The following is a 57,671-nucleotide window of genomic DNA, read 5'->3' on the forward strand; positions in this document are numbered from 1 at the left end:
AGTGGTGGGGCAAAGCCTTTTGCTTCCTTTTTGGCGTTTGAAAAAGGGAGTCGCTGTAAGAGCGAAACCATAAGTGGGCGTTACCGCAGCAACGGATATGTACTCAGAAAACAATCTCCCACAAGCTTCGACCCGGCATGGACCAAAGTTGGTAGAGGCTCCGATGGGGGGCAAGAAAATCAAAAGCCAGATCAAGATCAAACGCGAAAGCGAGGCGGCCGACCTGATTTCAGGTGAACGCATTCCCCTGTGGAGCTACCGCAGGCTGCGATCTTTTTCTTCAACCCCGCAGCAAGTTGCCCCAACTCAAACCCCCTCCCTTACCTCCACCAATTGCCCCAACCGACTACGCGTGCGCGCCAGGTCTATAGCGTCACCGCCCAGGCTGTCGCGCAGGGAGCGCTGGCCGAGCAATGTCAGGTGCTTGTCCTGGTCATACAAGACGTCGACCAGGTTGATGAATCGCTGCTGCGCGGCAATCGAGCAGTCGGCGAGGTCGGGCAGTTCGTCGATGATCCAGTGATCGAAGCGGCGACACAGCTCCAGGTAATCCATGACCGCTGTGGGGTGGTCGCACAGGTCGCTGAAAGTAAAACCGACGGCGCGTCCTTTGCAGAAGCGGGCCGATAGATGGCGAGTGCCGACGGCCAGGGCAATGGCCGGTCCGTTCGGCGCCGGCAGGTTCGATGCCTGGCGTTGCGCCAGTGTGGCGGGCCAGACGTATCGGCCCTGGGTGAACAGCTGGTGCGCATGGGTTCTGGCCTGGCTGCGATAGTCGTGGGGCCCGCCGACTTCCATGACGTGCATGCGCGCATTGATCAGGTCGATCACGGGCTTGAAGCGTGCATGGTAAAGCGGATTGGGCAGCAGGCCTTCAGGCGGGTAATTGGAGGTGAGCAGCAGCAGGATCCCCCTGTGGAACAGCGCCTTGAACAGTCGCGAGATGAGCATCGCATCGCCGATGTCGTGGACGTGAAACTCGTCGAAACACAGCACCCGACAATCGCTCAGTAACTCATCCAGCGTGGTCGCCAGCGCATCCGGTTGGTCGCGATGGCTGAACATGCCCTCGTGCAGGCGGGCAAAAAAAACGTGGAAGTGCAGGCGCTGCTTCTGGGCAAGGGGGATCGCCTGGAAGAACCCGTCTAGCAGCCAGCTCTTGCCACGGCCAACTGCACCGTGCAGGTAAAGCCCGGGCAGTGTCTTGCCTGGCGTACCCAACAGTTTTGATGCGTGCTGCGCCATGCAGTCGATGACCCGTTGCTGGCTATGGCTAAGGGTATAGCCCTGGGAACAGGCCTGGCGATGAAAGTGGTCATGAATGACCCTCGCATGCATGCAGTGGCGGTCAGGCCCGGTCGCTACCTTGCCAAAGAGGCTGCGCAGCGCCGGCCAGCGCGGTGTGAGTCGCGAATGCTTGGGTGGTCGAGCGGCCACTGTGGTGTCCCCGTGATCTTCAGTCAGGCTCCTTGAGCCGCGGCGGCATAGCTTAACCAGTTGGGTAGTTTTGCTTCCAGTTGTGTCGTCGGTTTGCGGACGATGACGTCGATAAACGGTCGCTCAATAACCAACGCCATTGGTCAACTAATTACTAAGCAACCTAACTATTACGTTGACATTGGCTGCCTAGGCAGTAATATCTCGACATACATTCACTGCCTAGGCAGCTAATCGGTATTCAGATGAAGCATTTCACGCCAGACGATTTCCATAATTGCCACCTCGGCCTCCTGCTCGGGCGCGCTGCGTTGCTGAAGGACCGGATCATCGATACGCACATGGAACCCCACGGCATCACCGCGGCGCAGTTCAAGGTGCTGATCATCATGGCCCAGTTCGGCGTCGATTCGCCGGGTGAGCTGTGCCGGTACCTGTCCCTGGACAGCGGTTCGATGACGCGCATGCTCGATCGCCTGGAACAGAAAGGTTTCCTCGCCCGCCAGCGCTCCGAGGCAGACCGTCGGCAGATTCAGCTAGTGCTGACCGACGAGGGCCAGAAACTCGCCGATCTTCTGCCGGGCATCGGCACCGAAGCCATGAATGAACTGGCCGGAGCCATCACGCCGGAAGAACTGAAAACCCTGGAATCCATTCTCAAGAAAATCCTGGTAGCGGCCGGTGACTCGATCACCCTGCAGCGGTTAGGTGACCAATGAACGTGAAAACCTTGCGCACCGGCGTCAGCCTGCTTCTGTTGGCCATGGGCCTGGCCGGTTGCGCCAGTTACAGTGGCCTGACCACCGAAGGTGTCAGCCTTGATGCAAAAAACCTCAAGGCGGGGCAATCCCTCAGCGGCGTGACGCTGTCGCCGGCGGCCTGGCCGAAAAGCGACTGGTGGAAAAGTCTCGGCGATCCGCAGCTCGACGGTCTGATCCGCGAAGCCCTGCGCGACAGCCCCGACATGCAGATCGCCGACGCCCGCGCCCATCAGGCCAGCGCCGCGGCCTATGCCGCCGACGCCGCGCGGATGCCGACACTGGATGCCAGCGCCGGCGTCAGCCGTTCGCGTCTGGCCCGGGACCAGGACCCGCTGGGGCAGGGTGGCAATTACTCCACGGTGCGCAACATCAGCGCCATCTTCAATTACAACTTTGACCTCTGGGGCGGTCAGCGTGATGCCTGGGAAGCGGCGCTGGGGCAGGCCCGTGCCGCCGAGGTCGACCAGCAAGCCGCGCAGTTGACTTTGTCCGCTGACGTGGCCCGCGCCTACAGCGACCTGGGGCAGGCGCACATCGTCCATGACCTGTCCGCCGAAGACCTCAAGCGTACCCGGCAAATGCTTGATCTGAGCCAGCGCCGCCTGAGTTCGGGGATCGACAGCCAGTATCAGTTCCAGCAGACCGAAAGCCTGGAAGCCACCTCCGAAGCCAATTTGATCGATGCCGAGAAGCGCCTGCAAAGCGCCAGAATCGCGCTGGCCGTGCTGCTTGGCAAAGGCCCGGATCGCGGCAACGAAGTCGCTCGACCGAACATTCTCAAGCCGGGTGCCGTGGCCCTGCCGTCGGTGCTGCCAGCCGAACTGCTCGGACGTCGTCCGGACCTGGTGGCTGCGCGCTGGCGGGTCGAGGCGGCGAGCAAGAATATCGATGCTGGCAAAACCCAGTTCTATCCAAACTTGAACCTCAGCGCCGCGGCCGGTGCCGAATCATTGCTGGGCGATGCGATGTTTGGTTCGGCCAGCCGCTTCTTCAATGTCGCACCGACGATTTCCGTACCGATTTTCGACGGTGGTCGACTGCGCGCCGACCTCGATTCCCGCGACGCCGACTACGACCTGGCGGTGGCGCAGTACAACAAAATCCTGGTCAGGGCGCTGGGCGACGTCAGCGACAGCATCAATCAGTTGCGTGACATCGGTCGCCAGATCGCGGCCCAGCAACACGCCACCGACATCGCCCAGGAATCTTACAACACCGTGGTCCAGCGCTACGGTTCCGGCATCGGTAACTATCTGGACGTGCTCAGTATTGAGCAGCAGTTGCTCCAGGCCCAGCGCCAATTGGCCAACCTGAATGCCGAGCAGATCGACCTGTCGATCCAGCTGATACAGACGCTGGGCGGCGGTTTCCAGCCAGAGGCCATGGCCTCGGCCAATACCGCGCCAGCCACGCTGACCCAATAATTCAAGGAATTTGTCATGGCCACTGCCAATACAACGCCAACCACTGAAAACACCCCGGCCAATCCCGATTCGGGCAAGCGCAAGTTCATGCTGCTGGCCCTGGCGGTGGTGGTCGCGCTGGGCAGCGCAGGCGTCTGGGCCTATCACGAATTTTACGGACGCTGGAGCGAAAGCACCGACGATGCCTATGTGAATGGCAACGTGGTGGAAATCACCCCGCTGGTTACCGGTACCGTCGTCAGTATCGGCGCCGACGATGGCGACCTGGTCCACGAAGGCCAGGTGCTGGTGAACTTCGACCCGAACGACGCCGAAGTCGGTCTGCAAAGCGCCCAGGCCAATCTGGCCCGGACTGTTCGTCAGGTTCGCGGTCTGTACAGCGACGTCGACGGCATGAAAGCCCAGGTCAACGCCCAGCAAGCTGAGGTGCAAAAAGCCCAGGACAACTTTAACCGACGGAAAAATCTTGCCGTCGGCGGGGCGATTTCCCAAGAGGAACTGTCCCACGCCCGTGATGACCTGACCTCGGCGCAAAACGCCTTGGCCACCGCCCAACAAAAGCTCAAGACCACCGCCGCACTGGTCGATGACACGGTGGTTTCATCGCACCCGGACGTGATGGCCGCCGCTGCGCAATTGCGTCAGGCCTACCTCAACAACGCCCGAAGCACCCTGATCGCGCCGGTCACCGGCTATGTGGCCAAGCGCAGCGTGCAACTGGGGCAGCGCGTGCAGCCGGGGGAGGCGCTGATGGCGGTGATCCCGCTGGATCAATTGTGGATCGACGCCAACTTCAAGGAAACCCAGCTGCGCGACATGCGTATCGGCCAGCCGGTGGAGATCGAAACCGATCTCTACGGCAGCAGCGTGAAATACAGCGGCAACATCGACAGCCTTGGCGCTGGCACGGGCAGCGCGTTTGCCTTGCTGCCGGCGCAGAACGCCACTGGCAACTGGATCAAGATCGTGCAGCGGGTGCCGGTGCGGATTCATATCAACGCCCAGGAGCTGGCCGAGCATCCCCTGCGCGTTGGCCTGTCGACCGTGGTCGATGTGAACCTGCGTGACCAGAGCGGCCCGGTGCTGGCGCAGCAGCCGCCGCAAAAGGCTTCGTTCAGCACCGCCATCTATGACCGCCAGTTGACCGAGGCCGATGCGATGATCACGCAATTGATCCACGACAACAGCGCCGCGGTGAGCAAGACCGCGCGTCGCTGACTCGCCAATCTGCCATCACACCAACCCCTGTGGGAGCGAGTCTGCTCCGGGCGGCGTTCCGAGGATAGCGTCCGGTCAGTCAACATTAGTGTTGGATGGGATACCGCTTCGCGAGCAGGCTCGCTCCCACAGGGTTAGCGGCGTCAGCCGAGTATCAAAGGATTCGCGATGAGCAATAACGCGTCATTCACGCCCCCCAGCCTGGTGCTGAGCACCATCGGCCTGTCGCTGGCGACCTTCATGCAGGTGCTCGACACCACGATCGCCAACGTGGCGCTGCCGACCATTTCCGGCAACCTGGGGGTGAGTTCGGAGCAGGGCACCTGGGTCATCACGTCTTTCGCGGTGAGCAACGCCATCGCGTTGCCGCTGACCGGCTGGCTGAGCCGGCGGTTCGGCGAGGTGAAGCTGTTCCTGTGGGCGACCGTCCTGTTTGTGCTGGCCTCATTTCTCTGCGGTATTTCCACATCGATGCCGGAGCTGATCGGCTTTCGGGTGCTGCAAGGCCTGGTGGCGGGACCGTTGTACCCGATGACCCAGACGCTGCTGATCGCCGTTTATCCGCCCGCCAGGCGCGGCATGGCCCTGGCGCTGCTGGCGATGGTCACGGTGGTCGCGCCGATTGCAGGGCCTATCCTCGGCGGCTGGATCACCGACAGTTACAGTTGGCCGTGGATCTTCTTCATCAACGTGCCGATCGGGATCTTCGCGGTCATGGTCGTGCGTTCGCAGCTCAAGGCGCGGCCGGTGGTGACCAGCCATCAGCCGATGGATTACGTCGGTTTGATCACCCTGGTCATCGGCGTCGGGGCGTTGCAGGTGATCCTCGACAAGGGCAATGACCTGGACTGGTTCGAATCGAGCTTCATTCTCATCGGTGCGGCCATTTCGGTGATTGCGCTGGCGGTGTTCGTGATCTGGGAAATGACCGACCAACACCCGGTGGTCAACCTGCGCCTGTTCGCCCACCGCAACTTCCGCATCGGCACCCTGGTGCTGGTGTTGGGGTACGCCGGTTTCTTCGGGATCAACCTGATCCTGCCGCAATGGTTGCAAACCCAGATGGGTTATACGGCAACCTGGGCCGGCCTGGCGGTGGCGCCAATTGGCATCCTGCCGGTCCTGATGTCGCCGTTTGTCGGCAAATACGCGCACAAGTTCGACCTGCGCTTGTTGGCAGGCCTGGCATTCCTGGCGATTGGCTTGAGCTGTTTCATGCGTGCCGGCTTTACCAGCGAAGTGGACTTCCAGCACATCGCCCTGGTGCAGTTGTTCATGGGCATTGGCGTGGCGTTGTTCTTCATGCCGACCCTGAGCATCCTGATGTCGGACCTGCCGCCGAGCCAGATCGCGGACGGCGCGGGGCTGGCGACGTTCCTGCGGACCTTGGGCGGCAGCTTTGCCGCGTCGTTGACCACCTGGATCTGGATTCGCCGTGCGGACCAGCACCATGCGTACATGAGCGAAAGCATCAGCACCTACGAGCCCGCAACCCGCGAGGCCCTGCATGCACTGGGTGGTGCGAGCAACCCGGCGTATGCGCAGCTCGACCACGTGTTGACCAGCCAGGCGTACATGCTCTCCACCGTGGACTACTTCACGTTACTGGGGTGGGCGTTCATGGGGTTGATCCTGATCGTATGGCTGGCGAAACCGCCGTTTGCGGCGAAGGCTGGGCCTGAAGCATCCGGCCATTGATGTAGCGGACAGATCGTTCCCACGCTCTGCGTGGGAATGCCTCAACGGACGCTCCGCGTTCGGCTCTGGAAGGGACGCGGAGCGTCCCGGGCTGCATTCCCACGCAGAGCGTGGGAACGATCAACTCAAGAAGAGGGGAAATCAAACGGTGCCAGGGCAAACCCGCTGTCGTCGACCTGCAACGCCCAACCCTGTTTATCCCAATCCCCCAGCACGATACGCCTGGCTGCCAGATCGCCGATCTGCAACTTGTGAATGGCCGGACGATGGGTATGCCCGTGGATCAAGGTTTTCACGCCATATTGCTGCATGATCCGTGGAATCTCTTCGGGCGTGACATCGACAATGTCATTGGCCTTCATGCGCGTCTGCGCCCGGCTTTCACTGCGCAGCTTGCGTGCCAGCTTATGCCGGGTGCTTAACGGCAGATGCCGCAAGATGAACAGGGTGATCGGGTTGCGCAGGTAGCGCCGCAGCTTCATGTAGCCTTCGTCGCGGGTGCAGAGGCTGTCGCCGTGCATCAGCAGCACGGGTTCGCCGTTGAACTGCACGACACTCGGATCTTTGAGCAGGGTGCAGCCGGCCTGTTTGCAGAACGCCTTGCCCAGCATGAAATCGCGATTGCCGTGCATCAGGAAAATGGCCGTGCCGCTGTCGCTCAATTCGCGCAGGGCCTGGCAGATGGAACGCTGGAAAGGGGTCATGGCGTCATCGCCAATCCACGCCTCGAAAAAGTCGCCCAGAATGTACAGTGCGCTCGCCGAGCGGGCGCGCCCGGCGAGTAAATCCAGAAACGCCCGGGTAATGTCCGGGCGCTCCTCTTCCAGATGCAAGTCTGAAATCAGCAGTATCACTCAATGATCTCGGCTTTCTCGATGATCACATCGTCTGCCGGTACGTCCTGGTGGCCGGCCTTGGAAGTGGTGGCCACGCCTTTGATCTTGTCGACGACGTCGGTGCCGGCGGTCACTTTACCGAATACCGCGTAGCCCCAGCCCTGCACGTTCTTGCCGCTGTGGTTGAGGAAGCTGTTGTCAGCCACGTTGATGAAGAACTGCGCGGAAGCCGAATGCGGCTCCATGGTGCGGGCCATGGCGACGGTGTACTTGTCGTTGGAAAGACCGTTGTCGGCTTCGTTCTGGATGCTTGGGCGCTTGTCTTTCTTTTCTTTCATGCCAGGCTCGAAACCGCCGCCCTGGATCATGAAGTTACCGATGACACGGTGGAAAACCGTGTTTTCGTAGTGACCGGCTTTAACGTACTCGATGAAGTTGGCCACGGTGATCGGGGATTTCTCGGCGTTCAGGTCCAGGACGATGTCGCCGTGGTTGGTGGTCAGTTTGACTTGAGTCATGATCGCTACTCTTTAAGGAATTCGTGGGTTTCGGGGCAGTACGGCCCCCAACCGGTTTGGCCAGCGCTGGCCAAGGTGCGCAGTTTAGCGTGACAGGCACGAATTTCGAGGCTGTTTTTTCATTTACAGCCTATTAAATGCGACGGTTTACAGAGCGCGCTCTGTCAGGTACTTGACGGCATCGGCTATGATAGCGGCTTTGTTTTGTCCGGCCTTCATTACGGCCACGCACTTGTACGTTCAAGGATCCTATGAGCAAGCCCACTGTCGACCCTACCTCGAATGCCAAGACCGGCCCTGCCGTGCCGGTCAACTTCCTGCGGCCGATCATCCAGGCAGACCTGGACTCGGGCAAGCACACGCAAATCGTTACCCGTTTCCCGCCTGAACCCAACGGCTACCTGCACATCGGCCACGCCAAGTCGATCTGTGTGAACTTCGGCCTGGCCCAGGAGTTCGGCGGCGTCACGCACCTGCGTTTCGACGACACCAACCCGGCCAAGGAAGACCAGGAATACATCGACGCGATCGAAAGCGACGTCAAATGGCTGGGCTTCGAATGGTCCGGCGAAGTGCGCTACGCCTCGCAATATTTCGACCAGTTGCACGACTGGGCGGTGGAGCTGATCAAGTCCGGCAATGCCTATGTCGACGACCTGACCCCTGAACAGGCCAAGGAATACCGTGGCACCCTGACCGAGCCAGGCAAGAACAGCCCGTTCCGCGACCGCAGCGTCGAAGAGAACCTGGACCTGTTCGCCCGCATGAAGGCCGGTGAATTCCCGGACGGCGCACGCGTGCTGCGTGCCAAGATCGACATGGCTTCGCCGAACATGAACCTGCGCGACCCGATCATGTACCGCATCCGCCACGCTCATCACCACCAGACCGGCGACAAGTGGTGCATCTACCCCAACTACGACTTCACCCACGGTCAGTCGGACGCCATCGAAGGCATTACCCACTCGATCTGCACCCTGGAATTCGAAAGCCATCGTCCGCTGTACGAGTGGTTCCTGGAGAACCTGCCGGTGCCGGCCAAGCCGCGCCAGTACGAATTCAGCCGCCTGAACCTGAACTACACCATCACCAGCAAGCGCAAGCTCAAGCAGCTGGTCGATGAAAAGCACGTCAACGGTTGGGACGATCCACGCATGTCCACGCTGTCGGGCTTCCGTCGCCGAGGCTACACACCAAAATCGATTCGCAACTTCTGCGAAATGATCGGCACCAACCGTTCCGACGGCGTGGTCGATTTCGGCATGCTCGAATTCAGCATCCGTGACGACCTCGACCACAGTGCCCCGCGTGCCATGTGCGTGCTGCGTCCGCTGAAAGTCGTGATCACCAACTACCCGGAAGGCCAGGTCGAGAAACTTGAACTGGCATGCCACCCTAAAGAAGACATGGGTGTGCGCGTCCTGCCATTCGCCCGTGAGCTCTACATCGACCGTGAAGACTTCATGGAAGAGCCGCCAAAAGGCTACAAGCGCCTGGAGCCGAACGGCGAAGTGCGCCTGCGCGGCAGCTACGTGATCCGTGCCGACGAAGCGATCAAGGACGCCGATGGCAACATCGTCGAACTGCGTTGCTCGTACGATCCGGACACCCTGGGCAAGAACCCTGAGGGCCGCAAGGTCAAGGGCGTTGTGCACTGGGTGCCGGCCGCTGCCAGCGTCGAGTGCGAAGTGCGCCTGTACGATCGCCTGTTCCGTTCTCCCAACCCGGAGAAGGCCGAAGACAGCGCCAGTTTCCTGGACAACATCAACCCTGACTCGCTGCAGGTACTCACCGGTTGTCGTGCCGAGCCTTCGCTTGGCAACGCACAGCCGGAAGACCGTTTCCAGTTCGAGCGCGAAGGTTACTTCGTCGCGGATATCAAGGACTCGAAACCCGGTCATCCGGTGTTCAACCGTACCGTGACCCTGCGTGATTCGTGGGGCCAGTGATTCAAGGAAATAACGTGCTTACGATCTACAACACGCTCACCAAGAGCAAAGAAGTCTTCAAGCCGCTTGATGGCAACAAGGTGCGCATGTACGTGTGCGGCATGACCGTGTACGACTACTGCCACCTCGGCCACGGCCGTAGCATGGTCGCCTTTGACCTGGTGACCCGCTGGTTGCGTTTTAGCGGCTACGACCTGACTTATGTGCGCAACATCACCGACATTGACGACAAGATCATCAATCGGGCCAACGAGAACGGCGAGTCGTTCGAAGCGTTGACCGAGCGCATGATCGCGGCGATGCACGAAGACGAAGCGCGCCTGAACATCAAGAAGCCGGACATGGAGCCGCGTGCCACGGATCACATCCCGGGCATGCACGCGATGATCCAGACCCTGATCGACAAGGGGTACGCCTACGCCCCGGGCAATGGCGACGTGTACTACCGCGTCGGCAAGTTCATGGGCTACGGCAAGCTGTCGCGCAAGAAAATCGAAGACTTGCGCATCGGCGCACGCATCGAAGTCGACGAGTCCAAGCAGGACCCGCTGGACTTCGTGCTGTGGAAAGCCGCCAAGCCGGGCGAGCCGAGCTGGGAATCGCCGTGGGGCGCCGGGCGTCCGGGCTGGCACATCGAGTGCTCGGTGATGTCCACCTGCTGCCTGGGCGAAACCTTCGACATTCATGGCGGCGGCAGCGACCTGGAATTTCCGCACCACGAAAACGAAATCGCCCAGAGCGAAGCGGCCACCGGCAAGACCTACGCCAACGCGTGGATGCATTGCGGCATGATCCGCATCAATGGCGAGAAGATGTCCAAGTCCTTGAACAACTTCTTCACCATTCGCGACGTGCTCGATAAGTACCACCCGGAAGTCGTACGTTACCTGTTGGTGTCGAGCCACTACCGCAGTGCCATCAACTATTCGGAAGACAACCTCAAGGACGCCAAGGGCGCCCTGGAGCGTTTCTACCACGCGTTGAAAGGCCTGCCGAGCGTGGCGCCGGCCGGTGGCGAAGCCTTCGTCGAGCGTTTCACCCAGGTGATGAACGACGACTTCGGCACGCCGGAAGCCTGTGCGGTGCTGTTCGAGATGGTGCGCGAGATCAACCGCCTGCGCGAGAGCGATCTGAACGCAGCGGCCGGCCTGGCTGCGCGTTTGAAAGAACTGGCCAGCGTGTTGGGCGTGTTGCAGCTTGAAGCCGATGACTTCCTGCAAGCCGGCGCCGAAGGGCGTGTGGATGCAGCTGAAGTCGAAGCGCTGATTGCTGCGCGCCTGGCGGCGCGTGCCGGCAAGGACTGGGCCGAATCCGACCGTATCCGCGACCAGCTCACTGCCATGGGCGTGGTGCTGGAAGACGGCAAGGGCGGCACGACCTGGCGTCTGGCTGACTGATTGCTGCACCGGATGATCGTTCCCACGCTCTGCGTGGGAATGCAGCCCGGGACGCTCCGCGTCCCAAATCAAAAGCCGAACGCAGAGCGTCCGTTGAGGCATTCCTTTGCGGCGCGTGGGAACGATCAATTTTTGTGATGTTTGAGTTTTGTGTGCGAGGCAGATCCTCTGTGGGAGCGAGCCTGCTCGCGAAGGTCTCAAGCCGAGCACTGCCAGGGTGGATTGCGAATTACTCCGCCTGGCGCAATCGCTTGTAAAGGGTATTGCGACTTACCCCCAACCGCCGTGCCAGATGCGAAATATTCCCCCCAACTGCCTGCAACTGCCGGTTCAAATCCTCGGCATCATCAAGATCCACCGCCAACGGCTCTGGCGTCTCCACTGGCTCCATCTCCAGATCGACAAAAAAATCATCCGGCAAATGCTCCGGCCGTACCGGTTGTTCCTCGGCCATGGCCAGGGCCACCTGCATCACGCTGCTGACTTGCCTTAAATTCCCCGGCCACGGATGACGGCTGAACAACTCCAGCACTTCGCGGCTCAACCCGGCCCACTGGCTCGGTTCACGATGCTGTTCCCACAAGCGTTTGAACAGCGCCTCTTTATCACTGCGCTCCCTTAATGGCGGTAGTTCCAGGGTCAGGCCACCGATGCGGTAGTACAAGTCCTCGCGAAAGCGCCCCAGTTGTACCTGCTCGCGCAACGAACGGTTGGTCGCCGAAATGATGCGAATGTCCACCGGGAACAACTCGCTGCTGCCCACCGGTTGCACACAACGCTCCTGCAGCACACGCAGCAAGCGCGCCTGGGTCGGCAGCGGCATGTCGCCGATCTCATCGAGGAACAGCGTGCCTTTGTCGGCCTTGCGGATCAGGCCGATGCTGCCTTTCTGGTTGGCGCCGGTGAATGCGCCTTTTTCATAGCCGAACAGCTCAGACTCCACCAGTTCGGCGGGAATGGCCGCACAGTTCACGGCGATGAACGCCTGTTTGTTGCGCGAGCTGGCCTGATGCAGGGCTTTGACGAACACTTCCTTGCCGACCCCGGTTTCGCCATGAATCAACAACGGAATGTCCTTTTCCAGCAGGCGCTCGGCCTGGCGCACGGCTTTTTCCACGCGGCTGTCGCCAAAATGCAGGGTGTTGAGGCTGATGGCGGCGGGCGCCGTGACGCTGGGTTCGGTGAACACCCGCGCTTGAACAGGTGCCATCTTTGGCCGCTTCAACAGGCACTGGAATCGATTGCGCCCGCAGGTCTGGAGCGAGAAGGGCAGGCCCTCGGGTTGATTCAGCAGCTCCAGCAAGGAAACCTTGAACAGACTCTCGACACTGACCCGCGACAAGCTCACGCCCAGCAGGTTGTCGGCGCGACGATTGGCGGACAGCACCTGGCCACTCTCATCGAAGATCAGCAACCCGGCCCACTGGCTGTCGAGATTGTTCAGGCCGGTGTTAAACGTCAGTTGAAAATGCTGGCCGTGGAACAGGTTGAGAATCAGCCGGTTTTCCACGGTCTGGCTCATCATCTTGACCATGCCCAGGGTATGGGAGGGCGGCAGGTAGCTGTCGCTGGACACATCCAGCACGGCGATGACCTTGCGCTCGGCATCGAAAATCGGCGCGGCGGAGCCGGTCATGAAGCGGTTGGCCTTGAGAAAGTGCTCATCGTGCTCGATGTGCACCGCCTGTTCGCAAGCCAGCGCGGTACCGATCGCATTGGTCCCGCTGCAGCGCTCCATCCAGCTGGCACCAGCGCTGAAGCCACGGGTCAGGCTCGGTTCGATAAACCGTTGGGTGCCCCAGGATGTCAGCACCTGGCCCTGATTGTCGGCGAGCATGATCAGGCAGTTGGAGTTACTGAGGATGTTTTCGTAGTACGGCAGGACTTCCTGATGGGTGGTCTGCACCAGGGAATGCTGGCTCTCCAGCAATTGCTTGATGCCTTCGGCGGGCAGTTGATCGAAGGCCGGGGTGCTCTGATGGTTGAGGCCGAAGGCGCGACAACGTTTCCAGGAGTCCTGGATGATGGCGTCGTGGGTCAGCGGCGAGGCGGATGTGACCATGGCAGTCAGTCTCTGAATCAGCATTTTTATTGTTGTTATAGGCACATGCTATCCCCTGTAGGAGCTGCCGCAGGCTGCGATCTGTTGATCTTGATTTTGAACAGCAAAATCAAAAGATCGCAGCCTGCGGCAGCTCCTACAGGGGGCGTGAACAGTGTGTAGATTGTTGTTCACTAATGTTCATTGTCAATCGTTGAACTGTTCAGTTGTTCAGTCCCGATTGTTCATTTGTGTTCAGCAATGAACGTGACCAGGTAGTCACTTTTAAGGATTCAGAGCCAAATCAACCACTTGTATTTTTTGGCACAGATGTCGCTACACCGCTCAGGTCGCTTGACTCCAAAAATAAAAAGGCCGAGCCATGTCATTAACCCTGGAGCATGTCAGCCGCACCGTCGAGGGCCAGACCTGGATCGACGATGCGTGCCTGCGTTTCGAACCCGGATCTTTCAATGTCTTGCTCGGGCGCACGCTGTCCGGCAAGACCAGTCTCATGCGCCTGATGGCCGGGCTGGACAAGCCTGACACCGGTCGCATCCTGATGAACGGCGTCGATGTCACCCAACGCCCGGTGCGCCTGCGCAACGTGTCGATGGTGTATCAGCAGTTCATCAATTACCCGACCATGACCGTCTTCGAGAACATCGCCTCGCCGTTGCGCCAGGCCGGTGTGTCCAATGAGCTGATCCAGAGCAAGGTGCTGGAAACCGCGAAGATGCTGCGCATCGAGAAGTTCCTGCAGCGTTTTCCGCTGGAACTGTCCGGTGGCCAGCAGCAGCGCACCGCGATGGCACGGGCGCTGGTCAAGGATGCCGAACTGATCCTGTTCGACGAGCCACTGGTCAACCTCGACTACAAATTGCGCGAAGAGCTACGCCAGGAAATGCGCGAGCTGTTCAAGGCGCGCCATACCATCGCCATCTATGCCACCACCGAGCCCAACGAAGCCCTGGCCCTGGGCGGCACCACCACCATTCTCCATGAGGGCCGGGTGATTCAGAGCGGCCGGTCGTCCGAGGTTTACCACCAACCGCAGACCGTGCTGGCGGCCGAGTTGTTCTCCGAGCCGCCGATCAACCTGATGCCGGGTCGCATTGCCGGCAACGAAGTGAGCTTCGCCAATTTCGTGCACTTCCCGTTGAACGTCGACTTGCGCCCGGTGGGCGAGGGCGAGTTCCGCTTCGGCGTGCGCCCCAGTCATATCTCGCTGGTGCCGAGTAACGACGATGACCTGGAACTCGCGGTGACCGTTGAAGTGGCGGAAATCAGCGGCTCGGAAACCTTCCTGCACGTGCGCAACGAGCATTTCCTGCTGGTGCTGCACTTGCCTGGCGTTCACGAATACGACGTCGATGCGCCGATCCGCATCTACATACCGACCCATAAACTGTTTGTGTTCGATGCGCAGGGGCGGCTGGTCCAGGCGCCCGGCCGGCGCGTCGCGAGGGTTGCCTGATGGCCGAAATCCGTTTGCAGAACCTCGCTCACAGCTATACCAGTACCCCGAGCGGCCCAGAGGACTACGCGATTCGCCAGATGGACCACGTCTGGGAACAGGGCGGCGCCTATGCCTTGCTCGGCCCGTCGGGCTGCGGCAAGTCGACTTTGCTCAACATCATTTCCGGCTTGCTCAGCCCGTCCCAGGGGCATGTGTTGTTCGATGGCAAAGCCGTCAACAACCTGACCCCGGAGAAGCGCAACATTGCCCAGGTGTTCCAGTTTCCGGTGGTGTACGACACCATGACGGTGTTCGACAACCTGGCGTTTCCGCTGCGCAACCAGGGCATGGCCGAGGCGAAAATTCACACCAAGGTGCGGGAAATCGCCGAGGTTCTCGACCTGCAAAGCCTGCTGAGCAAGAAAGCCAGCAACCTCACCGCTGACGAAAAACAGAAAGTCTCCATGGGCCGTGGGCTGGTACGCGATGACGTCTCGGCCATCCTCTTCGACGAGCCGCTGACGGTGATCGACCCGCACCTGAAGTGGAAGCTGCGGCGCAAGCTCAAGCAGATCCACGAGCAGTTCAACATCACCATGGTCTACGTCACCCACGATCAGTTGGAGGCCTCGACCTTCGCCGACAAGATCGCGGTGATGTACGGCGGGCAGATCGTGCAGTTCGGCACGCCGCGAGAATTGTTCGAGCGGCCGAGCCACACCTTTGTCGGCTATTTCATCGGTAGCCCGGGGATGAACTTGATCGAGGTCGAGGCGCAACCGGGGGGCGTCGGTTTCGCTTCAACGCATCTTCCGTTGTCCGAGGCCATGCAGAAATGCATCGCCGAATCCGAATGGCACACCCTGAAGGTTGGAATTCGCCCGGAGTTCATTCATGTCTGGGACGAACCTTTTGATGACGCGCTGCGTGCACAAGTCGTACACGTCGAAGACCTCGGCACCTACAAGATCATGACCTTGAACCTCGATGGCGTGCCGCTGAAAGTGCGCCTGGCCGAAGACAAACCGGTGCCCGAAGGCACGGCGTATATCAGTTTTCCGGCGCAGTGGCTGATGGTCTATGCCGATGATTTCCTGCTGGAGCCGAAATCAGTAGGTGAGGTGCAACCATGAACAAAGTGCAGAACAACAAGGCCTGGTGGCTGGTGCTGCCGGTGTTCCTGCTGGTGGCGTTCAGTGCGGTGATCCCGATGATGACCGTGGTCAACTACTCGGTGCAGGACATCTTCGACCAATCCAGCCGCTACTTCGTCGGTGCCGACTGGTACAAGCAGGTACTGCTCGACCCGCGTCTGCACGACTCGCTGCTGCGCCAGTTCATCTACTCGGCGTGCGTGCTGCTGATCGAAATCCCGCTGGGTATCGCGATTGCCCTGACCATGCCGACCAAGGGGCGCTGGTCGTCGGTAGTGCTGATCATCCTGGCGATTCCCTTGCTGATCCCGTGGAACGTGGTCGGCACCATCTGGCAGATCTTCGGTCGGGCCGACATCGGCCTGCTGGGGGCGAGCCTCAAGGCCATGGGTATCAACTACAACTATGCGGCGAACACCATGGACGCCTGGGTCACCGTGCTGGTGATGGACGTCTGGCACTGGACCTCACTGGTGGCGCTGCTGTGTTTCTCCGGGCTGCGGGCAATTCCGGACGTGTACTACCAGGCGGCGCGGATCGACCGTGCCTCGGCCTGGGCCGTGTTCCGCCATATTCAGTTGCCCAAGCTCAAGAGTGTGCTGTTGATCGCCGTGATGCTGCGCTTCATGGACAGTTTCATGATCTACACCGAGCCGTTCGTACTGACCGGTGGCGGGCCAGGCAATGCCACGACCTTCCTCAGCCAGACCCTGACGCAGATGGCGATCGGACAGTTCGACCTGGGGCCGGCCGCAGCGTTCTCGCTGGTGTACTTCCTGATCATCCTGTTGGTGTCCTGGCTGTTCTATACCGCCATGACTCACTCTGACGCCAACCGCTGAGGCCATCATGAGCATGAGAAAGCTTGTTCCACTGCTGATTTACATCCTGTTCCTGCTGGTGCCGATCTACTGGCTGCTGAACATGTCCTTCAAGAGCAACAGCGAAATTCTCGGCGGCCTGACGCTTTTCCCACAGGATTTCACCCTGGCCAACTACAAGGTGATCTTCACCGACCCGAGTTGGTACACCGGTTACATCAACTCGGCGTACTACGTGAGCCTGAACACGATCATCTCCCTGACCGTGGCATTGCCGGCGGCCTATGCGTTCTCGCGCTACCGTTTCCTGGGCGACAAGCACCTGTTCTTCTGGCTTCTGACCAATCGCATGGCACCGCCGGCGGTGTTCCTGTTGCCGTTCTTCCAGCTGTATTCATCGATCGGCCTGTTCGACACCCACATCGCCGTGGCCCTGGCGCACTGTCTGTTCAACGTGCCACTCGCGGTGTGGATTCTCGAAGGCTTCATGTCGGGCGTTCCCAAGGAAATCGACGAAACCGCCTACATCGATGGCTACAGTTTTCCCAAGTTCTTCGTGAAGATTTTCATCCCGCTGATCGGCTCCGGAATCGGCGTCACGGCGTTTTTCTGCTTCATGTTTTCCTGGGTCGAACTGCTGCTGGCGCGAACCCTGACCTCGGTAAATGCCAAGCCCATCGCGGCGGTGATGACTCGCACGGTCTCGGCGTCCGGCATCGACTGGGGCGTGCTGGCAGCGGCGGGGGTGTTGACCATTCTGCCGGGCATGCTGGTGATCTGGTTTGTTCGCAACCACGTGGCCAAGGGCTTTGCCCTGGGCCGGGTATGAGGAACTGATGATGGAATGGATGAGTTGGACCGTCCCCACGGCGGCGTTCTTCAGCGTCATTGCCTTGATCCTCGTAGGCATGACGACCTGGGAATTGCGTTCGCCGAGCATATTGCGACGAGGTTTTTTGCCGATTGCCACCACCCGTGGCGATCGGTTGTTCATCGGTCTTCTCGGCAGCGCCTACCTGCATTTGCTGGTAATCGGCGTGACCGACTGGAGCATCTGGGTCGCCTTCGCGTTGTCCCTGGTGTGGCTGTTGGTGGTGATGCGTTGGGGCTAGTCGAATCGCTCGGCAATGTTGCTCCGAAACTCAATAAGGAGGTCTCTATGTTCGACAAAAACAATAAGCTGCGACATAGCATTTCATTGGCAGCCATGCTGGCACTCAGCGGTTTGAGCGCGTCTGCCTGGGCCGATGCCTATGAAGACGCCGCGAAGAAATGGATCGGCAGTGAATTCAAGCCGTCGACCCTGACGGCCGATCAGCAACTCGAAGAGCTGAAGTGGTTCATCAAGGCGGCGGAGCCGTTTCGTGGGATGAGTATCAAGGTGGTTTCGGAAACCATCGCCACCCACGAATACGAGTCCAAGGTGCTGGCCAAGGCCTTCACCGAGATCACCGGGATCAAGCTGACCCACGACCTGTTGCAGGAAGGCGATGTGGTGGAAAAGCTGCAGACGCAGATGCAGTCGGACAAGAACATCTATGACGGCTGGGTCAACGACTCGGACCTGATCGGTACGCACTTTCGATACGGCAAGACCGAATCGATCACCGACCTGATGGCCAACGAGGGCAAGAACTTCACTTCGCCGACCCTGGACATCAAGGACTTCATCGGCATCTCCTTCACCACCGCGCCGGACGGCAAGATCTATCAATTGCCTGACCAGCAGTTCGCCAACCTGTACTGGTTCCGCGCCGATTGGTTCGAACGTGCGGACCTCAAGGCCAAGTTCAAGGAAAAGTACGGCTACGAGCTGGGTGTACCGGTGAACTGGTCGGCCTATGAAGACATCGCCAAGTTCTTCAGCGAAGACGTCAAGGAAATCGACGGCAAGCGTGTCTACGGGCACATGGACTACGGCAAGAAAGACCCGTCCCTGGGCTGGCGTTTCACTGACGCCTGGTTCTCCATGGCCGGTGGTGGCGACAAGGGCATTCCCAACGGCTTACCGGTGGATGAATGGGGTATCCGGGTCGAGGATTGCCATCCGGTCGGCTCCAGCGTGACCCGTGGCGGCGACACCAACGGCCCGGCGGCAGTGTTCGCCACCACCAAATACGTGGACTGGATGAAGAAATACGCACCACCGGAAGCGGCGGGCATGACCTTCTCCGAGTCCGGGCCGGTGCCGTCCCAGGGCAACATCGCCCAGCAGATCTTCTGGTACACCGCCTTCACCGCCGATATGACCAAGCCGGGCCTGGCAGTGATGAACGCCGATGGCACGCCGAAATGGCGCATGGCACCGTCGCCACGCGGACCGTATTGGGAGGAGGGCATGAAGCTGGGGTATCAGGACGTGGGTTCCTGGACGTTCATGAAGTCCACGCCTGAGAAGCAGAAACTGGCAGCCTGGCTGTATGCGCAGTTCGTGACCTCTAAAACCGTGTCGCTGAAGAAAACCATCGTCGGCCTGACCCCGATCCGCGAATCGGACATCAACTCGCAGGCCATGACCGACCTGGCACCGAAACTCGGCGGCCTGGTGGAGTTCTACCGCAGCCCGGCCCGCGTGCAATGGACCCCGACCGGGACCAACGTGCCGGACTATCCACGCCTGGCGCAACTGTGGTGGAGCCACATCGCCGAAGCCGCCAGCGGCGAAAAAACCCCGCAACAGGCACTCGACGGCCTGGCCAAGGATCAGGACGCGATCATGTCCCGGCTGGAACGCTCGAAGGCCCAAGCCACCTGCGCCCCGAAAATGAACCCGGAGCGCGACGCGCAGTACTGGTTCGACCAACCGGGTGCCCCGAAACCGAAACTGGCGAATGAGAAGCCGCAGGGTGAAACTGTGAGCTATGCAGAGTTGCTGAAGTCGTGGGAGGCGGCGCGTAAGTAAAAGTTTGGAAGGTGAAATGCGAACGGCACCGGAAGGTGCCGTTTTCATTTGTGTCTGATAAGGCCTCTTCGCGAGCAAGCCCGCTCCCACATTAGATCGGCGTCGGACTCAAGTTTTGTGGTCACTGCAGATCAACTGTGGGAGCGGGCTTGCTCGCGAAGAGGCCGTCTCTGGCAATCGATATCTAATGGACGGTCAAATGTATGAAGGTTAAAAGATCGCAGCCTTCGGCAGCTCCTACAGGGTGTACCTCGTTCCAATGTAGGAGCTGCCGAAGGCTGCGATCTTTTGATATTGACTCAATAACAAAAACGGCACCCGAAGGTGCCGTTTCTGTTTACTGCCGAGTGTCGCTTAAACGATCAACCCGCCAGGCCCGATTGCTGTACCAGGTTCAACAGCGGCTGTGGATACAGGCCGAGGAAGAACGCCAGTACCGCGATGGCCAGCAACATCACGCCGCCTGCACGTTGTTCCCAGTGCAGTTGGGCATCGTGGCGACGCAGGTTTGGTTCGATCAGGTACAGGGTGACCATGACACGCAGGTAGTAGAACACGCCGATGGCGCTGCCCAGTACCAGGGAGCCGACCAGCCACCATTGTTGCGACTGGACACCGGTGGCGATGATGTAGAACTTGCCGATGAAGCCCGCGGTCAGCGGGATACCAGCCAGGGACAGCATCATCACGGTCAGTACGGCAGTCAGGTACGGACGGCGCCAGAACAGGCCGCGGTATTCGTACAGGGCATCGGCGTCACGGCCGTTGTACGGCGAGGACATCAGGGTGATCACGCCGAAGGCGCCAAGGCTGGTGATCACGTAGGTGACCAGGTACACGCCGATGGCTTCCACGGCCAGACCCTTGCTCGCCACCAGGGCGATCAGCAGGTAACCGAAGTGAGCAATGGACGAGTAACCCAGCAGACGCTTGAGGTTGCTCTGGGTCAGCGCCAGCAGGTTACCGAACAGGATCGACGCGATGGCGATGATGGTCAGCACGTCGCTCAGTACACCGCTGCTCGCCGCTGGCGAGATCTGGAACAGACGCACCATCACCGCGAACACCGCGACTTTGGAGGCCGTGGCCAGGAACGCTGCAACCGGCGCCGGAGCACCTTCGTAGACGTCCGGGGTCCAGAGGTGGAACGGTACCAGCGACAGTTTGAACGCCAGGCCGATCAGCATCATGCCCAGGCCCAGTTGTGCCAGCGAGCTTGGCAGGCCGGTGGCGGCCAGAGCCTGGCCGATACCGACGAAGCTCAGGGAGCCGGAGTCGGCATACAGCAACGCCATGCCGAACAACAGGAACGCGGAACCGGCAGCCGACAGCACCATGTACTTGATGCCGGCTTCCAGCGAACGCTTGTTGAAGAAGGCATAGGCGACCAGGCCGTAGACCGGTACCGAGAGCAGTTCCAGGCCAATGAACAAGCCAGCCAGGTGCTGCGCGCTGACCAGCACCAGGCCACCGGCGGCGGCCATCAGGATCAGCAGGTACAGTTCTTCACGGTTGCCCGGGTAACCCGAACCGCCATCGCCGAGGTAGGCATGGGCGAGGGTCACGCAAGCGAGGGTGGCGACCAGGATCAGCGCCATGTACAGGCAGGCAAAGGTGTCGATCTGCAGCAATGGCGTCACGGCCAGGGGCGCGACTTTCAGGGCTGGCAGGATCGACAGCAAAGCCAGGTTCAGACCCGCCACCGACAGCAGGAAGGTCTGGGAGTGGTTGCGGCGCCAGGCAATCGCCAGCATCACCACGATGATCGTGGCGCTGGTGATCAACAACGGCGCTAGCGCGATAAAGTGTTGAGTCGTGAATTCCATAGCGCTCTTACCGGGCCGAAGCGAGTTGAGTGAAGGCGGTGCCGAGCCACTGCTGCACGCCATGCATCGTCGCGGCAGAGGTATCGAGGAACGGTTGCGGGTAGACGCCGATGTAGATCAGCAGCGCAGCCAGGCCGACCACCATGATCATTTCGCGACCGTCCATGCCATGCAGGACCGCATCCGACTTGGCCGGACCGAAGTACGCACGGTGGATCATGATCAGCGAGTAGACCGAACCGAACACCAGGCCGGACGTCGCGATGATGGTGACCCATGGCGCGATCGGGAAGGTGCCGATCAGGATCAGGAACTCACCGACGAAGTTACCGGTACCCGGCAGGCCCAGGGACGCCGCTGCAAAGAACAGGCTGAGGGCTGGCAGGTAGGCGATCTTCGACCACAGGCCGCCCATTTCGCGCATGTCGCGAGTGTGGGTACGCTCGTACAGCTGGCCACTGAGGATAAAGAGTGCCGCCGCCGACAGGCCGTGCGCGAGCATCTGCATCACCGCGCCCTGCAGCGCCAGTTGGCTGCCGGAATAGATGCCGATCAGTACGAAGCCCATGTGGGAAACGGACGAGAAGGCAATCAGACGCTTGATGTCGGTTTGCGCGAACGCCAGGAACGCGCCGTAGAAGATCCCGATCAGACCCAGGGTCATGGCGAACGGCGCGAACTCGGCCGAGGCATTCGGGAACAGCGGCAGGGCGAAACGCAGCAAGCCGTAGGCAGCAGTCTTCAGCAAGATACCGGCCAGGTCCACGGAACCTGCGGTCGGCGCCTGGGCGTGAGCGTCAGGCAACCAGGAGTGGAACGGTACGACTGGCAGCTTCACCGCGAAGGCGATGAAGAAGCCGAGCATCAGGATGTACTCGGTGGTCGTCGACATCTTGGTTTTCAACAGGTCGGCGTAGTTGAACGTAATCACGCCGGTGTCGTTGAAGTTGACCAGTACCAGGCCCAGGATCGCCACCAGCATGATCAGGCCGGAAGCCTGAGTGAAGATGAAGAACTTGGTCGCCGCGTAGATCCGGGTTTTCTTGCCGTCCGAAGAACTGTGACCCCAGAGCGCGATGAGGAAGTACATCGGCACCAGCATCATTTCCCAGAAGAAGAAGAACATGAACAGGTCGAGGGCCAGGAACACGCCGACGACACCGCCCAGGATCCACATCAGGTTCAAGTGGAAGAAGCCCACGTGACGCTGGATCTCTTTCCACGAGCAGAGTACCGAGAGGACACCCAGCAGGCCGGTCAGCATGATCATCAACAGCGACAGGCCGTCGAGGGCCAGGTGCACGTTGATGCCGAAGCGCTGGATCCAGACGTGCTTGAACTCAAGCGCCCAGGTCGGATCGGCGCCAGGCGCCGGGGCAAACGAATAGTCGCCGTTAGCCCACAGCCAGAGGCCGAGGGCGAGCAACAGGGACATGGTGATCAGCGCAATCCAGCGGGGGAGGGTGGCGCCGAAGCGCTCACCCAGCCAGCACAGCAGGCCGCCGATGAAGGGGATCAGGATTAGCCAAGGCAGAATCATGACGGGCTCAATTCCTTTCGCAAGTTCGCAAGGTTCATATCAGACCGCTACCAGCACGACGGCGCCGATTACCAGCACGGCACCAGCAGCCATCGAGGCGGCATACCAACGCAGTTGACCCGTCTCGGTACGGCTCAGGGCGGTGTGACCGCCTTTGGCCATGCGCGGGATCAGGCCGATGGTCTGGTCCAGTGGGTCTTTGCGCAGGATGTGGCTGATCGCCAGGTATGGCTTGACGAACAGTTTGTCGTAGATCCAGTCGAAGCCCCAGGCAGCGAACCACCAGGCCGAGAGGAAACGGCCGATGCCGCTGTTGGCGATCGCGGTGACGAAGCGACGCTTGCCGAGGAACAGCAGCGCAGCCAGCAGGATACCGGACAGGGCGATGGCGCCCGAGGCGATTTCCAGGCTGTGCTTGGCTTCGCCGCCGGCATGGCCGACGCTTTGCGGCAGTACGCCGTGCAGGGGTGGAACGATCATCGCGCCAATGGCGGTGGACAATACGATCAGCACCGACAGCGGCAGCCAGTGAGCGATGCCGTGACCGGCGTGGGCTTCGGTCTTCGCTTCACCGTGGAACGCGATGAAGATCAGGCGGAAGGTGTACAGCGAGGTCATGAACGCACCGACCAGACCTGCGTAGAGCAGACCCTGGTTGCCGCTGGCGAACGCTTCCCAGAGGATTTCGTCCTTGGAGTAGAAACCTGCGGTCACCAGTGGCAGGGCCGCCAGGGCCGCACCGCCAACGATGAAGCTGGCGTAGGCCAGAGGCAGTTTCTTCCACAGGCCGCCCATCTTGAAGATGTCCTGCTCGTGGTGGCAGGCAACGATCACCGCACCGGAGGCAAGGAACAACAGCGCCTTGAAGAAGGCGTGGGTCATCAGGTGGAAGATCGCGCCGTCCCAGGCGCCAACGCCCAGGGCCAGGAACATGTAGCCGATCTGGCTCATGGTCGAGTAGGCGAGGATACGCTTGATGTCGGTTTGAACCAGGGCGGCAAAACCTGCCAGCACCAGGGTCACACCGCCGACGATGCCGACCAGGTGCAGGATTTCCGGCGCCAGGGTGAACAGGCCGTGGGTACGGGCGATCAGGTAGACGCCCGCGGTTACCATGGTTGCGGCGTGGATCAGTGCCGAAACCGGGGTAGGACCGGCCATCGCGTCCGCCAGCCAGGTTTGCAGCGGCAGTTGCGCGGATTTACCGACAGCGCCGCCCAGCAGCATCAGGGTGGCCATGACCATCCAGAAGTCACCGGCCTGGAATTTTTGCGGTGCCAGCACCAGCAGTTCCTGGACATTCAGCGTACCCAGTTGGGCGAACAGGATGAACAGGCCGATGGCCATGAACACGTCGCCGATACGGGTCACGATGAAGGCCTTGAGCGCGGCGTTACCGTTGTTGCGGTTGCTGTAGTAGAAACCGATCAACAGGTACGAGCACAGGCCCACGCCTTCCCAGCCGAAGTACAGGAACAACAGGTTATCGCCCAGCACCAGGAACAGCATGCTGGCGATAAACAGGTTGGTGTAGGCGAAGAAGCGCGAGTAACCGGCTTCACCGCGCATGTACCAGGACGCGAACAGGTGGATCAGGAAACCCACGCCAACCACCACACCGAGCATGGTCAGGGACAGACCATCGAGGTACAGCGCGAAGTTCGGCGTGAAGCCTTCCACCGCCATCCACTGCCACAACACCTGGGTGTAGTGGCCGTCTTCCGGTGGGGCGACGTTGAATTGCCAGATCACGTAAGCCGTGACGATGGCCGACAAGCCGACGGAACCGACGCCGATCAGCGCCGAGAGGTTTTCCGAGAGGCGTCCACGGGAGAACGACAGCAGCAGGAAACCAATGAGAGGGAATACGAAAGTCAGATAGAGAAGATTCATCCGCGCATCTCGCTGGCAGCGTCGATATCGAGAGTGTGGAAGCGGCGGTACAGCTGCAACAGAATCGCCAGGCCGATACTGGCCTCGGCGGCTGCCAGGCTGATCACCAGGATGAACATGATCTGTCCATCCGGCTGCGCCCAGCGGCTACCGGCAACGATGAAAGCCAAGGCGGAGGCATTCATCATGACCTCCAGGCTCATCAGCACGAAAAGAATGTTGCGGCGGACCATCAGGCCGACCAGACCGAGGCAGAACAGGATGCCGGCGACCGCCAGACCATGCTCCATAGGGATAGCAGGCATCGTCATTGCTCCTTGGCTTCGTTGCGGCCCAAGTGGAACGCCGTCACGGCTGCGGCGAGCAGCAGCATCGAGGCGAGTTCGACCACCAGCAGGTACGGACCGAACAGGCTGATGCCCACGGCCTTGGCGTCTACGGTGGTGTGGCCAACGGCCTCACCGGTCTGGTGGGAGAACAGCACATACAGCAGTTCCACCAGCAGCAGCGCAGCCAGGGCGACCGGGCCGGCCCAAATACCGGGCTTGAGCCAGACGCGCTCTTGCTGAACCGAGGCCGGGCCAAGGTTCAGCATCATCACCACGAACACGAACAGCACCATGATGGCGCCAGCGTAGGCGATCACTTCCAGGACACCGGCAAACGGCGCGCCGAGGGCGAAAAACGTCATCGCCACGGCAATCAGCGAAATGATCAGGTAGAGCAGGGCGTGCACAGGGTTGGTGTTGGTGATCACGCGAAGCGTGGACACCACAGCGATACCCGATGCGAAATAGAAAGCGAATTCCATCTTTCTTCCTTAAGGCAGCAAGCTCTTCACGTTGATCGGTTCGGCTTCATTCTGCGCGGAGCCCTTCGGCTTACCGGCAATAGCCATACCTGCAACACGATAGAAGTTGTAATCAGGGTTTTTGCCGGGGCCGGAGATCAGCAGATCTTCTTTCTCGTAAACCAGGTCCTGACGTTTGAACTCGGCCATTTCGAAATCCGGCGTGAGCTGGATCGCGGTGGTCGGGCAGGCTTCCTCGCAGAGGCCGCAAAAGATGCAGCGCGAGAAGTTGATGCGGAAGAAGTCCGGATACCAGCGACCGTCTTCGGTTTCAGCTTTCTGCAGCGAGATGCAACCGACCGGGCACGCCACGGCGCACAGGTTGCAGGCTACACAACGCTCTTCGCCGTCGGGGTCGCGGGTCAGGACGATACGGCCACGGTAGCGCGGCGGCAGGTAGACCGGTTCTTCCGGGTACTGCAGCGTGTCGCGCTTGCGGAAGGCGTGGCCGAAAATCATCACCAGGCTGCGAAGCTGGGTGTAGAAGCCATGCACGATGTCAAATATGTACTTCATGATTCTCTATCCTCACTGAGCCGCGACGGCGGGCGTGTTGAGCAACACGATCGCAGCGGTCACCAGCATGTTGACGAGGGTCAGCGGCAGGCAGAACTTCCAGCTGAAATCCATCACCTGGTCATACCGTGGGCGCGGAATCGAGGCGCGCAGCAGGATGAACATCATGATGAAGAACGCGGTTTTCAGTGCGAACCAGATGAACGGGATCTGCGGCAGGATGCCGAACGGACCGTGCCAGCCACCGAAGAACAAGGTCACCAGCAGTGCCGAAATCAGCACGATGCCGATGTACTCGCCGACGAAGAACATGCCCCATTTCATGCCGGCGTATTCAATGTGGTAACCGTCGGCCAGTTCCTGCTCCGCTTCCGGCTGGTCGAACGGGTGACGGTGAGTCACGGCGACGCCAGCGATGAAGAAGGTCAGGAAGCCGAAGATCTGCGGAATGATGAACCACATGTTCTGCGCTTGGTATTCAACGATGTCGCGCATGTTGAACGAGCCGACCTGGATCACGATGCCCATCAGCGACAGGCCCATGAACACTTCGTACGACACGGTCTGTGCCGAGGCCCGCAAGCTGCCCAGCAGGGCGAACTTGTTGTTGCTCGACCAGCCGGCGAACAGCACCGCGTAGACCGACAGGCCGGCCATGGCGAAGAAGAACAGGATGCCGATGTTGATATCCGCCACGCCCCAGGTCGGGGTGATCGGGATGATCGCGAAGGCAATCAGCAGGGCGCTCATGGCCACGACCGGTGCCAGGGTGAAGATCATCTTGTCGGCGAATGGAGGCGTCCAGTCTTCCTTGAAGAACATCTTGATCATGTCGGCGGCGATCTGGAACGCGCCGAACGGGCCGACGCGGTTCGGACCGTAACGGTCCTGCCAGAGGGCGAGCAGGCGACGCTCCACCCAGCTGAGCAGGGCGCCGCAAACCACCACGGCGAGCAGGATCACCACGGCCTTGAGGACCGCGATGATCACGTCGATCACTTCAGGAGTGAACAAGGTCATTGAGCTGCCTCCTGCAGACCGTCAACGGATTTACCAAAGATCGCTGGCGGAATGCCGGCGATGCCCGCAGGCAAGGCCACCAGGCCTGCGCCCAGCTCTTCGTTGATGCGCAGCGGCAGACGCAGGGTCTGGCCGGCAACGTTCAAGCTCAGCATGGCGCCGTCGTTGACACCCAGGCGGTCGGCTTCGGATTTGGCCAAGGCGACGTAGGCGGCCGGAATACGTTCCTGGACCGGCGCGGCTTTCGAAGAGTTCTCTTCGCTGCCGAACAGGTGGAAGAACGGCACGACCTGCCAGGTGCCCGGGGCCGGGTTGAACGCGCGCGGAACACTGGCGAACCAGTTCAGCGAATCACCTGTGCTTTCGATCAGGCGGGTGCCCGGGTCGCCAGCGCGGATGTGACCACCGACTTCGTCCTGGAACTTGTTCCAGGCTTGCGGCGAGTTCCAGCCCGGAGACCAGGCGAATGGCACTTGCTGGCGCGGTTCGGCCGAGCCCGAGTAACCTTCCATCGAGAAGGCGAACGCGGTGTCCTTGTCCTGCGGGGTACGCGGTTCGTGCACGCTGATGTCGGCGCGCATGGCGGTACGACCGGAGTAACGCAACGGTTCACGGGCCAGTTTCATGCCCTTGATGCGGAACGTGGCGGACGGAGCGGCATCGACGATGCGGTTCAATTGCGGCGTGCTTGCAGCCACGGCAGCGGTGACGTGGTCCAGTTGGGTCCAGTCGATCGGCTGGTTCAGCAGGGTCGCACGCAGGGCATGCAGCCAGCGCCAGCCTTCGTGAACCAGGATGCTCGCGTCCATGTACTTCGGATCGAACACCTGGAAGAAGCGCTGGGCGCGACCTTCCTGGCTAACCAGGGTACCGTCGCCTTCAGCGAAGCTGGCGGCTGGCAGGACCAGGTGTGCGCGATCGCTGGTAGCGGTCTTCTGGTGGTCGGCCACGATCAGCACTTTGGTGGCGTTCAGGGCTGCGTCGACCTTGGCCTTGTCAGTGCGGGTGTACAGATCGTTTTCCAGCACGACGATGGCGTCGGCTTTACCGTCGATCACCGCTTGCAGGGCTGCATCGACCGATTCGCCACCGAGCATGGCCAGGCCGAGGCTGTTGGCCTCAGGCACGATCAGGCTGATGGAACCGTTCTTCTCGCGCAGCTTCAGGGCCTTGGCGATGTTCGCGGCAGCTTCGATCAGGGCTTTGGAGCCCAGGGAAGTGCCGGCGATGATCAGTGGGCGCTTGGCCGCGAGCAGGGCGTCGGCAATGCGCTTGGCCAGCTCGAGGGCTTCGGCGTCCAGGCCTTCGACGGCCGGAGCGCTGGCGTCGAGGGCGTGAGCCACGGCGAAACCGATGCGGGCCAGGTCGTCGGGAGCGGCGTGAACGCACTCTTCGGCGATGTCGTCGAGCTTGGTTTCAGCCAGGCTTGCAATGAACAGCGGGTTCAGCGCGTGCTGGCCGATGTTCTTCACCGCAGCGTCGAGCCAAGGCTGGACGCGCATGGCGTCAGCCATGTCTTCGGCCTTGCCCTTGACCGATTGACGCAGGGACAGGGCCATACGAGCAGCAGTCTGGGTCAGGTCTTCACCGAGGACGAACACGGCGTCGTGGTCTTCGATGTCGCGCATGTTCGGCACAGGCAGCGGGCTGTCTTTGAGCACCTGCAGGACCAGACGGATGCGTTCCAGCTCGGCAGCTTCGATACCGGAGTAGAAGTGCTCGGCACCGACCAGTTCGCGCAACGCGTAGTTGCTTTCGAGGCTGGCGCGGGGCGAACCGATACCGACGATGTTGCGACCGCGCAGCAGGTCGGCGGCTTTATCCAGGGCTTCGTCGAGGCTCAGCTTGGCGCCATTGGCCAGCAGGGGCTGACGTGGGCGGTCTTCGCGGTTGACGTAGCCATAGCCGAAACGGCCACGGTCGCACAGGAAGTACTGGTTCACCGAACCGTTGTAGCGGTTTTCGATACGACGCAGTTCACCGTAGCGCTCGCCCGGGGAGATGTTGCAACCGCTGGAGCAGCCATGGCAGATACTCGGCGAGAACTGCATGTCCCACTTACGGTTGTAGCGCTCGGAGTGAGTCTTGTCGGTGAACACACCGGTCGGGCAGACCTCGGTCAGGTTGCCGGAGAACTCGCTTTCCAGCACGCCGTCTTCAACGCGACCGAAGTACACGTTGTCGTGGGCGCCGAATACGCCGAGGTCGGTGCCGCCAGCGTAGTCTTTATAGAAGCGCACGCAGCGGTAGCAAGCGATGCAGCGGTTCATCTCGTGGGAAATGAACGGGCCCAGTTGCTGGTTCTGGTGGGTACGCTTGGTGAAGCGGTAACGGCGCTCGTTGTGGCCGGTCATTACCGTCATGTCTTGCAGGTGGCAGTGACCGCCTTCCTCACAGACCGGGCAGTCGTGAGGGTGGTTGGTCATCAGCCATTCAACAACGCTGGCGCGAAATGCCTTGGACTCTTCATCGTCGATGGAGATCCAGGTGCCATCGGTGGCAGGGGTCATGCAGGACATGACGATACGACCACGGGTGTCGTTCTCGTCGGTGTACTGCTTGACCGCGCACTGGCGGCAAGCGCCAACACTGCCGAGGGCAGGGTGCCAGCAGAAATACGGAATATCGAGGCCCAGAGACAGACATGCCTGTAACAGGTTGTCTGCCCCATCGACTTCGAGCGCTTTGCCGTCTACGTGGATAGTGGCCATGGTTCAAAGTTCTTCGTTGGCCCGGTGTCAGCGGGCGTGGCTAATGGAATCTTGTTATCCGCGCGAATCAACACAGCCGGTGAAGGCGTCATCGCGCGAAAAGCGAAGGGCACGGACCCTTCGCCTTTTTTAAGCATTTACGCGCCGACTACGATCGGCCTTGCCAGAGGCGGGACGGCGGCGCGGGTAGGCGCGATGCCGGCTTCGAACTCGTGGCGGAAGTATTTGATGGCACTGCCCAACGGCTCCACGGCGCCCGGTGCGTGAGCACAGAAGGTCTTGCCTGGGCCAAGGAAGCCGACCAGACCCAGCAGGGTCTCGATGTCGCCGGCTTGCCCTTCACCGTTCTCGATGGCCATCAGCAGCTTGACGCTCCATGGCAGGCCATCGCGGCAAGGGGTGCAGAAGCCGCAGGATTCGCGGGCGAAGAACTGCTCCATGTTGCGCAGCAGGGACACCATGTTGACGCTGTCGTCCACCGCCATGGCCAGGCCGGTACCCATACGGGTGCCCACCTTGGCGATGCCGCCGGCGTACATTTGTGCGTCCAGGTGTTCCGGCAACAGGAAGCCGGTACCGGCACCGCCAGGCTGCCAGGCCTTGAGCTTGTAACCGTCGCGCATGCCGCCAGCATAGTCTTCGAACAGCTCGCGAGCGGTGACGCCAAACGGCAGCTCCCACAGGCCAGGGTTCTTGACCTTGCCGGAGAAGCCCATGAGCTTGGTGCCCATGTCTTCGCTGCCTTCGCGAGCCAACGATTTGTACCAGTCCACGCCGTCGGCGATGATCGCCGGCACGTTGCACAGGGTCTCGACGTTGTTCACGCAGGTCGGCTTGCCCCATACGCCAACGGCGGCAGGGAAGGGCGGTTTGGAGCGCGGGTTGGCGCGGCGGCCTTCGAGGGAGTTGATCAGTGCGGTTTCTTCACCGCAGATGTAACGCCCGGCACCGGTGTGGACGAACAGCTCGAAATCAAAGCCGCTGCCCAGGATGTTCTTGCCCAAAAGACCGGCTGCCTTGGCTTCTTCCACGGCACGGTTCAGGTGCTTGGCGGCGGTGGTGTACTCGCCGCGCAGGAAGATGTAGCCACGGTAGGTTTTCAGTGCGCGGGCACTGATCAGCATGCCTTCGATCAGCAGATGGGGCAGTTGCTCCATCAGCATGCGGTCTTTCCAGGTGTTGGGCTCCATTTCATCCGCGTTGCACAGCAGGTAGCGGATGTTGATGGATTCGTCTTTTGGCATCAGGCCCCACTTCACGCCAGTGGGGAAGCCTGCACCGCCGCGGCCTTTAAGGCCGGAGTCTTTCACGGTCTGGACGATATCGTCCTGGGCCATGTCGGCGAAGGCCTTGCGCGCCGCGGCGTAACCGTTCTTGGCCTGGTATTCGTCGAGCCATACGGCTTCGCCGTCGTCACGCAGGCGCCAGGTGAGCGGGTGAGTCTCGGCCGAACGCTTGATGCGGTTGGCCGGACCGAAGGAAGTCAGGGTCATACGTAGCCCTCGAGCAATTTGGCAACGCCAGCTGGCTGCACATCACCGAAAGTGTCGTCGTCGATCATCAACGCCGGCGCCTTGTCGCAGTTGCCGAGGCAGCAGACCGGCAGCAGGGTGAAACGACCGTCGGTGGTGGTTTGACCCAGGCCGATGCCGAGTTTGCTCTGGATTTCGCTGACCACCGACTCGTGGCCGCCGATGTAGCAGACCATGCTGTCGCAGACGCGAATGATGTGACGGCCCACTGGCTGACGGAAGATCTGGCTGTAGAACGTCGCCACGCCTTCAACGTCGCTGGCCGGGATGCCGAGGATCTCGCCGATGGCGTACAAGGCGCCGTCCGGCACCCAGCCACGTTCCTTCTGGACGATCTTCAGGGCTTCGATCGACGCCGCGCGCGGGTCTTCGTAGTGATGCAACTCGTGCTCGATGGCCGAGCGCTCGGTTTCACTCAAGGTGAAACGGTCTGTCTGGATAAGCGTGCTGTTCATGCTTAGCGGTCCACGTCGGCCATAACGAAATCGATACTACCCAGGTACGCGATCAAGTCCGCGACCATGCTGCCTTTGATCACCGAAGGGATCTGCTGCAGGTGCGGGAAGCTTGGGGTACGAATCCGGGTGCGGTAGCTCATGGTGCCGCCATCGCTCGTCAGGTAATAACTGTTGATGCCCTTGGTCGCTTCGATCATCTGGAAGGATTCGTTGGCCGGCATGACCGGGCCCCACGAAACTTGCAGGAAGTGCGTGATCAAGGTCTCGATGTGCTGCAGCGTGCGCTCTTTCGGTGGCGGCGTGGTCAGCGGGTGATCCGCCTTGTACGGGCCTTCCGGCATGTTGCGCAGGCACTGGTCGATGATCTTGATGCTCTGGCGCATTTCTTCCACGCGCACGATGCAACGATCGTAGGCATCGCCATTGGCCGCCAGCGGCACTTCGAACTCGAAGTTCTCGTAGCCCGAGTACGGGCGCGCCTTACGCAGGTCGAAGTCGCAACCGGTGGCACGCAGGCCGGCACCGGTGACGCCCCATTCCAGGGCTTGCTTGGTGTTGTAGTCGGCGACGCCGATGGTCCGGCCACGCAGGATGCTGTTGTCCAGCGCGGCTTTCTGGTATTCGTCCAGGCGCTTGGGCATCCACTCGACGAAATCCTTGACCAGTTTTTCCCAGCCGCGCGGCAGGTCGTGGGCGACGCCACCGATGCGGTACCAGGCCGGGTGCAGGCGGAAACCGGTGATGGCTTCGATCACCGTGTACGCCTTCTGGCGGTCGGTGAAGGTGAAGAACACCGGGGTCATGGCGCCAACGTCCTGGATGTAGGTACCCAGGAACAGCAGGTGGCTGGTGATCCGGAAGAACTCGGCCATCATGATGCGGATGACGTCGACCTTCTCAGGCACCTTGATGCCGGCCAGCTTCTCGACCGAGAGCACGTACGGCAAGTTGTTCATCACGCCGCCGAGGTAGTCGATACGGTCGGTGTACGGGATGAAGCTGTGCCAGGACTGACGCTCGGCCATCTTCTCGGCGCCACGATGGTGGTAGCCGATGTCCGGGACGCAGTCGACGATCTCTTCACCGTCCAGCTGCAGGATGATGCGGAACGCACCGTGCGCCGAAGGGTGGTTGGGACCCAGGTTGAGGAACATGTAGTCCTCGTTCGGGCCGGAACGCTTCATGCCCCAGTCTTCAGGCTTGAAGCGCGCGGCTTCTTCCTCGAGCTGTTGCTTGGCCAGGGTCAGGCTGTACGGGTCGAACTCGGTGGCACGGGCCGGGAAGTCCTTGCGCAGCGGGTGACCTTCCCAGGTCGGCGGCATCATGATGCGCGACAGGTGCGGGTGACCTTTGAAGTCGATGCCGTACATGTCCCAGACTTCACGCTCGTACCAGTTGGCATTTGGCCAGATGCTGGTGACGGTTGGCAGGCTGAGGTCGCTCTCGGACAAGGCGACCTTGATCATGACGTCACTATTACGTTCGATAGACATCAGGTGGTAGAACACGGAGAAGTCGACGCCGTTCGGCAGCCCTTGACGCTTGGTGCGCAGACGCTCGTCCACGCCATGCAGGTCATAGAGCATGACGTACGGCTTGGGCAGGTTGCGCAGGAACGTCAGGACTTCGACGAGTTTGGCGCGGGCAACCCAAAGCACCGGCATGCCGGTGCGGGTAGGCTGGGCGGTAAACGCCTCCGGGCCAAAACGGTTGTTCAGTTCGACGACCACATCCTGGTCGTCTGCCTTGTAAGGCGGGATGTACAGAGCACTGCCTGTAGTCATGGTTATTTAATCGCTTTCGGTCAACGTAAAGAATGAAGCCAGTGTCTCGTTCTATTGAAGAAGCAGAGCTGGATCAGACTTCGTCGGGGCTGCGCAGGTTGGTGACTGCGATTCGCTGTTCGCGGCGCTTGTCCTTTTCGGAAGGCATCTCGGCGCGATATACGCCTTGATCGCCAACGACCCAGGAAAGCGGACGACGCTCCTGTCCAATCGACTCCTGCAGCAGCATCAAGCCTTGCAGGAAAGCTTCAGGGCGGGGCGGGCAGCCAGGCACGTAGACGTCCACGGGCAGGAATTTGTCCACCCCTTGAACGACGGAGTAGATGTCGTACATGCCACCGGAGTTGGCGCACGAACCCATGGAGATGACCCATTTAGGTTCGAGCATTTGCTCGTAGAGACGCTGAATGATCGGCGCCATCTTGATGAAGCAGGTACCGGCGATAACCATGAAATCCGCCTGGCGCGGCGATGCCCGGATAACCTCGGCGCCGAAGCGCGCGATGTCGTGGGGCGCCGTGAAGGCGGTGGTCATTTCCACGTAGCAGCACGAAAGACCGAAGTTATACGGCCACAGGGAGTTCTTGCGCCCCCAGTTGATCGTGCCGTTAAGCACGTCTTCGAGCTTGCCCATGAAAATGTTTTTGTGGACTTGATCTTCTAACGGATCGGAAACGGTTTCCCGCTGGCCGATCGGATACTGCTCGTTAGGAGCATCGGGGTCGATCCTGGTGAGATTGTATTGCATTGCCAAAGCCTCATTGTTTCAGCTTCGCTTGCCGCTTGCGCCGAGCTTCCGGAGCCCAGTCAAGGGCGCCCACTCGGAATAGGTAGACAAGACCTGCCAACAGAATTGCTATGAAAACGAGAGCTTCGACGAATCCGGTCCAGCCGCTTTCGCGGACGGACACAGACCATGCAAAGAGAAAGAGGGCTTCGATATCGAAGATCACGAACAGCATCGCGACCAGATAGAATTTGGCTGAGAGCCGCAAGCGGGCGCCACCTGTAGGTAGCATGCCGGACTCGAACGGTTCGTTTTTGCTGCGGCCCCAGGCTTTTGACCCAAGGAGGCTGGAGACGCCCAGCATGAAGGCACAGAGGCCGACGACGCCTAGAAGGAAAATGGCAAAGCCCCAGTTGTGGGCCATGAGTCCTGTCGCTTCGGGCATGCTGGTAATCCTTAACAGAGAGCAAAGGTCTCTGAGCTTGAAAAGGTAACAACGCAGTGACGATATGTCGCAGCAATCAATCCCGCTGATTTTATGGCTAAACACCCAGCAAGTAAAATTCCTATAGCGAAATTATTTATAGGAATAAGGACATAGCGAGCGGCAAAAGCGCCGTAGCCCTTGCGTTGCGGGCATTAGCCGGCATTTTTGGAAATATGTTTTGTAGGGAATGTAACGAACATAGTTTTGGCTAAATGATAATCAATATTGTTTGAGTGGGTTTTTAAACTGTTTATCAGGTTTATGGTTGGGAAGTTGCCTTACATGCACGTAACTGTAGGAGCTGACGAGTGAAACGAGGCTGCGATCTTTTGATCTTGTTTATCGGCAAAATCAAAAGATCGCAGCCTCGTTTCACTCGTCAGCTCCTACAGGGTTACGGGGGTTTGTGGTGCTGCGCGCAAAAAAAAACGCCCCGAACCAGTCGGGGCGTCAGGTGTGCAGCGCTGCGGTTAGCTTTCTATAGGGCCCGCAGCGGCTGATGTCTCAATCGAAGCAGATCAGTGGAACTGTTCTTCTTCAGTCGAACCGGTCAGAGCGGTGACCGACGACGAGCCACCCTGGATCACGGTGGTCATGTCGTCGAAGTAACCGGTGCCCACTTCCTGCTGGTGAGCCACGAAGGTGTAGCCCTTGGCGGCGTCGGCGAATTCCTGCTCCTGCAGCTTCACGTAGGCAGTCATGTCGTTGCGGGCGTAGTCGTGCGCCAGGTTGAACATGCTGTGCCACATGTTGTGAATGCCGGCCAGGGTGATGAACTGGTGCTTGTAACCCATGGCGGACAGTTCGCGCTGGAACTTGGCGATGGTCGCGTCGTCCAGGTTTTTCTTCCAGTTGAAGGAAGGCGAGCAGTTGTACGACAGCAGTTGGTCCGGGTATTCCTTCTTGATCGCTTCAGCGAAGCGACGAGCCTCTTCCAGGTCTGGCTTGGCGGTTTCGCACCAGATCAGGTCGGCGTACGGTGCATAGGCCAGGCCGCGAGCGATTGCCTGGTCCAGGCCGGCGCGCACTTTGTAGAAGCCTTCCTGGGTACGTTCGCCAGTTACGAACGGCTGGTCGTACGGGTCGCAGTCGGAAGTCAGCAGGTCGGCGGCGTTAGCGTCGGTACGGGCCAGGATGATGGTCGGAGTACCGGCAACGTCGGCTGCCAGACGGGCAGCGGTCAGCTTCTGTACCGCTTCCTGGGTAGGAACCAGTACCTTGCCGCCCATGTGGCCGCATTTTTTCACGGAAGCCAGCTGGTCTTCGAAGTGAACGCCGGCGGCGCCTGCCTCGATCATGCTCTTCATCAGCTCGTAAGCGTTCAGTACGCCGCCGAAACCGGCTTCGGCGTCAGCCACGATTGGCGCGAAGTAGTCGATGTAGCCTTCGTCGCCCGGGTTCTTGCCGGCTTTCCACTGGATCTGGTCGGCACGACGGAACGAGTTGTTGATGCGCTTGACCACGGTTGGAACCGAGTCCACCGGGTACAGCGACTGGTCAGGGTACATCGATTCGGCGGAGTTGTTGTCCGCAGCCACTTGCCAGCCCGACAGGTAGATCGCCTGGATACCGGCTTTGACTTGTTGTACAGCCTGGCCGCCGGTCAGGGCGCCCATGCAGTTGACGAAATCTTTCTCAGGACGGAAGGCTGGCTTGGCACCCTGGGTAACCAGGTTCCACAGCTTCTCGGCGCCCATTTTTGCAAAGGTGTGCTCAGGTTGAACCGAGCCACGCAGGCGGACGACGTCAGCAGCGGAGTAAGTGCGTGTCACGCCTTTCCAGCGCGGGTTTTCAGCCCAGTCTTTTTCGAGGGCTGCAATTTGCTGTTCGCGTGTCAGTGCCATGGGAGATAAACCTCGTCGCGTCTTTATGAAAAGTTGTTCTGCGGTGGAAAATTCCTGCGCTCGCTGACCAGAAGCTTAGGTGGTCAAGTCGGGTTCGGCGGGGGTGGCGACGGGATGAACGATGGCTCGAGGGGAAGTGAGCAGGTAAAGGCGAACTGCGGGCGCATTCGGGCGTCGTGGGCCTTGGTACGAACATCAGTGTGGTGCCGGATTACCTAATTACGCTTCCGTCCCTCGGGACAACTTCGTTCCAGTCGGCAACCTCGTCAAACACACCTTGTGGGCGGTACAGACACGAAGCGGTTCGCGGGGTAGGTGCGAACATCGCCTCGAAGGCCCTTGCCAGGGCCCCTGATTAGCGGGAGCGAGGCCATCATGCCTTTGCTTTTTTGACTCGTCAAACGTTTTGTAGTGCTTTTTTTCAGGCACTACATCTTTGGTCTAATACGACCTGCCAGTCAGTTTTTGGTGTCTTGGTCCAAAGTATCGACTTTCACCCGCAGGGTCATGTCATCGCGTCCCTGGGTCCCGTAGCTGCGGGCCATACCCTGTTTGTCGGCCTGTGTCTGGCGATTCACGCCGGCCAGCAGGATCCATTCCCCCAGGCGGCCGGTGACGGTTGTGTCGGTGCTTTGCACATTCACTACATCGGGACGTTCCTGGCTCATGCGGTCACGGTTGGTACTGATCGAAAGGTGAACGATCTCGCCGGTGACGTTGGCGGTGACGTAAAAGCCCTGGGTGACGTTGCGGTATTCGGTCTGGCTGCGCAGGTCGCCGTAGGAATCGACCTGGGTGCTGGTCAATGGCACGCTCTGGCCGACCTGGATCAGCGCCGGCATGCCGTCGGTGGCCTGGATTTGCTGGATGCCACCCTCGCGACTGGCGGTGCTATGGCTGATGATTCGGGTCTGGCCCGGCTTGGCGCCGTTCACCGAGTAGCCCTGATCGCCCTGAAAGTTGTTTTCGTTCGTATCGACTGTGATCAGCAAGCGTTTGGGTGCCGTATCGAGTTGGCTTAATAAAGTCTTAAGTTCGTCGATTTTGCGCTGATCGGCTTTGACGATGAGTTGATTGCCGTAAGCGCTGACTTGGCCATCCTTGCCGATGAAATCCTGTGCTACCGGCAACATGTCGGCACTGCTGTGGTAGTTCAGCGGCACGATTTCGGTGGCGGCCATGAGTGAAAAACTGCAGGTCACCAGCAGTGTGGTGAGCAGGGTGCGTAGGGACATATCCGTTATCTCCGCCAGCTTCAAAGTGTAGATAGTGCCAGTTTGTCGGCCCGGGGTGTGTAGGAGCGAGCATGCTCGCGATGGTCGTGAACGATGAAGCGTGAAGCCTGACACCCCGCGGCGTTCTCAAGTCCATCGCGAGCATGCTCGCTCCTACAGCGTGTTGGTATTACCGGTTTGTCGGCCTGGGAGGGGGCAAGTTGAATCGTAGACAGCAAAACGCCCCGGCATCGTATGATGCCAGGGCGTTTTGTGGTGGGCTTCAAGGCCCCATCGCGGGCAAGCCCGCTCCCACAGGTCTTGCGCGATCCTTGTGGGAGCGAGCCTGCTCGCGAAGGCCGCGACTCGGTATCAGCCCGAGTGACGAACCATGTCCACATGCGGAATCCCTGCTTCCAGGAACTCCTCGCTGACCATGTGAAAGCCCAGGCGCTCGTAGAACGCCGTGGCCTGCACCTGGGCGCTGAGCATTTGCTGCTTCAGCCCGCGCTCTTCGGCTTCGTCGATCACCGCATGCATCAGCGCATCGCCGACCTTCAGGCCGCGCCAGTCCTTGAGTACCGACACCCGGCCGACGTGACCGTCAGGCAGCAGGCGGGCGGTGCCGACCGGAAAGTCGCCTTCGAGGGCAAGAAAGTGCACGGCCGTGACATCGTCGGCATCCCATTCCAGCTCGGGTGGTACGGATTGCTCGGCGACGAACACCGCTTCACGAATGCGCCGGATCTCGGCGTTGTCCTTTTGCCAGTCTGCGACACGTACGTGAATCTTATTCATCGGCAAACCCCAGGCTTCCTTGCTTGACCAGTTCGCACAGCAGGCCGCGGCCATCTTCGTCGGTCAACCAGTCACCCAGGTTGTCGACGTGCAGCGCGTCGGCGGCGCAGATCATCTTCAGCAGTTCGCGCAGTTTGCCCGGCAGGTAGCGGCTCTGGCCGCTGGCAAACAGCAACAGGTCGTCATCGACTTCCGACCACGCCAGGCGCGCACTAGGGTTGCGGATCAGTACGGCGCCTTGCTCCAGCGCGCCGAGAACGTCTTCTTCCTCGAGGTCTTCAGGGCCGACCACCAGTTCCGGGTAGCGGGGTTCGGTCATGAACTGGCCGAACCAGGTCAGCAGCAGGCGCTCGTCGCTCATGTGTTCGGCCAGCAGGCTTTTCAGGCGGTCGAGGGCGTCATGCTGGATCTGGTGCGGATCGACCGCCGGCACGGCGTCGGCGTCGGTGTAGCGCTCTTCGTCCGACAGGAACTGGCTGAGGAAGTCGGTGAAGTGGGTCAGCACTTCAGCGGCGCTCGGTGCGCGGAAACCTACGGAATAGGTCAGGCAGTCATCGACAGCCACGCCACAGTGGGCCAGGCGTGGCGGCAGGTAGAGCATGTCGCCCGGTTCCAGCACCCATTCATCGGTGGCCTCGAAGTCGGCGAGGATGCGCAGGTCCGCGTGTTGCAGCAGCGGGCTTTCGGTGTTGCACATCTGGCCGATTTTCCAGTTGCGCTTGCCGTGGCCTTGCAGCAGGAACACGTCGTAGTTGTCGAAGTGCGGGCCGACGCTGCCACCGGGGGCGGCGAAGCTGATCATCACGTCATCGATGCGCCAGCTCGGCAGGAAGCGGAAGTTTTCCAGCAGTTCGCTGACTTCCGGCACGAACTGGTCGACGGCCTGCACCAGCAGGGTCCAGTCGCGCTCCGGCAACTTGCTGAACTCGTCTTCGGCAAAGGGGCCGCGACGCAATTCCCATGGGCGCTCGCCGTTCTCGATGATCAGGCGCGATTCGACTTCTTCTTCCAGCGCCAGGCCGGCCAGTTCGTCGGCATCGATCGGGCTTTCGAAATCAGGAATCGCCTGACGGATCAACAGCGGTTTTTTCTGCCAGTAGTCGCGCAGGAACTCGCGTGCCGTGATGCCGCCCAGAAGTTGAAGAGGAATGTCAGGATTCATGTGTAACCTATTGAAAAAAAGCACTTTTCATACGGGAATAAAAACGCCCGGCGCGGCCGGGCGTCTTAAAAGGGTCCAGCGGTCGATCAGATGCGTTTGGCTTGCGCTACAGCGTTGCCGATGTAGTTCGCCGGGGTGAGCAGTTTCAGCTCGGCCTTGGCGGCGGCTGGCATGTCCAGGCCGTCGATGAAAGTTTGCAGCGCCTCAGGGCTGATGCCCTTGCCGCGGGTCAATTCTTTCAGCTTTTCGTACGGGTTTTCGATGTTGTAGCGACGCATGACGGTCTGGATTGGCTCGGCCAACACTTCCCAGCAAGCGTCCAGGTCAGCGGCAATCTTCTGCTCGTTGAGCTCCAGCTTGCTGATGCCCTTGAGGCTGGCTTCGTATGCGATCACGCTGTGGGCGAAGCCGACACCGAGGTTGCGTAGTACGGTGGAGTCAGTCAGGTCGCGCTGCCAGCGGGAGATTGGCAGTTTGCTCGCCAGGTGCTGGAACAGTGCGTTGGCGATACCCAGGTTGCCTTCGGAGTTTTCGAAGTCGATCGGGTTGACCTTGTGCGGCATGGTCGACGAGCCGATTTCGCCAGCGATGGTGCGCTGCTTGAAATAACCCAGGGAGATGTAGCCCCAGATATCACGGTCGAAGTCGATCAGGATGGTGTTGAAGCGCGCGATTGCGTCGAACAGCTCGGCGATGTAGTCGTGCGGTTCGATCTGCGTGGTGTACGGGTTGAAGCCCAGGCCCAGCTCGTCTTCGATGAAGGCGCGGGCATTGGCTTCCCAGTCGATCTCAGGGTAGGCCGACAGGTGAGCGTTGTAGTTGCCGACAGCGCCGTTGATCTTGCCCAGCAGCGGAACGGCAGCGACCTGGGCGATCTGGCGCTCCAGGCGGTAAACCACGTTTGCCAGTTCTTTGCCCAGGGTGGTTGGCGACGCCGGTTGGCCGTGGGTGCGCGACAGCATCGGCACCTCGGCGAAGCGGATGGCCAGTTCGCGGATGGCTTCGGCGGTCTGGCGCATCAACGGCAGCATCACGTCATCACGGCCTTCGCGTAGCATCAGGGCGTGGGACAGGTTGTTGATGTCCTCGCTGGTGCAGGCGAAGTGGATGAACTCGCTGACAGCGGCCAATTCCGGCAGCTTGGCGGCCTGCTCCTTGAGCAGGTATTCGATGGCTTTTACGTCGTGGTTGGTGGTGCGCTCGATCTCTTTGACACGCTCGGCGTGCTCCAGGGAGAAGTTTTCCGCCAGGGTGTTCAATACCGCGTTGGCTTCGGCGGAGAACGCCGGCACTTCGCTGATGGCAGGGTGAGCGGCCAGGCGCTGGAGCCAGCGCACTTCAACCAGGACGCGGGCACGGATCAGGCCGTACTCGCTGAAAATTGGGCGCAGGGCCTGGGTTTTGCCGGCGTAGCGGCCGTCAACAGGGGAAACCGCAGTGAGCGAAGAGAGCTGCATGGGGTGTTCTCGGACAGTCGGGCAACGAAATGGGGCGCGTATCATACATGAAAAAATCCGCCGGTCCGTCGCCAACTGACCGGCGTATTACGCGTATTGCTAAGTTCGGTGCTGTCGATGCGGGTTATTCGTTACGCATCAATGGGTAAAGCTCTTTGAGCAATTTTTTGCGGCTAATCACCAGCTGCCAGCGATGACCGCCCAATTGTCGCCATAGGCGTGCCGAGCGGATACCGGCCAGCAGCAGGGCGCGAATTTTCGAGGCGTTGCTCGGTTGCTGCAGGTTGCGCATGTCACCGTGCACCTGGATGCGTTGGCGCAGGGTGCTCAGGGTGTCCTGATACAGTGCGCCACATGCGGCGATCACGTTTTCGTGGGCCGGACCGAAGTGCTCGACCTGGGACTGGATCTGCGGCAGGCGCTTGCCGATGATCTCCAGCATGTCTTCGCGCTTGGCCAGTTGACGCTCCAGGCCCAGCATGGCCAGGGCATAGCGCAGCGGTTCGCGTTGCAGGGCACTCGGGTCGCGTTCGAGGGCGCCGATCAATGCGCGATAGCCTTCACGCAGGTTGATATCGTCGCCGCCATAGACTTCCAGTGTGTCCTTGGGGTCGCGAATCAGCAGGCTGCCGAGCATGCAGGTCAGGCCGGCCTCGTTGGTCTGGCCGGTCTTGGCGATCTTGTCCACCAGCACCGCGGCGAGGAATACGCCGCCCAGCGCCGTCAGTTGCTCCTGGGTGGGACTCATTGGGCCTGGCCTTTACTGGTGCTCTTGCTTGTCCAGGGTTCTGCAACTTCGATCACACCGCCGCCAAGGCAGATCTCGCCGTCGTAGAACACCACGGATTGGCCTGGAGTCACCGCGCGTTGCGGGTCATCGAAGGTCGCGCGATAGCCGGTAGCGGTTTTCTCCAGGGTGCAGGGCTGGTCGCCCTGGCGATAACGAACCTTGGCGGTCAGCCTGCGCGGCTGGCTCAGGTCGATCGGGTTGACCCAATAGATATCCGAAGCGAGCAGGGCGCGGGAGAACAGCCACGGGTGATCGTTTCCCTGGCCAACGATCAGCTCGTTGTGTTCCAGGTCCTTGATCAGCACGTACCACGGCTCGTCGCTGGCGTCTTTCAGCCCGCCGATGCCCAGGCCCTGGCGTTGGCCGATGGTGTGGTACATCAAGCCATGGTGGCGGCCGATGACTTCACCTTCGGTGGTCTTGATCTCGCCCGGTTGTGCCGGCAGGTATTGCTTGAGGAAGTCGCTGAAGCGGCGTTCGCCGATAAAGCAGATCCCGGTGGAATCCTTCTTTTTCGCGGTCGCCAGCTCGTATTTCTCGGCAATTGCGCGAACCTGGGGTTTTTCCAGTTCGCCGACCGGGAACAGGGTCTTGGCGATCTGCTCGCCGCCAACGGCGTGCAGGAAGTAGCTCTGGTCCTTGTTCGGGTCCAGGCCCTTGAGCAGTTCGGTGCGGCCGTCGATGTCGCGGCGGCGCACGTAGTGACCGGTGGCGATCAGGTCGGCGCCGAGCATCATGGCGTAGTCGAGGAACGCCTTGAACTTGATCTCGCGGTTGCACAGGATGTCCGGGTTTGGCGTACGACCGGCCTTGTATTCGGCCAGGAAGTGCTCGAACACGTTGTCCCAGTACTCGGCGGCGAAGTTGGCGGTGTGCAGCTTGATGCCAATCTTGTCGCACACGGCCTGGGCGTCCGCCAGGTCGTCCATGGCGGTGCAGTATTCGGTTCCGTCGTCTTCTTCCCAGTTCTTCATGAACAGGCCTTCCACCTCATAGCCCTGCTCGATCAGCAGGAGGGCGGAAACGGAAGAGTCCACGCCGCCGGACATGCCGACAATGACGCGCTTCTTTTGTGTGTCAGAAGGGGCTGGATCACGCATAGGGATTCAATGAGTGTCTTGAAAAAGGACGCGATTCTAACAGGCTCCAGCCCGCAAGGCTAAAGAGAAGGGCGGATCAATTCGAGGCCGAAGTGTTTGCCGTCCAGATAATCGTCGATGCAACGCATGATCAGCTCGCTGCGCCAGTTGTCGCGCCGGCCGATTAATTCCTCGCGGGTCAACCACTTGGCACCGACGATGCCCTCATCCAGTTGATACTCGGGGTGATGTTTCAGCGGTTTGGCGATGAAGCAGACCCGCTGGTAGGTCACGCCGTTGCTCGGGGCGGTATAGAGATAGATTCCCAGTACACCGGTGGGTTCGACGTCCCAGCCGGTTTCCTCGAGGGTTTCGCGCACGGCGGCCTCGGTCAGGGTTTCGTTCGGGTCCAGGTGGCCGGCGGGTTGGTTGAGCACCACGCGTCCGTGCTTGAGTTCTTCGACCATCAGGAAGCGGTCGTTGTCTTCGACGATGGTGGCGACGGTGATGTGGGGTTGCCAGTCCATGAATTTCCCTTGATGTTGAAATGCTGTTCCTGTGGGAGCGAGCCTGCTCGCGAAGGCTGTGGGTCAGCCAGCATTGATGTTGAATGATAAACCGCTTTCGCGAGCAGGCTCGCTCCCACAGGGTCCGGTTTCGACAGATAAATTTGTGTGATGGCTGAAAACACAAACCCCGGCGCATGGCCGGGGTTTGTGATGTTCCCTTACAACCTTAAACCAACGCTGCAACCGCTGCGTTGAAGGTTGCGCTCGGGCGCATGGCCTTGCTGATCAGCTCGGCATCGGCGTGGTAGTAACCGCCGATGTCCACTGGCTTGCCCTGTACGGCGTTGAGCTCGGCAACGATGGTTGCTTCGTTCTCGGTCAGGGTCTTGGCCAGGGTCGCAAACTGCGCTTGCAGTGCAGTGTCTTCGGTCTGGGCGGCCAGGGCTTGAGCCCAGTACAGCGCCAGGTAGAAGTGGCTGCCGCGGTTGTCGATGTTGCCGACTTTGCGCGATGGCGACTTGTTGTTGTCCAGGAACTGGCCAGTGGCCTGATCCAGGGTCTTGGCCAGAACCAGCGCCTTGGGGTTGTTGTAGGTCACGCCCAGGTGCTCAAGGGAAGCGGCCAGGGCCAGGAACTCGCCCAGGGAATCCCAGCGCAGGAAGTTTTCTTCCAGCAGTTGTTGCACGTGCTTCGGAGCCGAACCGCCGGCGCCGGTTTCGAACAGGCCGCCGCCATTCATCAGCGGAACGATCGACAGCATCTTGGCGCTGGTGCCCAGTTCCATGATCGGGAACAGGTCCGTCAGGTAGTCGCGCAATACGTTGCCGGTTACCGAGATGGTGTCTTTGCCTGCGCGAGTGCGTTGCAGGGTGAACTTCATCGCGTCGACAGGTGCCATGATCTGGATGTCCAGGCCGGCAGTGTCGTGATCCTTCAGGTAAGCCTGGACTTTCTCGATCACCACGCCGTCGTGGGCGCGCATCGGGTCCAGCCAGAAGATCGCTGGCGTGCTGCTTGCGCGGGCACGGTTGACGGCCAGCTTGACCCAGTCCTGGATCGGCGCGTCTTTGGTCTGGCACATGCGGAAGATGTCGCCGGCTTCAACCGACTGTTCCAGCAGCAGGGTGCCATTGGTGTCGGTCACGCGGACAACGCCGTTGGTCTTGATCTGGAAAGTCTTGTCGTGCGAGCCGTACTCTTCGGCTTTTTTCGCCATCAGGCCAACGTTCGGCACGCTGCCCATGGTGGTTGGATCGAACGCGCCATTGGCCTTGCAGTCTTCAATCACTGCCTGGTAGATGGTGGCGTAGCAGCGATCCGGGATCACCGCCTTGGTGTCGTGCAGCTGGCCGTCGGTGCCCCACATCTTGCCGGAGTCACGGATCATGGCTGGCATCGAGGCGTCGACGATGACGTCGCTCGGCACGTGCAGGTTGGTGATGCCTTTGTCGGAGTTGACCATGGCCAACGACGGACGAACGGCGTAGACCGCCTGGATGTCCGCTTCGATGGCGGCTTGCTGCTCGGCAGGCAAGGCCTTGATGCGCGAGTACAGGTCGCCGATGCCGTTGTTCAGGTTGAAGCCGATCTGCGCCAGCACGTCAGCGTGCTTGGCCAGGGCGTCTTTGTAGAACTCGGCAACGATCTGGCCGAACATGATCGGGTCGGAGACCTTCATCATGGTGGCTTTGAGGTGAACCGACAGCAGCACGCCTTGTGCCTTGGCGCTTTCGATTTCAGCGGCGATGAAAGCGCGCAGGGCGTTTTTGCTCATCACGGCGCAGTCGAGGATCTCGCCAGCCTGGACGCTGGTTTTTTCTTTCAGGACGGTGGTGGTGCCGTCTTGAGCGATCAGTTCGATCTTGACCGCGCCAGGGGCGTCGATCAGGGCAGCTTTTTCGCTACCGTAGAAATCACCGCTGCTCATGTGCGCGACGTGGGACTTGGAGTCTGCGGCCCAGGCGCCCATTTTGTGCGGGTGCTTGCGTGCGTAGTTCTTCACCGACAGTGGAGCGCGGCGGTCGGAGTTGCCTTCGCGCAGAACCGGGTTCACGGCGCTGCCCTTGACCTTGTCGTAGCGCGCCTTGGCTTCTTTGTCGGCGTCGCAGGTCACGGTTTCCGGATAGTCCGGCAGGGCGTAGCCCTGGGCTTGCAGCTCCTTGATCGCGGCTTGCAGTTGCGGAACCGAGGCGCTGATGTTCGGCAGCTTGATGATGTTGGCTTCAGGCGTAACGGCCAGCGCGCCCAGTTCGGCAAGGTGGTCGGCTACGGCTTTGTCGCCCAATTGCTCGGGGAAGCTGGCCAGGATGCGCCCTGCAAGAGAGATATCGCGGGTTTCAACGGCGATATCAGCCGAGGCGGTGAACGCCTCTACGATAGGCAACAGTGAATAGGTGGCGAGGGCGGGAGCTTCGTCGGTGAAGGTATAGATGATCTTCGAGCGGGTGGGCATATTCGGATTAACTCTCTCTTCTTTGCTAAAGCGTGCGCAGAAACTCGAGGGGCGCCGGGTAAGCGCGTTCGTTCAAAGTCATCCATGAGCCGAATATCGAGATTTCGTTGCTGTGATGTTGGGTGCATCAGTAGGGCGTCAAGCAGGCGGGCTGCGGTAGCAGGCCGTCTCATCGGGCGCAAACACTCGTCGTAGAGCTGTTCAGCCTGATGTGACCCTTTAGTCAGCGGCCGCATTATACATAGGTAGCTGGCAATCTGCCGATGGTTCATACACATCTGTTGTCGTCCATTGGTCTAAAGGTCGCAGGGACGAGCAGGGCGTATGGTCATTCTTCGTGCTTGAGATTGGCGTTTTTCCCTTTGCTTTCAGGCTTGTAGGTCGCGCGTTGAGCGGCTTTGCGGCAGATGAATGGAACATAGGGTTTGCGCGCCGATTTAACTGGGTTACGCTCGAACCAAGCCAGATGTTCAATCCAATCAATGGAGTTCAGCATGGGTTACAAGAAGATTCAGGTTCCAGCCGTCGGCGACAAAATCACCGTCAATGCAGACCATTCTCTCAATGTTCCTGATAATCCGATCATCCCGTTCATTGAAGGCGACGGCATTGGCGTTGACGTCAGCCCCGTCATGATCAAGGTTGTCGATGCTGCCGTGGAAAAGGCCTACGGGGGCAAGCGCAAGATTTCCTGGATGGAAGTCTATGCTGGCGAAAAGGCTACACAGGTCTACGACCAGGACACCTGGCTGCCCCAGGAAACCCTGGACGCCGTGAAAGACTACGTCGTTTCCATCAAGGGCCCGCTGACCACGCCGGTCGGTGGGGGTATCCGCTCCCTCAACGTTGCCCTGCGCCAGCAGCTGGACCTGTATGTGTGCCTGCGGCCAGTGGTGTGGTTCGAAGGTGTGCCAAGCCCGGTGAAAAAACCTGGCGACGTCGACATGGTGATCTTCCGCGAGAACTCCGAAGACATCTACGCCGGTATCGAGTGGAAGGCCGGCTCGCCCGAAGCCACCAAGGTCATCAAGTTCCTGAAAGAAGAAATGGGCGTCACCAAGATCCGTTTCGACCAGGACTGCGGCATCGGCATCAAGCCGGTGTCCAAGGAAGGCACCAAGCGCCTGGTGCGCAAGGCCCTGCAGTACGTGGTGGACAACGACCGCAAGTCGCTGACCATCGTGCACAAGGGCAACATCATGAAATTCACCGAAGGCGCCTTCAAGGACTGGGGCTATGAGGTGGCGAAGGAAGAATTCGGCGCCGAGCTGCTCGATGGCGGCCCGTGGATGAAATTCAAGAACCCGAAAACCGGCCGCGAAGTCGTGGTCAAGGACGCCATTGCCGACGCCATGCTCCAGCAGATCCTGCTGCGTCCAGCCGAATACGATGTGATTGCCACGCTGAACCTCAACGGTGACTACCTCTCCGACGCCCTGGCGGCGGAAGTGGGCGGTATCGGTATCGCGCCAGGCGCGAACCTGTCCGATACCGTGGCCATGTTCGAAGCCACCCACGGTACCGCGCCGAAATATGCCGGCAAGGACCAGGTCAACCCGGGTTCGGTGATCCTTTCGGCCGAAATGATGCTGCGTCACCTGGGCTGGACCGAGGCGGCGGACCTGATCATCAAGGGCACCAACGGTGCGATCAAGGCCAAGACCGTGACCTATGACTTCGAGCGCCTGATGGAAGGTGCGACGCTGGTTTCGTCTTCCGGGTTCGGTGAAGCGCTGATCAAGCACATGTAAGCAAACGACAGGCATACAAAAACCGCCCGATTCAATTGATTGAGTCGGGCGGTTTTTTATGACTGGATGACGGTGCGGCGTTAAACCGTCACGGTCTGTTGCGTGGCAGGGGTTGAGGTTTTCGAAGCATCTACAGGGTTGCCGATGTTCACGGCATGCAGACCTTTGGGTCCCTGGATGATTTCGAATACGACAGCCTGGCCGGCCTTCAGGGTTTTATAACCATCCATTTGGATAGCCGAGTAGTGAGCGAACAAGTCTTCTGTCTTGCCGTCCTCGTTGATGAAGCCGTAACCCTTGGCGTTGTTGAACCATTTCACCTTGCCGCTGACCTTGACACCTGACATACCAACTCCCTCTGCAACAGACTCCATCACTGGAGTATCATCCAGTACATCCGCAGTCACTTTTTAGGAAAAAAGTTGACTCCGCGGACCTTTTTTACCCACTGTGGGCTCTATTGGTTGTAACACCGTTTTGCCGATAGTCAAGGTGACCAGGCAGTCGGAGTTGAAATCGCCCAAGACCGCCCCCACCACTGTATTTGCACAACTGACGAACCTTTCTTTCCATGCATGCAATCAGCCAGATTCGACTAACATTCAATCAGGATCGCCCGACTCTCCAGAAAGATCGCCCGGAGGAACACGACGACGATTCCGCAGGCATTGCTGTTCAGGAGGCCAAGCCTGCGTTACAGGCGCCGCCGATGTACAAGGTGGTTTTGTTTAATGATGACTACACACCGATGGATTTCGTCGTCGAAGTGCTCGAGGTGTTTTTTAACCTGAATCGCGAGCTGGCGACCAAGGTCATGCTGGCCGTCCATACAGAAGGGCGGGCAGTATGTGGAGTGTTTACCCGCGACATCGCCGAGACAAAGGCCATGCAGGTCAACCAGTACGCCAGGGAAAGCCAGCATCCGCTACTCTGTGAAATCGAGAAGGACGGTTAATCGCCGACCACTTGGGTATGAGGTGAAGCTATGTTAAACCGCGAGCTCGAAGTCACCCTCAATCTTGCCTTCAAGGAGGCTCGTTCGAAGCGTCATGAATTCATGACCGTCGAACATCTCCTGCTGGCCCTATTGGACAATGAGGCTGCCGCCACCGTTTTGCGTGCGTGCGGCGCGAACCTCGACAAACTCAAGCATGACCTGCAGGAGTTCATCGACTCCACCACGCCATTGATCCCCGTGCATGACGAGGATCGTGAAACCCAGCCAACCCTGGGCTTCCAGCGTGTACTGCAACGTGCTGTGTTTCACGTACAGAGCTCGGGCAAACGCGAAGTGACTGGCGCCAACGTGCTGGTCGCGATCTTCAGTGAGCAAGAGAGTCAGGCAGTGTTCCTGCTGAAACAGCAGAGCGTTGCCCGTATCGATGTCGTCAACTACATCGCCCACGGTATCTCCAAGGTGCCAGGGCATGGCGATCACTCTGAGGGTGAGCAAGATATGCAGGACGACGAGGGCGGTGAGTCTTCATCTTCAGGCAATCCACTGGATGCTTATGCCAGCAACCTTAATGAACTCGCGCGCCAGGGTCGAATCGATCCATTGGTAGGCCGTGAGCTGGAAGTCGAGCGCGTCGCCCAGATCCTGGCGCGTCGTCGCAAGAACAATCCGTTGCTGGTGGGCGAGGCAGGCGTGGGTAAGACCGCGATTGCCGAAGGCCTGGCCAAGCGCATTGTCGACAACCAGGTGCCGGACCTGTTGGCCAACAGCGTAGTTTACTCCCTGGACCTGGGCGCATTGCTGGCCGGGACCAAATACCGCGGCGATTTCGAGAAGCGCTTCAAGGCGTTGCTCAATGAGCTGAAAAAACGTCCGCAGGCGATTCTGTTCATCGACGAAATCCACACCATCATCGGTGCGGGTGCTGCGTCCGGTGGCGTCATGGATGCCTCGAACCTGCTCAAGCCGCTGCTGTCGTCCGGTGATATCCGGTGCATCGGTTCGACCACGTTCCAGGAATTCCGCGGCATCTTCGAGAAGGATCGTGCACTGGCTCGGCGCTTCCAGAAGGTTGACGTGTCGGAGCCTTCGGTGGAAGACACCATCGGTATCCTGCGCGGCCTGAAAGGGCGTTTCGAGACCCATCACAATATCGAATACAGTGATGAGGCCCTGCGCGCCGCTGCCGAACTGGCTTCGCGCTACATCAATGACCGGCACATGCCGGACAAGGCCATCGACGTCATCGACGAGGCGGGTGCCTTCCAGCGCCTGCAGCCGGTGGAAAAACGGGTGAAACGCATCGAAGTGCCTCAAGTCGAGGACATCGTCGCGAAAATCGCGCGGATTCCACCAAAACACGTCACCAGTTCCGATAAAGAGCTGCTGCGTAACCTTGAGCGTGACCTGAAGCTGACGGTGTTTGGCCAGGATGCGGCGATCGATTCGCTGGCGACCGCGATCAAGCTGTCCCGTGCCGGCCTCAAGTCGCCTGACAAACCCGTCGGTTCGTTCCTGTTCGCAGGGCCTACCGGTGTCGGTAAAACCGAAGCGGCACGGCAGTTGGCCAAGGCGCTGGGGGTCGAACTGATTCGTTTCGACATGTCCGAGTACATGGAGCGCCACACCGTATCGCGCCTGATCGGTGCACCTCCAGGCTATGTCGGGTTCGATCAGGGCGGTCTGCTGACCGAAGCCATCACCAAGCAACCCCATTGCGTGTTGTTGCTCGATGAAATCGAGAAGGCGCATCCGGAAGTCTTCAACCTGCTGCTGCAGGTCATGGATCACGGAACGCTGACCGATAACAACGGGCGCAAGGCGGATTTCCGTAACGTGATCGTCATCATGACGACCAACGCCGGTGCCGAAACTGCAGCCCGCGCTTCGATCGGTTTCACCCATCAGGACCACTCGTCCGATGCGATGGAAGTGATCAAGAAGAGCTTCACGCCAGAGTTCCGCAACCGCCTGGACACCATCATCCAGTTTGGTCGCCTCAGTCATGAGGTTATCAAGAGCGTGGTGGACAAGTTCCTTACCGAACTTCAGGCGCAGCTGGAAGACAAGCGCGTACAGCTGGAAGTGACCGACGCTGCACGAGGCTGGCTGGCGGCAAGCGGCTACGACACGGCAATGGGTGCTCGCCCGATGGCGCGTTTGATCCAGGACAAGATCAAGCGTCCGCTGGCGGAAGAGATTCTGTTTGGCGAACTGGCCGACCATGGTGGCGTGGTTCATATCGATCTGAAGGACGGCGAGCTGACCTTCGACTTCGAGACCACGGCCGAAATGGCCTGACGTTCAGAAGCAAAAACAAAAAGGCGCCGAGAGGCGCCTTTTTGCTGTCTGCTGATGATGATCACGCTCTGCGTGGGAATGCAGCCCGGGACGCTCCGCGTCCCAAATCAAAAGCCGAACGCGGAGCGTCCGTTGAGGAATTCCCACGCAGAGCGTGGGAACGATCAGCATCCCAGGCAAACAAAAACGCCCGGCATAAGCCGGGCGTCTTGTATTGACCTGATTAGCGAGCGCGGTAAGTGATGCGCCCTTTGCTCAAGTCATAGGGCGTCAGCTCGACGCGCACTTTGTCACCGGTAAGAATACGAATGTAGTTCTTGCGCATCTTGCCGGAGATATGCGCGGTTACGACGTGCCCATTTTCCAACTCCACACGAAACATGGTGTTGGGCAGGGTGTCGACGACAGTGCCTTCCATTTCGAAGCTGTCTTCTTTCGACATGCAGTAAAGCCCTCGGTGTCCAATGAATGGCCCGGTGCAACTGCGCCAGGCAAAAGCGGCGTGCATTGTGCCCGAAAAATGGTGTTTAAGCCAAGGGGTTTAGGGCTTGCTCTAGTTCAGAACGACCCAGCGCTGGTTTATCAGCAGTTCGATGGGGCGATACTGGGTCTTGTAGCTCATTTTTTTGCAGTTCTTGATCCAGTAGCCCAGGTAAACTGCGTCCAGCCCCAGGCGCCGGGCTTCGGCGATTTGCCACAGTATCGCGTAGCGCCCCAGGCTGCGGCGCTCTTCGCCGGGCTCATAGAAGGTGTAGACCGCCGACAGACCGTTCGGCAGAAGGTCGGTGACGGCGATGGCCAGTAGACGACCCTGGAGGCGAAATTCGTAGAACCGCGAAAAAGGCAGGTCGCGAACCAGAAAGGTCGAGAACTGATCGCGGCTGGGCGGGTACATGTCGCCATCGGCATGGCGTTCTTCAATGTAGCGCTGATAAAGATCGAAATATTCTTCGCTGAAACCTGGCTTGGCGGGGCGGACCTGCAAGTCGGCGTTGCGTTTGAAAATGCGTTTTTGCTGACGATTGGGCGTGAATTGCCCTACCGGAATGCGTGCCGGTACGCACGCATTGCAATTCTGGCAATGGGGGCGATACAGGTGGTCGCCACTGCGCCGAAAACCCATCTCGGAAAGATCTGCATACACGTGCACATCCATGGGCTGGCTAGGGTCGAGAAACAGGGTGGTGGCCTGCTCCTCGGGCAGATAGCTGCAGGAGTGGGGTTGAGTGGCATAAAACTTCAAACGCGCCAACTCGGTCATGATCAACCCTCGGAAAGCTTTTGGATAAGTGTAAGCCACGCGGGCCAAAGTCGCTCAGCAAACCCAGGTTGCACGATTGGGCTGATCCAGATGCCGCGCCAGGTAATCGGCAAACACCCGGCGCGGAATCGCTCGCGCACCCAGGCTATGCAAATGATCGGTGGGCATCTGGCAATCGATGAGCACGAAACCCGAGTCTTTCAGATGTCGTACCAGTGTGGCAAAGCCAAATTTCGACGCGTTGTCGGCCAGGCTGAACATGGATTCGCCGAAAAACAGCTGGCCCATCGCCAGTCCATATAGCCCGCCCACCAGTTGATCCTGGTCCCAGACCTCCACCGAGTGCGCATGGCCGCGTTTGTGCAGTTCGATGTAGGCGTCCTGCATGGCTTCGGTGATCCAGGTGCCGTCCGCATATTCCCGGGGGGCGGCGCAGGCGCGTATGACCGCGGCAAAATCCTGGTCGAAGGTCACTTGGTAGCGTTGTTGGCGCAGCAGTTTGTTCAGGCTGCGGGACACGTGCAGTTCATCGGGAAACAGCACGGTGCGAGGGTCCGGCGACCACCAGAGGATCGGCTGGCCTTCGGAAAACCAGGGGAAGCAGCCATGGCGGTAGGCCTGGATCAGTCGATCGGCGGACAGGTCGCCACCGGCCGCCAGCAATCCATTGGGATCGCGCATGGCCTTTTCCAGGGCCGGGAACGTCAGGGTGTTGCGTTGTAACCAGGTCAGCATGGCATCAGGGCTTACAGAAGGGGAGGGCGATGGCGGGCGTAAGCCCGCCGTGAAGTTTGCCGTCAAACAGTGGGAATGTCGTCGAGGTATTTTTCTGCGTCCAGGGCGGCCATGCAGCCGGCGCCCGCAGAGGTGACGGCCTGGCGATAGACGTGATCGGCGACGTCACCCGCGGCAAACACCCCTTCGATGGCGGTTGCCGTCGCATTGCCTTCGCTGCCACCGTTGACCAGCAGATAGCCGTCACGCATTTCCAGCTGGCCGGCGAACAGGTCGGTATTGGGCTTGTGGCCGATGGCGATGAACACGCCGGTCAGGGGCAGCTCAGTGATTGCGCCGGTATGACTGTCGCGCAGGCGCGCACCGGTCACGCCGCTGGCGTCGCCCAGCACTTCGTCCAGATTCTGGTTCCAGTGCAGGCGAATATTGCCCTTGGCGGCTTTTTCAAAGAGTTTGTCCTGAAGAATTTTTTCCGAGCGCAACTTGTCGCGACGGTGAATCAGATGGACTTCCCGGGCAATGTTCGACAGATAAAGCGCTTCTTCAACGGCGGTATTACCGCCGCCCACCACCGCGACCACCTGGTTGCGATAGAAGAAGCCGTCGCAGGTGGCGCAGGCTGAAACCCCTTTGCCGGCAAATGTCTCTTCCGAAGGCAAGCCCAGATACTGGGCCGAGGCTCCCGTGGCGATAATCAGTGCGTCGCAGGTATAAGTGCCGCTGTCACCGATAAGTTCGAAGGGGCGCTGCTGCAACTTGGCGGTATGGATGTGGTCGTAAACGATCTCGGTGGCAAAGCGCTCGGCGTGTTTTTGCATGCGCTCCATCAAGACCGGGCCAGTCAGGCCTTCGACATCGCCTGGCCAGTTATCGACTTCCACGGTGGTAGTGAGCTGGCCACCTGCCTGTATGCCGGTAATCACAACGGGCTTGAGGTTGGCGCGAGCGGCATACACGGCTGCGCTGTAACCCGCGGGGCCGGATCCCAGGATGATCAGGCGGGAATGCTTCGCTACGCTCATAAAAACACCTCATAAGCCTTTGTCACAAAAGAGAATGCGTGCTCAAATTGAGTCGCACGTAATGTGCTGTTGACTATGCTACACCCAAGAGTTGCCAGCATGGCATCGGACGTACAAACCCGTACAATGCCTGGCTATAACAGTGTTTGTAACAAAATCGGCATCGCATTTCGTGTTTATGAAAACCGATGCGCAGTGTTAAAAGTAGTCCCGGTTACGCCTGTTAACTTTTTTACCTGCCTGGATTGGGCAGTTTTATAGTCATTCAACAGATGGACGCGCCGTTGGCGCAGGAAAAACAGGTTTTGAAGAAATCCACCGCAGCACCCAAAACAGTTGTTCCACTCTGGCGTCAGCACCTGCACTACCGCCTCAAGGAAGGTGCATTGATCGCCATCGGTGCGTTGTGCCTGTTCCTGATGATGGCCTTGCTGACCTATGGCAAGGACGATCCGGGCTGGAGCCACAACAGCAAGATCGAGGACGTTCAAAACTTCGGCGGCCCGGCGGGTTCCTACAGCGCCGATATCCTGTTCATGGTGCTGGGTTACTTTGCCTATATCTTCCCGTTATTGCTGGCGATCAAGGCCTATCAGATCTTCCGCCAACGCCACGAGCCATGGGAGTGGAGCGGCTGGCTGTTCTCCTGGCGCCTGATCGGCCTGGTGTTCCTGGTGCTGTCCGGTGCCGCGCTGGCGCATATTCATTTCCATGCCGCGACCGGTCTGCCGGCTGGCGCTGGGGGAGCGCTGGGCGAGAGCCTTGGCGACCTGGCGAAGAACGCGCTGAACATCCAGGGCAGCACGCTGCTGTTCATCGCCTTGTTCCTGTTCGGTCTCACGGTATTCACCGACCTGTCATGGTTCAAGGTGATGGACGTTACCGGCAAGATCACCCTCGACCTGTTCGAGCTGTTCCAGGGTGCCGCCAATCGCTGGTGGGCAGCCCGTACCGAGCGCAAGCAACTGGTGGCGCAGCTGCGTGAAGTCGATGAGCGCGTGCACGACGTGGTCGCGCCAACCGTCACCGACAAGCGCGAACAGGCCAAGGTCAAGGAACGCCTGATCGAGCGCGAGCAGGCCCTGAGCAAGCACATGTCCGAGCGCGAGAAGCAGGTGCCACCGGTGATTGCCCCAGCGCCACCCAAGCCGCCAGCGCCGAGCAAGCGCGTGGAAAAAGAAAAGCAGGCGCCGTTGTTCGTCGACAGCGCCGTGGAGGGCACTTTGCCGCCGATCTCGATTCTCGACCCGGCGGAAAAGAAGCAACTCAATTACTCGCCCGAGTCCCTGGCGGCCGTCGGCCACCTGCTGGAAATCAAGCTCAAGGAATTCGGCGTCGAAGTCAACGTGGATTCGATCCACCCGGGTCCGGTGATTACCCGTTACGAGATCCAGCCAGCGGCCGGGGTCAAGGTCAGCCGTATCTCCAACCTGGCGAAAGACCTGGCGCGTTCCCTGGCCGTGACCAGCGTGCGTGTGGTGGAAGTGATTCCGGGCAAGACCACGGTCGGTATCGAGATTCCCAACGAAGACCGGCAGATCGTGCGCTTCTCTGAAGTGCTGTCGACCCCCGAGTACGACAACTTCAAGTCCCCGGTCACCCTGGCCCTGGGCCATGACATCGGCGGCAAGCCGGTGATCACCGACCTGGCGAAGATGCCGCACCTGTTGGTGGCCGGTACGACCGGTTCCGGTAAGTCGGTGGGGGTGAACGCGATGATCCTGTCGATCCTGTTCAAGTCCGGCCCGGAAGACGCCAAGCTGATCATGATCGACCCGAAAATGCTCGAACTGTCGATCTATGAAGGCATTCCGCACCTGCTGTGCCCGGTGGTCACCGACATGAAGGACGCCGCCAACGCCTTGCGCTGGAGCGTCGCCGAGATGGAGCGGCGCTACAAGCTGATGGCGAAGATGGGCGTGCGTAACCTGTCCGGCTTCAACGCCAAGGTCAAGGAGGCGCAGGACGCCGGCGAGCCATTGAGCGACCCGTTGTACAAGCGCGAAAGCATCCACGACGAAGCGCCGCTGTTGCAGAAACTGCCGACCATCGTCGTGGTGGTCGACGAATTCGCCGACATGATGATGATTGTCGGCAAGAAGGTCGAAGAACTGATCGCGCGTATCGCCCAAAAGGCGCGGGCGGCAGGTATCCACTTGATCCTTGCGACCCAGCGTCCTTCGGTGGACGTGATCACCGGCCTGATCAAGGCCAACATCCCCACGCGCATGGCGTTCCAGGTGTCGAGCAAGATCGACTCGCGGACCATCATCGACCAGGGCGGCGCCGAGCAATTGCTGGGTCACGGTGACATGTTGTACATGCCACCGGGTACCAGCCTGCCGATCCGGGTTCACGGTGCGTTCGTTTCCGACGATGAGGTTCACCGCGTGGTCGAGGCCTGGAAACTGCGCGGCGCGCCGGAATACAACGACGACATCCTCAACGGTGTCGAAGAGGCCGGCAGCGGCTTTGAAGGCAGCAGCGGTGGCGGCGACGGCGATGATCCCGAGGCCGACGCGCTGTATGACGAAGCAGTGCAGTTCGTCCTGGAAAGCCGTCGCGCGTCCATCTCCGCGGTACAGCGTAAGCTGAAGATCGGCTACAACCGCGCCGCGCGCATGATCGAAGCCATGGAAATGGCCGGGGTCGTGACGTCCATGAACACCAACGGTTCGCGTGAAGTCCTGGCCCCTGGCCCGGTACGCGACTGACCCGATACTGAAAAGGGGTGGCGCCCCAAGGCGCTGCCCGCACTCCCACGAATGTTATGAGGACTCCCATGCGTCTGATCCGCATGCTGTTGCTGCCGGTACTGGCTTTGAGCACGCTCTCGGCCCACGCCGATGACAAGGACGTGGCACGCCTGACCCAATTGCTGGAAAAATCCCAGACCCTGACCGCGCGCTTCTCCCAACTGACCCTGGATGGCACCGGTACCCAATTGCAGGAAACTGCCGGCGAGATGTCGCTGCAGCGCCCTGGCCTGTTCTATTGGCACACCAATGCGCCTGCCGAGCAGACCATGGTCTCCGACGGTAAAAAGGTCACCCTGTGGGACCCGGACCTGGAACAGGCCACCATCAAGAATCTCGATCAACGCCTGACCCAGACGCCAGCGCTGCTGCTGTCCGGTGACGTGTCGAAGATCAGCCAGAGCTTCGATATCAGCGCCAAGGAAGCCGGTGGCGTGATCGACTTCACCTTGAAGCCCAAGACCAAGGACACCTTGTTCGACAGCCTGCGCCTGTCGTTCCGCAATGGCCTGGTCAATGACATGCAACTGATCGACAGTGTCGGCCAGCGCACCAATATCCTGTTCACCGGGGTGAAGGCTAACGAGCCGATCCCGGCATCGAAGTTCAAGTTCGACATTCCCAAG

At 60.1% G+C, this 57,671-nt stretch carries 50 protein-coding genes (1 of these 50 running past the window's edge); 18 read left to right on the plus strand and 32 right to left on the minus strand.

Translation table 11 applies throughout. The annotated features are described in order from the left end of the window. A partial coding sequence (locus AC1Q8Q_RS25855; RefSeq protein ID WP_492615697.1) for a hypothetical protein occupies window positions 1-237 on the plus strand: 237 nt, incomplete at its 5' end. A 69-nt stretch (window positions 238-306) separates the two neighbouring features. Here the strand turns inward: AC1Q8Q_RS25855 and zapE are convergent. Then, window positions 307-1,437, minus strand: a complete 1,131-nt coding sequence (gene zapE / locus AC1Q8Q_RS25860) for a cell division protein ZapE (RefSeq protein WP_492615698.1) — start codon at window positions 1,435-1,437, stop codon at window positions 307-309. A 245-nt stretch (window positions 1,438-1,682) separates the two neighbouring features. On the opposite strand from zapE, the gene AC1Q8Q_RS25865 reads away from it, so the two are divergent. The 4 genes from AC1Q8Q_RS25865 (at window position 1,683) to AC1Q8Q_RS25880 (ending at window position 6,538) form a co-directional block, all read left to right on the plus strand. Further along, complete coding sequence (locus AC1Q8Q_RS25865) at window positions 1,683-2,156, plus strand: MarR family winged helix-turn-helix transcriptional regulator (RefSeq protein ID WP_020801191.1); 474 nt, start codon at window positions 1,683-1,685, stop codon at window positions 2,154-2,156. Further along, the gene (locus tag AC1Q8Q_RS25870) at window positions 2,153-3,622 is read left to right on the plus strand and encodes an efflux transporter outer membrane subunit (RefSeq protein ID WP_492615699.1); all 1,470 of its coding nucleotides are present in this window, start codon (window positions 2,153-2,155) and stop codon (window positions 3,620-3,622) included. The genes AC1Q8Q_RS25865 and AC1Q8Q_RS25870 overlap by 4 nt, the downstream gene beginning before the upstream one ends. Window positions 3,623-3,637: 15 nt before the next feature. After that, window positions 3,638-4,840: an HlyD family secretion protein gene (locus tag AC1Q8Q_RS25875; protein WP_454866153.1), complete on the plus strand. Its 1,203-nt coding sequence runs from the start codon at window positions 3,638-3,640 to the stop codon at window positions 4,838-4,840. A gap of 168 nt (window positions 4,841-5,008) precedes the next feature. Continuing rightward, a complete protein-coding gene (locus AC1Q8Q_RS25880; protein ID WP_020801188.1) occupies window positions 5,009-6,538 on the plus strand; it encodes a DHA2 family efflux MFS transporter permease subunit in 1,530 nt (509 codons plus the stop codon). Window positions 6,539-6,663: 125 nt separating this feature from the next. Here the strand turns inward: AC1Q8Q_RS25880 and lpxH are convergent, their stop codons facing one another. Beyond that, on the minus strand, window positions 6,664-7,392 hold the full coding sequence (gene lpxH / locus AC1Q8Q_RS25885) for a UDP-2,3-diacylglucosamine diphosphatase (RefSeq protein ID WP_033045694.1): 729 nt from the start codon (window positions 7,390-7,392) through the stop codon (window positions 6,664-6,666). Beyond that, window positions 7,389-7,892 (minus strand): peptidylprolyl isomerase, encoded by a 504-nt coding sequence (locus tag AC1Q8Q_RS25890; protein ID WP_492615700.1) that lies wholly within the window; start codon window positions 7,890-7,892, stop codon window positions 7,389-7,391. The genes lpxH and AC1Q8Q_RS25890 overlap by 4 nt, the downstream gene beginning before the upstream one ends. Before the next feature lie 251 nt (window positions 7,893-8,143). Between AC1Q8Q_RS25890 and AC1Q8Q_RS25895 the strand changes: the two genes are divergently transcribed. Both AC1Q8Q_RS25895 and cysS read left to right on the plus strand, forming a co-directional pair. Next, entirely contained in the window at window positions 8,144-9,841 is a 1,698-nt protein-coding gene (locus AC1Q8Q_RS25895) for a glutamine--tRNA ligase/YqeY domain fusion protein (RefSeq protein WP_492615701.1), read from the plus strand. Between the two features lie 14 nt (window positions 9,842-9,855). After that, window positions 9,856-11,238, plus strand: coding sequence for a cysteine--tRNA ligase (gene cysS / locus AC1Q8Q_RS25900; protein WP_020801184.1), 1,383 nt, complete (start codon window positions 9,856-9,858; stop codon window positions 11,236-11,238). A gap of 229 nt (window positions 11,239-11,467) precedes the next feature. Here the strand turns inward: cysS and AC1Q8Q_RS25905 are convergent, their stop codons facing one another. Next, on the minus strand, window positions 11,468-13,300 hold the full coding sequence (locus tag AC1Q8Q_RS25905; RefSeq protein ID WP_042955948.1) for a sigma-54-dependent Fis family transcriptional regulator: 1,833 nt from the start codon (window positions 13,298-13,300) through the stop codon (window positions 11,468-11,470). A 361-nt stretch (window positions 13,301-13,661) separates the two neighbouring features. On the opposite strand from AC1Q8Q_RS25905, the gene AC1Q8Q_RS25910 reads away from it, so the two are divergent. The 6 genes from AC1Q8Q_RS25910 to AC1Q8Q_RS25935 are packed head-to-tail and all read left to right on the plus strand — an operon-like array spanning window position 13,662 to window position 19,615. Further along, a complete protein-coding gene (locus tag AC1Q8Q_RS25910) occupies window positions 13,662-14,756 on the plus strand; it encodes an ABC transporter ATP-binding protein (RefSeq protein ID WP_020801181.1) in 1,095 nt (364 codons plus the stop codon). Then, window positions 14,756-15,871: an ABC transporter ATP-binding protein gene (locus AC1Q8Q_RS25915; protein ID WP_492615702.1), complete on the plus strand. Its 1,116-nt coding sequence runs from the start codon at window positions 14,756-14,758 to the stop codon at window positions 15,869-15,871. The genes AC1Q8Q_RS25910 and AC1Q8Q_RS25915 overlap by 1 nt, the downstream gene beginning before the upstream one ends. Continuing rightward, entirely contained in the window at window positions 15,868-16,734 is an 867-nt protein-coding gene (locus AC1Q8Q_RS25920) for a carbohydrate ABC transporter permease (RefSeq protein WP_020801179.1), read from the plus strand. Before AC1Q8Q_RS25915 ends, AC1Q8Q_RS25920 begins: the two co-directional genes overlap by 4 nt. A 7-nt stretch (window positions 16,735-16,741) precedes the next feature. Beyond that, entirely contained in the window at window positions 16,742-17,542 is an 801-nt protein-coding gene (locus AC1Q8Q_RS25925; protein ID WP_008061967.1) for a carbohydrate ABC transporter permease, read from the plus strand. 10 nt (window positions 17,543-17,552) lie between these two features. Further along, window positions 17,553-17,825: a DUF2160 domain-containing protein gene (locus tag AC1Q8Q_RS25930; RefSeq protein WP_020801178.1), complete on the plus strand. Its 273-nt coding sequence runs from the start codon at window positions 17,553-17,555 to the stop codon at window positions 17,823-17,825. A 47-nt stretch (window positions 17,826-17,872) separates the two neighbouring features. Next, a complete protein-coding gene (locus AC1Q8Q_RS25935; RefSeq protein WP_008061970.1) occupies window positions 17,873-19,615 on the plus strand; it encodes an ABC transporter substrate-binding protein in 1,743 nt (580 codons plus the stop codon). A 362-nt stretch (window positions 19,616-19,977) separates the two neighbouring features. Here AC1Q8Q_RS25935 and nuoN read toward each other — a convergent pair whose 3' ends face one another. The 23 genes from nuoN to AC1Q8Q_RS26050 form a co-directional block, all read right to left on the minus strand. Continuing rightward, the gene (gene nuoN / locus AC1Q8Q_RS25940) at window positions 19,978-21,441 is read right to left on the minus strand and encodes an NADH-quinone oxidoreductase subunit NuoN (protein WP_020799549.1); all 1,464 of its coding nucleotides are present in this window, start codon (window positions 21,439-21,441) and stop codon (window positions 19,978-19,980) included. Window positions 21,442-21,448: 7 nt separating this feature from the next. Beyond that, window positions 21,449-22,981: an NADH-quinone oxidoreductase subunit M gene (gene nuoM / locus AC1Q8Q_RS25945; protein WP_020799548.1), complete on the minus strand. Its 1,533-nt coding sequence runs from the start codon at window positions 22,979-22,981 to the stop codon at window positions 21,449-21,451. A 39-nt stretch (window positions 22,982-23,020) separates the two neighbouring features. Beyond that, the gene (gene nuoL, locus AC1Q8Q_RS25950) at window positions 23,021-24,874 is read right to left on the minus strand and encodes an NADH-quinone oxidoreductase subunit L (RefSeq protein WP_020799547.1); all 1,854 of its coding nucleotides are present in this window, start codon (window positions 24,872-24,874) and stop codon (window positions 23,021-23,023) included. Beyond that, the gene (nuoK, locus tag AC1Q8Q_RS25955) at window positions 24,871-25,179 is read right to left on the minus strand and encodes an NADH-quinone oxidoreductase subunit NuoK (RefSeq protein ID WP_007946416.1); all 309 of its coding nucleotides are present in this window, start codon (window positions 25,177-25,179) and stop codon (window positions 24,871-24,873) included. The genes nuoL and nuoK overlap by 4 nt, the downstream gene beginning before the upstream one ends. A 2-nt stretch (window positions 25,180-25,181) precedes the next feature. Further along, window positions 25,182-25,685 (minus strand): NADH-quinone oxidoreductase subunit J, encoded by a 504-nt coding sequence (nuoJ, locus tag AC1Q8Q_RS25960; protein WP_020799546.1) that lies wholly within the window; start codon window positions 25,683-25,685, stop codon window positions 25,182-25,184. Window positions 25,686-25,694: 9 nt separating this feature from the next. Further along, complete coding sequence (gene nuoI / locus AC1Q8Q_RS25965; RefSeq protein WP_007970449.1) at window positions 25,695-26,240, minus strand: NADH-quinone oxidoreductase subunit NuoI; 546 nt, start codon at window positions 26,238-26,240, stop codon at window positions 25,695-25,697. Between the two features lie 12 nt (window positions 26,241-26,252). Next, window positions 26,253-27,260 (minus strand): NADH-quinone oxidoreductase subunit NuoH, encoded by a 1,008-nt coding sequence (gene nuoH / locus AC1Q8Q_RS25970; protein ID WP_020799545.1) that lies wholly within the window; start codon window positions 27,258-27,260, stop codon window positions 26,253-26,255. Then, a complete protein-coding gene (gene nuoG / locus AC1Q8Q_RS25975) occupies window positions 27,257-29,971 on the minus strand; it encodes an NADH-quinone oxidoreductase subunit NuoG (protein ID WP_454866150.1) in 2,715 nt (904 codons plus the stop codon). The genes nuoH and nuoG overlap by 4 nt, the downstream gene beginning before the upstream one ends. Before the next feature lie 137 nt (window positions 29,972-30,108). After that, window positions 30,109-31,464, minus strand: a complete 1,356-nt coding sequence (gene nuoF / locus AC1Q8Q_RS25980; protein ID WP_020799543.1) for an NADH-quinone oxidoreductase subunit NuoF — start codon at window positions 31,462-31,464, stop codon at window positions 30,109-30,111. After that, window positions 31,461-31,958 carry an NADH-quinone oxidoreductase subunit NuoE gene (gene nuoE, locus AC1Q8Q_RS25985; protein ID WP_008053447.1) on the minus strand — a complete coding sequence of 166 codons (498 nt, stop codon included), beginning with the start codon at window positions 31,956-31,958 and terminating at the stop codon, window positions 31,461-31,463. The genes nuoF and nuoE overlap by 4 nt, the downstream gene beginning before the upstream one ends. 2 nt (window positions 31,959-31,960) lie before the next feature. Continuing rightward, window positions 31,961-33,745 carry an NADH-quinone oxidoreductase subunit C/D gene (gene nuoC, locus AC1Q8Q_RS25990; protein ID WP_020799542.1) on the minus strand — a complete coding sequence of 595 codons (1,785 nt, stop codon included), beginning with the start codon at window positions 33,743-33,745 and terminating at the stop codon, window positions 31,961-31,963. Between the two features lie 73 nt (window positions 33,746-33,818). Next, window positions 33,819-34,493 carry a NuoB/complex I 20 kDa subunit family protein gene (locus AC1Q8Q_RS25995; RefSeq protein WP_008061991.1) on the minus strand — a complete coding sequence of 225 codons (675 nt, stop codon included), beginning with the start codon at window positions 34,491-34,493 and terminating at the stop codon, window positions 33,819-33,821. A gap of 10 nt (window positions 34,494-34,503) precedes the next feature. Continuing rightward, window positions 34,504-34,917, minus strand: coding sequence for an NADH-quinone oxidoreductase subunit A (locus AC1Q8Q_RS26000; protein WP_003223812.1), 414 nt, complete (start codon window positions 34,915-34,917; stop codon window positions 34,504-34,506). A gap of 560 nt (window positions 34,918-35,477) precedes the next feature. Continuing rightward, window positions 35,478-36,803, minus strand: coding sequence for an isocitrate lyase (gene aceA, locus AC1Q8Q_RS26005; RefSeq protein ID WP_020799541.1), 1,326 nt, complete (start codon window positions 36,801-36,803; stop codon window positions 35,478-35,480). Window positions 36,804-37,261: 458 nt separating this feature from the next. Then, complete coding sequence (locus AC1Q8Q_RS26010; protein WP_033044677.1) at window positions 37,262-38,038, minus strand: secretin N-terminal domain-containing protein; 777 nt, start codon at window positions 38,036-38,038, stop codon at window positions 37,262-37,264. A gap of 351 nt (window positions 38,039-38,389) precedes the next feature. Continuing rightward, window positions 38,390-38,815: a GNAT family N-acetyltransferase gene (locus AC1Q8Q_RS26015; protein ID WP_033042527.1), complete on the minus strand. Its 426-nt coding sequence runs from the start codon at window positions 38,813-38,815 to the stop codon at window positions 38,390-38,392. Beyond that, window positions 38,808-39,977: a ribosomal protein uL16 3-hydroxylase gene (locus AC1Q8Q_RS26020; RefSeq protein WP_179054553.1), complete on the minus strand. Its 1,170-nt coding sequence runs from the start codon at window positions 39,975-39,977 to the stop codon at window positions 38,808-38,810. Before AC1Q8Q_RS26020 ends, AC1Q8Q_RS26015 begins: the two co-directional genes overlap by 8 nt. Window positions 39,978-40,063: 86 nt before the next feature. Then, window positions 40,064-41,434 carry an adenylosuccinate lyase gene (gene purB / locus AC1Q8Q_RS26025; RefSeq protein WP_492615703.1) on the minus strand — a complete coding sequence of 457 codons (1,371 nt, stop codon included), beginning with the start codon at window positions 41,432-41,434 and terminating at the stop codon, window positions 40,064-40,066. A 124-nt stretch (window positions 41,435-41,558) separates the two neighbouring features. Beyond that, a complete protein-coding gene (gene hflD / locus AC1Q8Q_RS26030) occupies window positions 41,559-42,182 on the minus strand; it encodes a high frequency lysogenization protein HflD (protein WP_020799536.1) in 624 nt (207 codons plus the stop codon). Continuing rightward, window positions 42,179-43,324 (minus strand): tRNA 2-thiouridine(34) synthase MnmA, encoded by a 1,146-nt coding sequence (gene mnmA, locus AC1Q8Q_RS26035; protein WP_020799535.1) that lies wholly within the window; start codon window positions 43,322-43,324, stop codon window positions 42,179-42,181. Before mnmA ends, hflD begins: the two co-directional genes overlap by 4 nt. Before the next feature lie 59 nt (window positions 43,325-43,383). Then, window positions 43,384-43,830: an NUDIX hydrolase gene (locus AC1Q8Q_RS26040; protein ID WP_020799534.1), complete on the minus strand. Its 447-nt coding sequence runs from the start codon at window positions 43,828-43,830 to the stop codon at window positions 43,384-43,386. Between the two features lie 208 nt (window positions 43,831-44,038). Beyond that, on the minus strand, window positions 44,039-46,264 hold the full coding sequence (locus tag AC1Q8Q_RS26045; protein ID WP_020799532.1) for an NADP-dependent isocitrate dehydrogenase: 2,226 nt from the start codon (window positions 46,262-46,264) through the stop codon (window positions 44,039-44,041). Between the two features lie 328 nt (window positions 46,265-46,592). Beyond that, window positions 46,593-46,760: a hypothetical protein gene (locus AC1Q8Q_RS26050; RefSeq protein WP_020799531.1), complete on the minus strand. Its 168-nt coding sequence runs from the start codon at window positions 46,758-46,760 to the stop codon at window positions 46,593-46,595. Between AC1Q8Q_RS26050 and icd the strand changes: the two genes are divergently transcribed. After that, window positions 46,759-48,015, plus strand: coding sequence for an NADP-dependent isocitrate dehydrogenase (gene icd / locus AC1Q8Q_RS26055; protein WP_007951441.1), 1,257 nt, complete (start codon window positions 46,759-46,761; stop codon window positions 48,013-48,015). The two genes, AC1Q8Q_RS26050 and icd, sit on opposite strands and share 2 nt — an antisense overlap. A gap of 80 nt (window positions 48,016-48,095) precedes the next feature. Here icd and cspD read toward each other — a convergent pair whose 3' ends face one another. After that, window positions 48,096-48,362 carry a cold shock domain-containing protein CspD gene (gene cspD, locus AC1Q8Q_RS26060; RefSeq protein ID WP_020799530.1) on the minus strand — a complete coding sequence of 89 codons (267 nt, stop codon included), beginning with the start codon at window positions 48,360-48,362 and terminating at the stop codon, window positions 48,096-48,098. Window positions 48,363-48,586: 224 nt separating this feature from the next. Here cspD and clpS point away from each other — a divergent pair, with 224 nt between their 5' ends. Both clpS and clpA read left to right on the plus strand, forming a co-directional pair. Beyond that, a complete protein-coding gene (gene clpS, locus AC1Q8Q_RS26065) occupies window positions 48,587-48,970 on the plus strand; it encodes an ATP-dependent Clp protease adapter ClpS (protein WP_020799529.1) in 384 nt (127 codons plus the stop codon). 30 nt (window positions 48,971-49,000) lie between these two features. Further along, on the plus strand, window positions 49,001-51,271 hold the full coding sequence (gene clpA, locus AC1Q8Q_RS26070; protein WP_020799528.1) for an ATP-dependent Clp protease ATP-binding subunit ClpA: 2,271 nt from the start codon (window positions 49,001-49,003) through the stop codon (window positions 51,269-51,271). Between the two features lie 223 nt (window positions 51,272-51,494). Here clpA and infA read toward each other — a convergent pair whose 3' ends face one another. The 4 genes from infA to trxB form a co-directional block, all read right to left on the minus strand. Continuing rightward, window positions 51,495-51,713, minus strand: a complete 219-nt coding sequence (infA, locus tag AC1Q8Q_RS26075; protein ID WP_002553999.1) for a translation initiation factor IF-1 — start codon at window positions 51,711-51,713, stop codon at window positions 51,495-51,497. A gap of 111 nt (window positions 51,714-51,824) precedes the next feature. Continuing rightward, complete coding sequence (locus tag AC1Q8Q_RS26080; protein ID WP_020799527.1) at window positions 51,825-52,532, minus strand: arginyltransferase; 708 nt, start codon at window positions 52,530-52,532, stop codon at window positions 51,825-51,827. 54 nt (window positions 52,533-52,586) lie between these two features. Beyond that, entirely contained in the window at window positions 52,587-53,267 is a 681-nt protein-coding gene (gene aat / locus AC1Q8Q_RS26085) for a leucyl/phenylalanyl-tRNA--protein transferase (RefSeq protein ID WP_020799526.1), read from the minus strand. A 62-nt stretch (window positions 53,268-53,329) separates the two neighbouring features. Next, window positions 53,330-54,289 carry a thioredoxin-disulfide reductase gene (gene trxB / locus AC1Q8Q_RS26090; protein WP_020799525.1) on the minus strand — a complete coding sequence of 320 codons (960 nt, stop codon included), beginning with the start codon at window positions 54,287-54,289 and terminating at the stop codon, window positions 53,330-53,332. Window positions 54,290-54,561: 272 nt separating this feature from the next. Between trxB and AC1Q8Q_RS26095 the strand changes: the two genes are divergently transcribed. Together AC1Q8Q_RS26095 and lolA are read left to right on the plus strand one after the other, a co-directional pair. Beyond that, window positions 54,562-57,003 carry a DNA translocase FtsK gene (locus AC1Q8Q_RS26095; protein ID WP_020799524.1) on the plus strand — a complete coding sequence of 814 codons (2,442 nt, stop codon included), beginning with the start codon at window positions 54,562-54,564 and terminating at the stop codon, window positions 57,001-57,003. Between the two features lie 68 nt (window positions 57,004-57,071). Beyond that, window positions 57,072-57,671, plus strand: partial view of an outer membrane lipoprotein periplasmic chaperone LolA gene (gene lolA, locus AC1Q8Q_RS26100; protein WP_008062032.1) — the 5' portion only. Its footprint extends 24 nt past the window's final position; 600 of the gene's 624 nt are visible here — the first part of the coding sequence; its start codon is at window positions 57,072-57,074; the stop codon falls past the right edge of the window.

This window comes from Pseudomonas sp. GW823-FHT06B06 (assembly GCF_058795195.1).

Coding starts and splice junctions, on each gene's coding strand:
- AC1Q8Q_RS25930 (WP_020801178.1), top strand. CDS start 17,553: ATGGAATGGATGAGTTGGACCGTCCCCACGGCGGCGTTCTTCAGCGTC.
- AC1Q8Q_RS26040 (WP_020799534.1), bottom strand. CDS start 43,830: ATGGACTGGCAACCCCACATCACCGTCGCCACCATCGTCGAAGACAAC.
- nuoH (WP_020799545.1), bottom strand. CDS start 27,260: ATGACCTTGTTCACTCCTGAAGTGATCGACGTGATCATCGCGGTCCTC.
- AC1Q8Q_RS25935 (WP_008061970.1), top strand. CDS start 17,873: ATGTTCGACAAAAACAATAAGCTGCGACATAGCATTTCATTGGCAGCC.
- AC1Q8Q_RS25865 (WP_020801191.1), top strand. CDS start 1,683: ATGAAGCATTTCACGCCAGACGATTTCCATAATTGCCACCTCGGCCTC.
- aat (WP_020799526.1), bottom strand. CDS start 53,267: ATGCTGACCTGGTTACAACGCAACACCCTGACGTTCCCGGCCCTGGAA.
- nuoL (WP_020799547.1), bottom strand. CDS start 24,874: ATGAATCTTCTCTATCTGACTTTCGTATTCCCTCTCATTGGTTTCCTG.
- nuoJ (WP_020799546.1), bottom strand. CDS start 25,685: ATGGAATTCGCTTTCTATTTCGCATCGGGTATCGCTGTGGTGTCCACG.
- AC1Q8Q_RS25895 (WP_492615701.1), top strand. CDS start 8,144: ATGAGCAAGCCCACTGTCGACCCTACCTCGAATGCCAAGACCGGCCCT.
- purB (WP_492615703.1), bottom strand. CDS start 41,434: ATGCAGCTCTCTTCGCTCACTGCGGTTTCCCCTGTTGACGGCCGCTAC.
- trxB (WP_020799525.1), bottom strand. CDS start 54,289: ATGAGCGTAGCGAAGCATTCCCGCCTGATCATCCTGGGATCCGGCCCC.
- AC1Q8Q_RS26010 (WP_033044677.1), bottom strand. CDS start 38,038: ATGTCCCTACGCACCCTGCTCACCACACTGCTGGTGACCTGCAGTTTT.
- mnmA (WP_020799535.1), bottom strand. CDS start 43,324: ATGCGTGATCCAGCCCCTTCTGACACACAAAAGAAGCGCGTCATTGTC.
- cspD (WP_020799530.1), bottom strand. CDS start 48,362: ATGTCAGGTGTCAAGGTCAGCGGCAAGGTGAAATGGTTCAACAACGCC.
- AC1Q8Q_RS26095 (WP_020799524.1), top strand. CDS start 54,562: ATGGACGCGCCGTTGGCGCAGGAAAAACAGGTTTTGAAGAAATCCACC.
- nuoK (WP_007946416.1), bottom strand. CDS start 25,179: ATGCCTGCTATCCCTATGGAGCATGGTCTGGCGGTCGCCGGCATCCTG.
- clpA (WP_020799528.1), top strand. CDS start 49,001: ATGTTAAACCGCGAGCTCGAAGTCACCCTCAATCTTGCCTTCAAGGAG.
- AC1Q8Q_RS25915 (WP_492615702.1), top strand. CDS start 14,756: ATGGCCGAAATCCGTTTGCAGAACCTCGCTCACAGCTATACCAGTACC.
- AC1Q8Q_RS25875 (WP_454866153.1), top strand. CDS start 3,638: ATGGCCACTGCCAATACAACGCCAACCACTGAAAACACCCCGGCCAAT.
- nuoG (WP_454866150.1), bottom strand. CDS start 29,971: ATGGCCACTATCCACGTAGACGGCAAAGCGCTCGAAGTCGATGGGGCA.
- clpS (WP_020799529.1), top strand. CDS start 48,587: ATGCATGCAATCAGCCAGATTCGACTAACATTCAATCAGGATCGCCCG.
- AC1Q8Q_RS26020 (WP_179054553.1), bottom strand. CDS start 39,977: ATGAATCCTGACATTCCTCTTCAACTTCTGGGCGGCATCACGGCACGC.
- hflD (WP_020799536.1), bottom strand. CDS start 42,182: ATGAGTCCCACCCAGGAGCAACTGACGGCGCTGGGCGGCGTATTCCTC.
- nuoF (WP_020799543.1), bottom strand. CDS start 31,464: ATGACCCTGACTTCCTTCGGTCCGGCCAACCGCATCAAGCGTTCGGCC.
- AC1Q8Q_RS25880 (WP_020801188.1), top strand. CDS start 5,009: ATGAGCAATAACGCGTCATTCACGCCCCCCAGCCTGGTGCTGAGCACC.
- AC1Q8Q_RS26015 (WP_033042527.1), bottom strand. CDS start 38,815: ATGAATAAGATTCACGTACGTGTCGCAGACTGGCAAAAGGACAACGCC.
- aceA (WP_020799541.1), bottom strand. CDS start 36,803: ATGGCACTGACACGCGAACAGCAAATTGCAGCCCTCGAAAAAGACTGG.
- nuoC (WP_020799542.1), bottom strand. CDS start 33,745: ATGACTACAGGCAGTGCTCTGTACATCCCGCCTTACAAGGCAGACGAC.
- AC1Q8Q_RS25920 (WP_020801179.1), top strand. CDS start 15,868: ATGAACAAAGTGCAGAACAACAAGGCCTGGTGGCTGGTGCTGCCGGTG.
- AC1Q8Q_RS25870 (WP_492615699.1), top strand. CDS start 2,153: ATGAACGTGAAAACCTTGCGCACCGGCGTCAGCCTGCTTCTGTTGGCC.
- icd (WP_007951441.1), top strand. CDS start 46,759: ATGGGTTACAAGAAGATTCAGGTTCCAGCCGTCGGCGACAAAATCACC.
- AC1Q8Q_RS26000 (WP_003223812.1), bottom strand. CDS start 34,917: ATGCCCGAAGCGACAGGACTCATGGCCCACAACTGGGGCTTTGCCATT.
- AC1Q8Q_RS25905 (WP_042955948.1), bottom strand. CDS start 13,300: ATGGTCACATCCGCCTCGCCGCTGACCCACGACGCCATCATCCAGGAC.
- AC1Q8Q_RS25890 (WP_492615700.1), bottom strand. CDS start 7,892: ATGACTCAAGTCAAACTGACCACCAACCACGGCGACATCGTCCTGGAC.
- infA (WP_002553999.1), bottom strand. CDS start 51,713: ATGTCGAAAGAAGACAGCTTCGAAATGGAAGGCACTGTCGTCGACACC.
- nuoI (WP_007970449.1), bottom strand. CDS start 26,240: ATGAAGTACATATTTGACATCGTGCATGGCTTCTACACCCAGCTTCGC.
- nuoN (WP_020799549.1), bottom strand. CDS start 21,441: ATGGAATTCACGACTCAACACTTTATCGCGCTAGCGCCGTTGTTGATC.
- AC1Q8Q_RS26045 (WP_020799532.1), bottom strand. CDS start 46,264: ATGCCCACCCGCTCGAAGATCATCTATACCTTCACCGACGAAGCTCCC.
- AC1Q8Q_RS25910 (WP_020801181.1), top strand. CDS start 13,662: ATGTCATTAACCCTGGAGCATGTCAGCCGCACCGTCGAGGGCCAGACC.
- AC1Q8Q_RS25925 (WP_008061967.1), top strand. CDS start 16,742: ATGAGCATGAGAAAGCTTGTTCCACTGCTGATTTACATCCTGTTCCTG.
- nuoE (WP_008053447.1), bottom strand. CDS start 31,958: ATGAACAGCACGCTTATCCAGACAGACCGTTTCACCTTGAGTGAAACC.
- AC1Q8Q_RS25995 (WP_008061991.1), bottom strand. CDS start 34,493: ATGCAATACAATCTCACCAGGATCGACCCCGATGCTCCTAACGAGCAG.
- nuoM (WP_020799548.1), bottom strand. CDS start 22,981: ATGATTCTGCCTTGGCTAATCCTGATCCCCTTCATCGGCGGCCTGCTG.
- AC1Q8Q_RS26080 (WP_020799527.1), bottom strand. CDS start 52,532: ATGACCGAGTTGGCGCGTTTGAAGTTTTATGCCACTCAACCCCACTCC.
- AC1Q8Q_RS26050 (WP_020799531.1), bottom strand. CDS start 46,760: ATGCTGAACTCCATTGATTGGATTGAACATCTGGCTTGGTTCGAGCGT.